This window comes from Pseudomonas sp. GW821-FHT07F05 (assembly GCF_059418765.1).
Window position 1 is genome coordinate 455,874 of record NZ_JBWKQL010000003.1, and the last position, 57,671, is coordinate 513,544.

The window sequence follows — 57,671 nt, forward strand, 5'->3', positions numbered from 1 at the left end:
CTGGCCGACATCCCGGACCATCTTCAGCGCGTCGTCGATGTTCATGTTCGCCGGAATCGCGATGCGGAAGATCGCGTAACCGAACTCCCGCGAGTAGTTCTGGATGCTCTTGATCTCGCTGAACGGGATGGTGTGGACGATGCCGTCGATGTCACGCAGGCGCACGGTGCGGATGGTCAGGCCTTCCACCGTGCCCAGGTGACCGCCGACGTCCACGTAATCGTCGATGGCCAGGGAATCTTCGATGATGATGAACAGCCCGGTGATCAAATCCGCCACCAGCGACTGCGCGCCGAAACCGATGGCCAGGCCGATCACACCGGCACCGGCCAACAGCGGCGTCACGTTCATGCCCATGTTCGCCAACGCGACGATCAGCGCAATGATGAAAATCGTCACGAACAGCACGTTGCGGATCAACGGCATCATGGTCTGCGCGCGGGTATTGGCCAGGCCTTTGCGCGAGCGTGTCAGGGCGTGGTGAATCGCCGTGTCCGCGAGAATCCAGATCAGCCAGGCGAACATCAGCGTCGCCGCCAGCCCGATCAGCCGAAGACTGATGTCGCGGCCGTCGCCCTCGGCGAAGCGGATCAGCGACAGGCCCCAGACCCGAAGGCCCAGTTCGATGAACACCAGCCAGATGAGCAGGTGCGCGACCGTGTAAAAGAAGTTCTTCAAGCGGTCCGAATACAGTGCATGGCGTTTGTGAGCATGGCCAGGCTTGAGCGAATGGCGTTTCACCAGGCCGTTGATGACCATGCACAACACCAGCAGCACGGTGCAGATCAGGGCCTGACGCAAGGCGGTGCTGGTGTCGCCCGCCGAAAAGAAGGTGGCGAACAGGGAAACGCCTACCAGCACCAGCGCCGGCAAGTACCAGAACGTGCCGAGGACCTCGATGCTGTCGCTCAGGGCGCGGCGTTTGAGGCGGCGCGACAGCGCCTGGTTGCGGATCAGATGCGCGATCGGGCGACGGAAGCGGATGATGAACAATCCGGTGGACAGCGCAGCCATGACATTGGCCAGGGTCGCGGCGGTGTGCGCCAGGTGCACCCCAAGGCTGGCGACCAGACGCGGGTCGCTCAACGCCTCGCCGAACGCGGCAAAACTGCCGATCCACCACAACGGGCGAAACGCCTGATGGCGCAGGATGTACAGCGCCTGGTGGCGGTGCGGCCCGTCCAGCAGGGAAAACGCGATGACGCACACCGCCGAGAACAGCGTGCCGACCACCAGCGCGTAGGCGAGCACCATTGCCAGATCCCTACCCAGCGAAGGTGGCAGCGAGTAACTCAGGTAGATCGTGATCACCAGCGCCACCAGCCACGGGCCCAGCTTGCGTAGGGCGAAGCGCAGCATGTCCGACAGGCGTGGGTGCTGCGGAAGCTCGGCAGAAAGGCCGAAGCGCAGGCGCACCTTGTGGCCCAGCCAGATCAACGCCGCCGCCAGCAAACCCCAGATCGCCAGCACCACGGCAAAGCCCCAGATGATCGGCCACCACTGGTTGGCCGGCAGCATCAGCGCTATCAGTTCGTCCTGCGCCAGCGCCGCTTCGTCCCCCCAGCGGCTGAGCGGGCTGTCCGCGCCGGTGAACTGTTTCTCCAGCTCGGCGAACGAACTGCCGATCAGGCCCAGCACGCCTTGCTCCACGGTCGGCTGCGCCTTCTTGGTGGCGTCCCGCAACTTCTTCAGGTCATCAAGCAACTTGCTGCGCTGCTGATCGTTTTCCAGCGACGTGATCACCTCGTCCAAGGACTGCCCCAACGGCTCCTGGGCCTGGGGCTGCGTCTTGTCACCGCCACTGAGCAGACTTGGCAGGCCAGCGGCGTGGGTCAACGCAAACGGGAACAGCGCCAGCAGACAAAGCAGGAACAGGCGGGGCAGAACGGAAAGGCGGGTGGGAGCGATCACCTGGAAACAAACCTCGGATAGACAGGCGCTTGGGGGGCGTGTGGGGAACCGTGCCGGGTCAAGCAGAGGCGGATGAGTTTACGAGGGGATGAGGGGTGTGGCGAGTGGATTTTGGCTTAGTTATTTATCAACATCGTCAAGCGGCCAGAGTTTTGATAGAAAACCCGAGGCCGCCTGGCGACTACAACAATTGACCAAGTTGCCAGCTCAGTCGAGCACCACTATTGCTCTGATGTATTTATTCTTCTCTGGATGTATCTGTAACAATGAACTCGAATACTTCTGAGTAGGCACGTTGATCACTGCTATCTTTTACTGAGTACTTAACCGTCACCTGGCTGCCTGCGGGGTGCTGAAATAAACCGTATAGCTGCGGACCGGTCAGCTCAATCGTCAACACCTTGGATATATCAGATGCGGCGACGGGGAGCGGTTTGGATGAAGGGAATGGCCCAGGCGGGGGAGTAGCTCCGTCGACCCGTGTTACTTCAGCGATATGAACAGTGATTTCATCGCCAGCCTTAATTGTATCGCCGTCTACAAAAACGCCAAAACTGAATCCTTCTGCAGTTGTGTACTGTTGTCCATTGAATTGGAGTTTTTTAACGATGGGCGGGGCCAAGCTTTTTATGCTCATTACACATTTCCTTTTGTGTGTTTAGATTGCAAACAAAGTATTGGCGGTGGATGACAGAGGGTCAAGTAATTGCGAGCCGAACATCTAGACGTTTTTGCGATTACCTCTAGTGCTGTTGGCTATTAGTTATGTGTGACCCTGTGCTGAGAGGGTATCGCTCATGCGACTCTTGGGAGAATCTTGACAACTTCCGTACAGCATCATCAGCATGCCAAATGTGATAGATGCAATGCCGCTGCTGTAATCGCGTTAGCTGAAACCGACACACAGCAAAAGCAATCTCATCACGACGAGGATGAGAAGGATAAGGTAGTCGTCCATGACAGCATGCTCTTTTGAGAAGCAGTGCTGTCAAGTTAGGTCGGATTGGGGAAATGACTGGCGCCCATGCCAACCGTGGACTAGCGCGCTCTTACCAAGCGTCGTTCAGGGCAACTCGGCACTTGCATAGAACGCCGACAGCACTTTCACCAGATGCGCCAGGTCCTGGCTGCCCGCCAGTTCGCGGATCGAGTGCATGGCGAAGGTCGGCAGGCCGATGTCGACGGTGCGCACGCCCAGATGACCCGCCGTGATCGGGCCGATCGTCGAGCCGCAGGCCATGTCACTGCGCACGACGAAGCTCTGCACCGGCACTTCTTCGGCCATGCACAGGTGGCGGAAGAAGCCGGCGGTTTCGCTGTTGGTGGCGTAGCGCTGGTTGCTGTTGACCTTGATTACCGGGCCGGCATTGAGTTTCGGGCCGTGGTTGGCGTCGTGCTTTTCAGCGTAGTTGGGGTGTATGCCGTGGGCATTGTCGGCGGAGATCAGCAGGGATTTCTGAATGGTGCGGACGTAGTCGTCACCTTCCGGCAGCAGACGTTGCAGCACTTGTTCCAGCATCGGGCCGTCGGCGCCGCACGCAGACGTCGAGCCGACTTCTTCGTGGTCGGTGCAGATCAGAAGGCAGGTTTCGTCGCCATCGGCATTGAGCAGCGCTTGCAGCCCGGCGAAGCAGGACAGCAGGTTGTCGAGCCGCGCGCCGGCGATGAAGTCACCGTTCAGGCCGATGACGGCGGCGCTTTGGGTGTCGTAGAAGCTGAGTTCGTAATCGAGGACGACGTCGGCGTTCAGGCCATGCTCGCGGGCCAGTTGATCGGTGAGCAGGGCGCGGAAGTCGGGGCGTTCATCACCGGCGACCTGGGCCAGGATCGGCGGCAGTTCAGTTTGCGGGTTGATCGCCCAGCCTTCGTTGGCGGTGCGATTGAGGTGGATCGCGAGGTTGGGGATGATGGCGATCGGCAGTTTGAAGTCGATCAACTGGCTTTCGACTTTGCCGTCGCGGCGGAAGGTGACGCGGCCGGCGAGGGAGAGGTCGCGGTCGAACCACGGCGCAAGCAGGGCGCCGCCGTAGACTTCGACGCCCAGTTGCCAGAAGCCCTGGCGTTGCAGTTCGGGTTGCGGTTTGACGCGCAGGCACGGGCTGTCGGTGTGGGCGCCCACGAGGCGGATGCCGCCGGTGAGAGGGGACAGGCGGCCGAGTTTGAAGGCGACAATGGAGGAGTCGTTGCGGGTGACGTAGTAGCGGCCGCCGGCTTCGGTGTACCAGGGCTCGCGTTCGTCGAGCCGCTGATAGCCGGCGCCTTCGAGGCGTTGGACCAGGCTGGCGGTGGCATGAAAGGGGGTGGGGGAGGCCTTCAGGAAATCGATTAGGCCCTGATTCAACTCTTCGCGCATAGGTTACTCCAGGCAGCAATGGGCGGGAGTTTACAGGCCAAAAGGTGTTTTGATCGAGATCAAGATCAAGATCAAGATCCTTAAGATCAAGAGCGTCTGCCTGGGGGCAGACTGTTTCGCCTTCGGCGAGTTACTTGGAAAAGCACCCCAAGTAACCAAGGGTGCTTGCTCCTGGTTGGGCCCCTCGTACCTCGGGGTTCCTTCACTCCGGTCTCGCTCCGTGGGCCCGCCGCCAAACGGACATCCATGTCCTGACGGCGCTCTCGCCGCATCCATGCGGCTCGGCCCACTGCGCGACACCTGCGTTCAGCCTGCACCCAAGTCGCGATTGATGTCGTCTGGGATTCTTGTGTTTGAAGATCAAGATTAAAAGCTTCCCGGCTGAAGCCGGTCCTACGGGGTACGCAGTGTGCTTTTTGTGGGACTGGCTTTAGTCGGGAATAGACGCGGAGCGTCCTCGGATGCATACCCACGCAGAGCGTGGGCACGATCGTAAAGATCAAAAGCTTCCCGGCTGAAGCCGGTCCTACGGGGGTACGTAGTGTGCTTTTTGTGGGACCGGCTTCAGCCGGGAAGAGGCCAGTATGTGCGCTGGCAGTTTTGCAGACCGGCCCCCTTCCCTGTGGGAGCGAGCTTGCTCGCGAATGCTGTTGCTGTTGCTGTTGCTGTGCTTTTGATCTTCCTACACAAAAAGTCCAGACACCGCAAAACGCGACTTTGGTGCAGGCTGAACGGAGGTTTCGCGGAGTGGGCCGAGCGGCATGGATGCCGCGAGAGCCGCCCCCCGCCATGGATGGCGGATGGCGGCGGGCCCACGGAGCGAGACCGGAGTGAAGGAACCCGACGAAGTCGGGCCCAACCGAGAGCAAGCACCCTTGGTTACTTGGGGGTGGTGCGACTTTCGACTTTTCCAAGTAACTCGCCGAAGGCGAAACGCTCTGCCGTTAGGCAGAGCCACAACAACGATCAAAACGGCGCCGGGCACTCGAACCGAACCCGCTCGCCCGTCCCCGGATGGGTAAACGCCAGCATGCTCGCATGCAGACACAACCGCGGATAGGCCGCCAGCGCCTCCGGATGCGCATACAAACCGTCACCCAGCAACGGATGCCCGATCGACAACATATGCACCCGCAACTGATGCGACCGCCCGGTAATCGGTGTCAGCTCGACCCGGCAATGGGTGTCATACCGCTCCAGCACCTTCCAGAACGTCAACGCATGCTTGCCCAATTCATGATCCACCACATGACGCGGCTTGGTCGGCGGGTCGTAACGCAACGGCAGATCGATACTACCGCTGTCCAGGTCAGGCTGACCCCACGCCAACGCCGTGTAAGCCTTCTCCGTCTCGCGGTCATGAAACTGCCGGGACAACTCACGGTGGGTGTCCGCGTCACGGGCCAGCAAAATGATCCCGGAGGTTTCCCAATCCAGCCGATGGACAATTCGCGCCTCGGGGTAGCCGTTTTCCTGCAGGCGGGTAATCAGACAGTCCTTGTTATCGTCAGCGCGACCAGGGACCGAAAGCAGCAGGGTGGGCTTGTTCACCACCAGGACAGCGTCGTCCTGGTGGAGGATATGAACGTTGGACAGCGGCATTGAACGCCTCATCACTCAAACAGGTGCACCGCGATCGCAGCAGCCATCGCGGCGCAAAAAAAACAGGTCTTCAGTAACGCCAACGGCGGCGCGCTTGCCTGACTCCTTAAAGGGATTCAGGCAACCGGGCCGCCGTGGCGACTGCCTTCTCGATCAACGATCCGGCAGGGTGATATTCAGTTCCAGAATCGAGCAGCTGCCGTCGTTTTCAAGGGCGACATGCACGTCATCGTTGCCGATATTGACGTACTTGCGGATCACCTCGACCAACTCCTTCTGCAAGGCGGGCAGGTAATCCGGGGTGCTGCGTTGGCCGCGTTCATGCGCCACGATGATCTGTAGACGCTCTTTCGCTACCGACGCGGTGCTGGGCTTTTTGTTGGCACGAAAGAAGTCAAAAATGCTCATCAGTTACCCCCGAACAGGCGTTCGAAAAATCCTTTTTTCTGTACGTCCAGGAAGCGGTGCTCACGGTCCTTGCCCAACAGACGGTCAACGGCATCGCTGTACGCCTGGCCAGCGTCGCTTTGATCATCAAGGATGACCGGCACGCCCTGGTTGGACGCCTTGAGTACGGCCTGGGATTCCGGAATCACGCCCAGCAGAGTCACCGCGAGGATTTCCTTGACGTCTTCGACGCCCAGCATCTCGCCCTTGCTCACGCGCTCAGGGTTGTAACGGGTCAGGAGCAGGTGCTCCTTGATCGGGTCTTCGCCACGCTCGGCGCGGCGGGATTTGCTGGCCAGCAGGCCCAGCATGCGGTCCGAGTCACGGACCGAAGACACTTCAGGGTTGGTCACGACGATCGCTTCGTCGGCGAAATACATCGCCAGGTGAGCGCCCGTTTCGATACCGGCAGGGGAGTCGCAGACGACGTACTCGAAGGTTTCCTTGAGTTCCATCAGGACTTTTTCAACGCCCTCTTTGGTCAGCGCATCCTTGTCACGGGTCTGGCTGGCAGCGAGGACGTAAAGACCTTCGATCTTCTTGTCCTTGATCAGCGCCTGCTGCAGGTTGGCTTCGCCGTTGACTACGTTGACGAAGTCATAAACGACGCGACGCTCGCAACCCATGATCAGGTCGAGGTTACGCAGGCCGACGTCGAAGTCGACGATAACTGTTTTGTGGCCGCGCAGTGCGAGACCGGTACCGATGGCGGCGCTGGTGGTGGTCTTGCCCACACCACCCTTGCCGGATGTAACCACGAGAATCTTGGCCAAGGTGTATCACCCCTAGAGGAAAAGGACGTTGAGTCCCTGAAGAGCCCCTCATGACGGCGCAACTAAAGCGGGCGAGGGCGGTGATCGGAACCCGTGAAGGAATTCCTGTTCGGGCGAACAAAAAAATATCCCGAACGTCCCGGTGCCTTCGCGTCGTTTTCGCGACGAATCAGAGTGGCTTAAAAATGGCGCAGTATCCGTTAAAGACGGGTGATGTTCAACACGTCGCCGGACAGACTGATCTGCACACCGGCACCCCACAGCGGATCCCTGCGCAGGTCTTCGGACACCTTGTACTGGCCGGCGATCGAGATCAGTTCGGCGACCATTTGCTGGCAGAAAATCCGTGCCTTGGTATCGCCCTTGATCCCCGCCAGCGCGCGGCCGCGCATCGGGCCGTACACGTGAATATTGCCGTCGGCGAGCAGTTCGGCGCCGGGGCTGACCGAGGAAATCACCACCAGATCCGAGCCCTGGGCATAGATCTGCTGACCGCCGCGCACGGGGGCGGTGATGATCTTGGTCGGTTTGATCAGCGGCTCGGGCGGCTTTTCGATGATTTCCGGCTTCTTTTTGACTTCGCCTTCCGTCGGATCAAGCGGTCGCTCGCGCGCGCCCGAAGGCGGCAGCACCGGCAGGTCGATGGAAATGGCGGCGGCGATGTCTTCGATGCGGTTGGCCCGAATGGCCAGTGTGCGCAGACCGTGCTGGCGGCAGATGCGCATCATCGCCGGCAGGTCGATCGCGCCTTCATCCGGCGGCAGTTTGTCGAGGGCCAGCACCAGCGGTGTATTGCTGAAGAAGTTCGGCGCCTGGGCGACTTTTGCCGCCAGTTGACGATCCAGCGCTTCGAGGTTGTTGCGGGCCAGTTCCAGCACAGTGATGGCCAGCATGCTGCCCTTCAGCTGGAACACGGGGTCCTTGTCTTGCAATTCGATTTGGCTCATGTCGGCATACAGCGGCTTGTCGCTAAAAGTGCCGAGACTTATAACGATAACGCCCGCCAGCCGCAAGGGAGGCGCAACCGACGGCGGCACGATCCGCGCGAACCGATGTAGAATGCCCGCCTTTGTCCTGACGGAAGCTGTAATGGATCGCCCGCGTTTTCGAGCTCATTTTCTTCATCCCCGCTTCTGGCTGCTGTGGCTGGGGCTGGGCTTGCTCTGGCTGATCGTGCAGTTGCCGTTTCGCGTGTTGCTGGTGATTGGCCGTGCGTTGGGCTGGGTCATGTATTACCAGGCAACCGATCGGCGGGTGATTGCCGCGCGCAACCTCGAGCTGTGTTTCCCCCAGTATTCAAAGGCCGAGCGCAAACGCCTGCTGAAAGAAAACTTCGCCTCCACCGGCATCGCGTTTTTTGAAATGGCCATGAGCTGGTGGTGGAGCAAGCCCCGTCTCGCGCGGTTGGCGCACATCGACGGCCTACATCATTTAAAGCAGGCGCAGCTGGACGGGCATGGCGTGATCCTCATGGCGCTGCACTTCACCACCCTGGAAATCGGCGCGGCCCTGCTGGGTCAGCAGCACACCATCGACGGCATGTACCGCGAGCACAAGAACGCGCTCTTTGATTACATTCAGCGACGCGGCCGCGAGCGCCACAACATGGATTCCATCGCCGTCGAGCGCGAAGACGTGCGCGGCATGATCAAGCAACTGCGCAAGGGCCGGGCGATCTGGTATGCGCCGGATCAGGACTACGGCGCCAAGCAGAGCATCTTCGTGCCGCTGTTCGGCATTCAGGCCGCCACCGTGCCGGCCACCAGCAAATTCGCCAAGCTCGGCCACGCGCTGGTCGTGCCGTTCACTCAGGAGCGTCTGGCCGATGGCAGTGGCTACAGGCTGGTGATCCATCCGCCGCTGAGCGATTTTCCGGGGGAGAGCGACGAGGCGGACTGCATTCGCATCAATCAATGGGTCGAGCGCGCCGTCACCGAATGCCCCGAGCAGTATCTGTGGGCGCACCGGCGTTTCAAGAGTCGGCCGCCGGGCGAGCCGAAGCTGTACAAGAAGCGTGGCTGAAACCAAGAGCTGAGACCCCATGACGACAAGCGCCACAGAACAACACGCGGTGCGCAACGCCTCAGCCTTGGCTCCCGGCGTCGAGCCAGTGACCGGGCTGATCCTGTCCGGCGGCGGCGCTCGTGCGGCGTATCAAGTGGGCGTGCTGGCGGGCATCGCCGACCTGCTGCCGGTCGGCGCCAAAAATCCTTTTCCGGTGATCGTCGGCACCTCCGCCGGGGCGATCAACGCGGTGAAGCTGGCCAGCGGCGCCGCGCAATTTCGTACGGCAATTCACGAACTCACTGAGTTTTGGCAGGGCTTTCGCAGCCATCAAGTGTTGCGCAGTGACTGGCCCGGCGTCGTTCGGCAGGCGGCGCGGTTCTTCGGTCGCAGCTTGCTGGGCATCGGTCGCCAACAGGTGCCGGTGGCGCTGCTCAACAGCTCGCCGCTAAAAGACCTGCTGACCGCGCGACTCAACCTCGACGGCATCCGGGAAGCCATCGAAGCAAAGCATCTGCGCGCGGTGGCGATCACCGCGTTCGGTTACGAGTCGGGGCAGGCGGTTACGTTTTATCAGGGCAAGGGCACGATCGAATCCTGGCTGCGGCATCGCCGGATCGGCTTGCCGACGCGCTTGACCATTGACCATCTGCTGGCCAGCTCCGCAATTCCGTTGCTGTTCGCGCCGGTGAAACTGGGGCAGGAATATTTTGGTGACGGTGCGGTGCGGCAGTCGGCCCCGATCAGTCCGGCGCTGCACCTGGGCGCCAACCGCGTGCTGGTGGTGGGCGTCAGCGGCAACCCCCGTGGCCCCGGCGCGAACCCGCCCGTGCCGCGAGCGGTCCGCGGCGTGCAGCCGAGCCTCGCGCAGATCGGCGGGCACATGCTCAACAGTACGTTCATTGACAGCCTGGAGAGTGACATTGAATTGCTGGAACGGCTGAATCTGGTCAGCCGCATGCTGCCCGGGCCCGACGTGCCCAGGCCGCAGTCGTCAGACTCGACGCCCATTCAGTCCCTGGCGCCGGTCGAAGTGCTGGTGATTTCGCCCAGCCAGCCCATCGATGAAATCGCCGCCCGTCATCGCCGCGAACTGCCCCCGGCGCTGCGCACGTTTCTGCGCGGCCCGGGTGCGACCAAGACCAGCGGGGCTGGGGTACTGAGCTATCTGTTGTTCGAATCGGGTTATTGCAGTGAGCTCATCGAACTGGGTCGCCGCGATGCGATGGCCCAGAAGGATGAGTTGATGCGGTTCCTGCGTTCGGAGTAGTTGCTCTGCTGAATGCCGGGTCCAGGGCAATCAAGCCGTGAGCTTGTCATCCCGAAAATCCCGCAGCGCCTGTTCGATTTCTTCCCGGCTGTTCATCACGAACGGCCCGTATTGCACGATCGGTTCGCCCAGGGGCTTGCCAGCGATCAGCAACAGGCGGGCGCCTGCTTGGGTGCTCAGCTGAATCTCACCGCTTTCCGACAATCGCGCGAGACGGCTCGTACCCAGTTTCTGTGGTTGCCCTGCCATCTCGACTTCACCTTCGTACACGTACAGCAGCACGCGATGGCCCTCGGCGACGCGCGGGCTGATGTGGCTGCCGGCGGGCATGTGGAAGTCGAAATACTGCGGCTCGGTGTCCGGACGCTGCACGGCGCCTGGCTGGGACGTCTGGCCGTCGTCGAACTGTCCGGCGAGCACCACAACGTCGACGCCGTTCTGCGTGGTGATGCGCGGAATGCGCTCGGGTTGAATGTCGTCGTAACCGGCGTCGCCCATCTTCGATTTGGCCGGCAGGTTGAGCCACAGCTGGAAGCCGCGCATGGCGCCTTCTTCCTGCTCGGGCATCTCGCTGTGGATGACCCCGCGCGCAGCGGTCATCCATTGCACACCGCCGCCTTGCAACAGGCCGACGTTGCCCATGTGGTCTTCATGGCGCATGCGACCTTCGAGCATGTAGGTCACGGTCTCGAATCCGCGATGGGGGTGGGGCGGAAAGCCGGCGATGTACTCGTCGGGATTCTCGGAGCCGAACTCGTCGAGCATCAGAAACGGGTCAAAGGCTTCAATGCCTGGCCCGCCGAACACACGGGTCAGCTTGACGCCAGCACCGTCCGACGTTGGTTGGCCGGCCTGGATCGACAGCACTTTACGAAATTGAGGCATGGGGCTCACTCCGGCAGAAGGGGAATGGCGCCTATGGTAGGCCTGTTGGAGCGATGGATGGGTGAGGTTTTTGCGGGGGAATGATCGGGTTTGGCGATGGGTCTGGGCGAAGTGTGGGAGCGAGCTTGCTCGCGAATAGGTTTATAGCCGCCAGATCTCCAGCGGCCGTAATAACGTCTTCGTGAGCAAGCTCACTCCCACAAGATCATTGCCAGCAGTGCCAGCAGTGCCAGCAGTGCCAGCAGTGCCAGCAGTGCCAGCAGTGCCAGCAGTATTCAGATCACGTTACTCGGACACCTGCAGCTTGCGGGCTTCGGTGTACACGTAACGCACTTTCTCGTACTCGAACGGCGAGTCCATCTGACCGTAGCGGAAGCTGGTCGTGTAGCGACGGTCGATGGCGCGCAGCAGGTACAGCTCAGGATGGTCTTCACTGACCTGAGCGACGTTGAGGAAGTTGATCTGCGACTCAGCGGTGAAGTCGAAGACCAGACCGCCGGTGTCACGCAGGTTCGACGGGCCGAGGATCGGCAGGACCAGGTATGGGCCGGCCGGTACGCCATAGAAACCCAGGGTCTGACCGAAGTCTTCGCTCTGTTTCTTCAGGCCCATCAGGGTCGCCGGGTCCCACAGCCCGGCAATGCCCAGGGTGGTGTTGACGATCAGGCGGCCGGTGGTTTCCATCGAACGCTTGCCCTTGAACTGCAGCAGGCTGTTCAGCAGGTTCGGCACATCACCCAGGTTGCTGAAGAAGTTGCTGACGCCCGTACGCACGAAGCTCGGTGTCACGTATTTGTAGCCGTTGACCACCGGCAGGAACACCCACTCATCGAAGCGATAGTTGAAGTGGTAAACCCGGCGGTTCCAGGATTCGAGCGGATCGTAGACATTCAGCGCGTTGAGGGACGAACGCTCGAACTCCTGAGCATCCAGACCCGGGTTGAATTTCAGCGACTTCAACGGCTCGGTGAACCCGTCCGGGTTGTCGATCCGTTGGACCGGGGCTGCCTGGGAAACGATCGGCGCGTCGGCCGCGTGGACGGCGCCAGCGCAGAGGAGGGCGGCGATAAGCAATAGACGTTTAGCCACGGAAAAACTCCAGCATGGCGTCGCTGTTGACGCGATAGTTCATGTTGCCGCAGTGACCGCCGTAAGGGTAAACGGTCAAGCGATCGCCAAAAGTCTTGCGCAGGAAACCGAGGTCGCCCGGGCCGAGGATCACGTCATCGGCGTTGTGCATCACGGCGATCTTCTTGCTGCTCGCCAGATAATCCTTCAGCGCGTATAGGCTGACCTGATCAACCAGTTGCAGCAGGCTGCCGCCGTCGGTACGTGCACGCCACATCGGGATGACCTGCTCGGTCACGTAGCAATCGAAATCACACTGCAGCGCGCGCTTGAGGAACGGCGTCAGGCTGGTGCCTTCACTGATCGGGGTCTTCGGCGGGGTAATCAGGCCGCGACGGTTGATCAGGTCGGAGGTGAAGGCGATGTCGGCAGCCGAGAAACGGAACGAGGTGCCGATCAGCATCGCCATCTGTTCATTGGACAGGTGCTGCTTGGACTGCTGGAAGTCATACAGCAGCGCATCGTTAAGGTCGATGTAGCCTTTTTCGCGGAAGTAGCGGGTCAGCTTCTGCAGCACCAGTTCATAGAACGTCGTGCTGTTGGTGATGCCTTTAACGTCGGTCTGCACCATCTTGTCGAGGTTGGTGATCGACGTGTACAGGTTCACCGGCGGGTTGATCAGCAGCACTTTCTTGAAGTTGAAGCTGCGGCGGGTTTCGTCGAGTTTGCTGACGAACGCCGCATCCAGTGCGCCGAGGCTGTAACCGGTCAGGTAATACTCGGTGACCTGCAGCTTGGACTGCTGGGCGCGAACGGCCTGCATGACGCGGTACAAGTCTTCGGCGTCTTCCTTGGTCACGCCCGGGGTGGCGAAACGTGAGGCGGCGCTCATGAAGTCGTAGCTGGTCGGCGACGAAAGCTGCACGACGTTGTAACCGGCGCCGTAGTACAGCTTCTTCAGGTATTCATTGAGGGTGCTGTTATAAGGCGCGCCGGTGCCGGCGATCAGGAAGATCAACGGCGCAGGGTGGTCTTGTTTGGCGAGGCGGTAACGCAGTTTTTTCACGGCCCAGAAGTTATCCGGCAGTGTGAACTCACGCTCCGGACGCATCGTGAGGCTGTAATCGTCCTGATCGATGTCGGCGTCTTCAGGCACCTTGGCACGCAAATCCGGTGGGGTCGTGGCGATGGTCGCTTCGAACGGATTGGTCAAGGGGAAGCCATAGCTGGACGGATCGATATCGACCGCCATCACGGACGCACTCAAAAACAGGCCGCCTGATAAGGCGGCGAGGCGCAGAAAACGAAGCATGACTGAATCCCTTGGGAATGATGTGCTGTTGAAATACGCAGGCTATGACACGGGTGTAGTGCCAAAGTGCCGTGACGGCAAGTGACTCTCGCATGACCCTCCGCGACGATACAGGTTATGGCACTTCTGGCCTGTCTGCTCGTGCTTTTTATCGGCCGTATGGTTTTGCCCGGGCGGCTGCGGCTATGCTGCGCGCCGTTGGTTCTTTTCTGGAGTGTGTCGTGTCCCGTCGTCTGCCGTTGGTGGTGCTGTTTTTCGTTCTGGCGCTGTGGCTCGCCTTCAGTTACGGCTTGCGTTACGGCCTGATGGAAGACGTGCAATGGGTAGGAGTCTGCGCGGACGAGGCGACGAAATGGCAGTGCCAGTTGCGCTCGAACCTGGGCCTGTGGATTCATTTCGGCGTGTTCGGGTGGGGCGCGTTGATCACATCGCTGATCGCGTTCTTTATTCCGCGTCAGGTTGGACGAGCGCTTGCAGTGGTCGGCTTGCTGCTGGGGATATTGGCGCTGGTGCTGTACACGGCCAGTCTGGCGGTGTTCGCGGTGGTGATTGCCGGATTGCGCCTGGTGCGTCATCAACGGGCCTGACTTCACAACGGGCCCGGCTTCAAACGCCAAACGCCGGACAGCATAAAGGGGAGCCGAGGCTCCCCTTTAAATCGTTGCACGTGCTCTTTCTTATTGTTGTAGGGCGGTCTGTTGTTGTTATTGGCAACCGGTCCCTCTACAGCGTCTTTCGGTGATCCCCATACGGGATACAAGAGCAAACGTATTTTTTTGAGCGCTGACCTGCTTTGATTCCTCTTCTGCGAGAGGTGATCCAACCCGTTCTGGCCGCTACCTGAGGGTAGTTTTATTATTCTCGGTCGGGCTGCGAGGCCTAAGCCTCGGTAAAGCGTTTCTACTCCAAAAAAATCTGTTGGCTGCGTCTCTGTGCCGTTGTTCTTGTTATGTCAGAGCCGATTCATCTTATTTTTATTGGGTTTTCACATTTTGTTCTTGTTATGCAGGAGATATAGCAGGGTGCGTGCCAACTTTTGTAAACCCTTGTGAATCAATGGTTTGCGAAATCAGATCGTTTGGCATACCTGCCGTGTAACGGAATTCTGTTTCCGTGTTACCCGCCTGCGGGCTTTTCAGTCCTTTGGCGGTAACACAATGTATCCGTCGCCCTGCACACTCGGTTACACAGCGTCGGCCATCGCCTGCGCATTGCTCGTTGCCTTCACCCGAGCGCTGATCTGCACGCTGCGCCACAGTGCCAGCGCCATCAACACACTCACCACCGCCCACGCCCACGCCTGGGGATTGCTCAAGCCCTCGCGAAACAGTTGCGGCACGATGCCCGCGCCGACGATGAGCATCAGCAGGCCGATCTCCCGACGTGGTGCCGCCACCGGGCGGATCAGGTAGACCAGAGCGGGCACCCACAGCGTCGCGGTCGCGAAACTGCGGTAGCGCGGATCAAACACCATCGCCAGCATCATCACCGCCGCCGCGAACCCGCTGGCGTACAACCACCATCCGCCACGAGCGTCCAGCCAGGCAAACGCACGCTCGCGCCACCCTGCGCGGGCCGACAACGCTAGCGCCCCATGGGCGAGCACCAGCAGATTCAGCGCCACCAGTGCCACTGCCCACAAGTATTCGCCGGCAAAGCGGCTGGTCACCCGGGCCAGTTCACCCCAGGTGCCGATGCAGCACCCGGCGAACGCCGCCAGCAACGGAAGCATCAGCGCGCTGCGTGCATGACTGACCCGACCCGCCCACGCCAGGGCCAGCAAGGCAATCGCGCCACTGACCGTCAGCCAGAATGGCCACAACGGAAGGTTCGACACCGGTCCGGCCAGCACGCCTTTGTCCTGGCGATCTGCATCGAACAGCCCCCAGTAACCGCCCACTGCGCCTTCGGACTGGCGCTTCCACGGCTGGTCGAACGCCTCGATCAGGTTGTAGTGCCAGCCGTGTTGCTCGGCCATCGCGACGAAACTGCGAATGAATTTGGCCTCGTTGACCCGGCTGGGCAGCGCGGTTTCACGCTGGCGGCCTTCGCTGGGCCAGCCGGTTTCGCCGATGAGAATGTCCTTGGGTGCGAATTGCTTGCCGAACGTTTCACGGATCTGCGCGACATGGGCCAGGGCCTCGTCGATGCCGGTGGGATCATCCTCCCAGTACGGCAACAGATGGATCGTCAGGAAATCCACGGCAGGCGCGACTTCCGGGTATTGCAGCCAGTATTCCCAGACATCTGCATAGGTGACCGGCTGCTTGACCTGTGCTTTCACCTGACGAATCAGCGTGGCCAGTTGAGCGCCGGTGACTTCCTTGCGCAACAGGCTCTCGTTACCGACGATCACCGCGGTCACCACATCCGGGTGGGTGTTCGCTGCCGTCACCAGCGCCTTGATTTCCTTGGCCGTGTCGACCGGATTGCCGTTGACCCAGGCGCCGAGCATCAGCTTGAGGCCGTACTTGCGGGCGATGTCGGGCAGCGCCTCCATGCCGGTCATTGAATAGGTGCGTACGCAGTCGAAGCGCGTCGCGAGGAGCGCCAGGTCAGCGTCCATCCGCGCGGGGCGCAGGGTGAAGGGCTGGTCGAACGGGGACTGGTCCTTGTCGAACGGCGTGTAGGACGCGCATTGCAGTTTGTGGGTCGGCGTGGCGGCGTCCGGCAGAATCACCGGCTTGCCCAGCCAGTACCAGTAGCCGCACAAGCCAAGCAGCGCAATCAAACAGGAGAACAGATAAAGGAGGACGACAGGCGAGCGGGACGGTGCGGACATGATGGGGCCGAAGTGAGGCGAAGGGCGGCATATTAGCAAGATGACGCGGCTACACACCTCATCCTGTCAGCGCTTTTGTAAACCATGCAATTTCCGGACGACCCGCTAGCCTCTTTACGACCTGTCTGTCGTTGATGGCGCGGTGATGTCGTTTACCGGGTGGCTGGGTGTCGCTGGCAGGAAAGGCACAAGGTGTGTGGGGGTCGATGATCAATCGTCCACGCAGCGATTGCGTCTGCGCAGGCACGTGGTGGAAGCGTGAAACGCGTGGCTTGCCCCGAACCAGGGCGCGAGTGCGACGTTATAAGAACGTTAACGATACCCGACCGCTGTCGGGTTCTGGACTACCGGGGAAGTGAAAATGACGATGCGAAAAATCCTGGGTGTCGGTGCCGCGCTGGCACTGGCCATCAGTTCCACGCTGGCCCATGCCGACGCCAAACCCGAGCTGAGCATCGGTTACGTCGATGGCTGGTCCGACAGTGTTGCAACCACCAACGTGGCTGCCGAGGTGATCAAGCAGAAACTGGGTTATCCGGTGAAGCTGCAGGCCGTTGCGGCCGGGATCATGTGGCAGGGCGTCGCGACCGGCAAACTGGACATGATGTTGTCTGCCTGGCTGCCCGTGACCCACGGCGAGTACTGGACCAAGAACAAGGACAAGGTCACCGACTACGGGCCTAACTTCAAGGACGCGAAAATCGGCCTGATCGTGCCTGAGTACGTGAAAGCCAACTCGGTGGCGGACCTCAAGACCGACGAATCCTTCAAGAAGAAAATCGTCGGCATCGACGCCGGTTCAGGCGTGATGATCAAGACTGATCAAGCGATCAAGGATTATGGCCTCGACGGTTACAAGCTGCAGGCCAGTTCCGGCGCCGGCATGATTGCCGAGCTGACCCGTGCCGAAAACAAGAAAGAATCGATCGCGGTGACCGGCTGGGTGCCGCACTGGATGTTCGCGAAGTGGAAACTGAAGTTCCTGGAAGACCCAAAGGGTGTTTACGGTGCGGCTGAAACCGTCGACAACATCGGCAGCCTGGATCTGGCGAAGAAGGCCCCGGACGTGGCGGATTTCCTGAAGAAATTCCAGTGGACCAGCAAGGATGAAATCGGCGAAGTCATGCTCGCCATCCAGGACGGCGCCAAGCCCGAAGCGGCGGCCAAGGACTGGGTCGCCAAGCACCCGGATCGCGTCAAGGAGTGGACCGGTAAGTAATCGGTCACAAAGATTTAACGTCTTACCGAACCGCCTGGCGAGCCATCGCCAGGCGGTTTTTTATGGCCGCAACCTTAAGTTGCGAACGGCCTCGGGCGAAAGAGGCAATTCTTCGAACATCAACTAATGTCGTTCTAATACTAAGGTCGTCTGGAGTGCATCGCAGAGCGGACTAAAGTGCAAACCGTGACATCCATCTGTGCTGCGAGGACAAAAACAATGAACGACAGCATTTACCTCTCGATTCAGAACAGCCCGCGCTTCAAGGAGCTGGTCTCGAAAAGGGAACGATTCGCCTGGATTCTCTCGGCAATCATGCTTGGGCTCTATGCCGCATTCATCCTTCTGATTGCGTATGGGCCTCAGATTCTCGGCGCTAAACTCAGCGCCACATCAACCATCACTTGGGGTATGCCAATCGGCGTCGGGCTGATTGTGTCCGCGTTCGTTCTGACCGCCATCTATGTTCGCCGCGCAAACGGTGAATTCGATGACCTGAACAACGCCATTCTGAAGGAGGCGCAGCAATGATCCGGCGCCTGCTTGCGGCCTTCGGCCTTGCCGCTTTCGCGCCGACACTCTGGGCAGCCGAAGCGCTGACCGGTGCGGTGCAGAAGCAACCGTTGAACGTGTCGGCGATCATCATGTTTGTGGTCTTCGTCGGGTTCACCCTCTACATCACTTACTGGGCGTCGAAAAAGAACAAGACAGCGTCGGACTATTACTCGGCAGGCGGCAAGATCACCGGTTTCCAGAACGGTCTGGCCATTGCCGGTGACTACATGTCGGCGGCGTCATTCCTGGGGATTTCCGCGCTGGTCTACACCTCCGGCTACGACGGTCTCATCTACTCCATCGGCTTCCTCGTCGGCTGGCCGATCATCCTGTTCCTGATCGCCGAACGCCTGCGCAACCTGGGCAAGTACACCTTCGCTGACGTGGCGTCCTACCGCCTGAAGCAGAAGGAAATCCGTACCTTGTCCGCCTGCGGTTCGCTGGTGGTTGTGGCGTTCTACCTGATCGCGCAGATGGTCGGCGCCGGCAAGCTGATCCAGCTGCTGTTCGGTCTGGACTACGCGGTGGCGGTGGTGCTCGTCGGCATCCTGATGTGCCTGTACGTGCTGTTCGGCGGCATGCTGGCGACCACGTGGGTTCAGATCATCAAGGCGGTGATGCTGCTCTCCGGTGCGTCGTTCATGGCGTTGATGGTGATGAAGCACGTCAACTTCGACTTCAACGTGCTGTTCTCCGAAGCCGTGAAGGTTCACCCGAAAGGCGAAGCGATCATGAGCCCGGGCGGTCTGGTTAAAGATCCGATCTCGGCGTTCTCGCTGGGTCTGGCGCTGATGTTCGGCACCGCGGGCCTGCCACACATTCTGATGCGCTTCTTCACTGTGAGTGATGCGAAGGAAGCCCGTAAGTCGGTGCTCTACGCGACCGGTTTCATCGGCTACTTCTACATCCTGACCTTCATCATCGGCTTTGGCGCGATCCTCTTGGTCAGCACCAATCCGGCGTTCAAGGACGCAGCGGGCGCCTTGCTCGGCGGTAATAACATGGCAGCGGTTCACCTGGCCGATGCGGTCGGTGGCAGTCTGTTCCTGGGCTTTATCTCGGCGGTGGCGTTCGCGACCATCCTGGCGGTGGTGGCGGGTCTGACATTGGCCGGTGCTTCTGCGGTGTCCCACGACTTGTATGCCAGTGTGATCAAGGCGGGCAAGGCCAACGAGAAAGACGAGATCCGTGTGTCGAAGTACACCACGGTGGCGTTGGCGGTCGTGGCGATTCTGTTGGGTATCGCGTTCGAGAGTCAGAACATCGCGTTCATGGTGGGCCTGGCGTTCTCGATTGCGGCGAGCTGTAATTTCCCGGTGTTGTTGCTTTCGATGTACTGGAAAAATCTGACGACGCGTGGCGCGATGATTGGTGGCTGGATGGGGCTGGTCAGTGCGGTGGTGTTGATGATTCTGGGCCCAACGATTTGGGTGCAGATTCTGCATCATGAGAAGGCGATTTTCCCGTACGAGTATCCGGCGTTGTTTTCGATTGCGATTGCGTTTGTCGGGATCTGGTTTTTCTCGATTACGGATAAGTCGAAGGCGGCGGAGGGTGAGCGTGCGTTGTTCTTCCCGCAGTTTGTGCGTTCGCAGACGGGCCTGGGGGCCAGTGGTGCGGTGTCGCATTGATTTGATGTAGTGTTGTTGTGAAAACGCCCCGATCTTCGGGGCGTTTTTGTTTTAAAAGCGCTTAAGATCAAGATCAAGGGCGTCGGCTTAATGGCTCGACTGTTTCGCCTTCGGCGAGTTACTTGATAAAGCCCCAAGTAACCAAGGGCTTGTGCTCCTGGTTGGGCCCTTCCTTCGTCAGGGTTCCTTCACTCCGGTCTCGCTCCGTGGGCCCGCGCCGAACGGACATCCATGTCCGCAACGGCGCTCTCGCCGCATCCATGCGGCTCGGCCCACTCCGCGAGACCTCCGTTCAGCCTGCACCCAAGTCGCGATTGGTGTCGTCTGAACTCTCTGCGTATGAAGATCAAGGTCACAAGCGCGTCCGGTGTAGGACCGGCTTTAGCCGGGAAGGGGCCAGTTCAGGCGCGGGTAAATCTGCGGCAGATGTCATTTTTGCGTTCGGTGGTTAAAAAGATTGAACCGCTTTCAAGCCGCTTCGCCTAATGATCAGCGTGTGGAGATTCCCACAGGCCTTGTGCTAATACCGGCACTCTTTGAGAGGTGGTTAACGTGGCTAAAGACGACAAGAAAACCAAAGGTGAAGCTTCGAAGGCCAGCAAGGATTTGAAGGACAAAAAGTCCTCTCCGGAAAAGAAATCAGCGGCAGCCTCGGCGCTTTCGAAGTCTTCCGACAAGAAAGGCGCGAAGAAAGACACCAAGAAAGCGGCTGAGCCAAAGAAAGCTGCAAAGAAAGCGGATAGCAAGCCAGAGAAGGCCAAGAAATCCGACAAGGCAGAAAAAGCCGACAAGCCTGCAAAAAAGAAAAAGTGATAACTGCACTCCGCTAGGGCTTTACGCCCTAGCTTCCTCAGAACGTCCTGTTCGATTGTTGTAAATCCTCTTTCCCTCTGTCCCCTAACATCCACTGGCAGTCGCCGACGGGTGAACGCACGTTTAAATTTTACGGTGTTCAAACCGGCCCCTTCCCGGCTAAAGCCGGTCCAACTAAAAAGCACCGCGTACACCCCTTGGGACCGGCTTCAGCCGGGAAGCTTTTGATCTGCTTTTGATCTTCAACGCAAAAAGCCCAAACACCGCCAATCGCGACTTTGGTGCAGGCTGAACGCAGGTCTCGTGGAGTGGGCCAGGCCGCATGGATGCAGCGAGAGCGCCGTCAGGACATGGATGTCCGTTCGGCGCAGGCCCACGGAGCGAGACCGGAGCGAAGATACTCCGACGAAGGAGGAGCCCAGCCGAGAGCAGGCACTTTTGGTTACTTTTAGTGCTTTTTAAAGGTAACTCGCCGAAGGCGAAACAGTTCTGCTCTAGCAGAACCGCTTCCATAAAAAAACCGCGCCTAAGCGCGGTTCTTTTTGATGCCAGCCTTAGCAGTTAAATCCTGCCCAGCAACACCAATATCAGCAGGATCACCAGGATCGTACCGATGATGCCCGACGGACCATAGCCCCAGCTCCGGGAGTGTGGAAATACCGGAAGTCCACCGACCAACAGCAGGATAAGGATGATGATCAGAATTGTGCCGATGCCCATGACGAGTTCCTTCTAGTGTTCTTGGAAGATGGCTGTGCAGTTCAAGAGGTTGCCACGACGGCTAATCGTTGTGCTGCTTGATTGATCCGACTGTCGGACCAATCAAAAGGTTCTCAGCTGCCGAAATAAAAAATAACATCTTCAGGAAAGGCCAGGAAAATCATAGCCCTGCGTCTTTAACAAAAGTATTTTCCGTATTCAAATGCTGAATGGAAAAGCGCAAAAAGTACCTCGCCTAGTGTGGAACCAAGCGGTAACTAACCGGTCACCAAGTTCGATGTAACGCGCTTCCCGTTAATCATCTCCCTGCCTAAATACATCCAAAAGAGTGCCCACCCATTCAAACCATCGGTTTGCCTCCCATATTCAGCGATCTGATGAAGGGTTTGTCGGACAATCTGTCTGTTTACACTCTAGTGACTTCTTAATAACCGACAAGGCGTCTGCTATGCACAATCGCATCATGATCACCGGCGCAGGGTCCGGGCTGGGACGCGAGATCGCGCTGCGCTGGGCGCGCGAGGGCTGGCAGCTAGCGCTGTCGGACGTCAGTGACAGCGGCCTTCAGGAAACCCTGCGCCTGGTGCGCGAAGTGGGAGGGGACGGTTTTGTTCAGCGCTGTGATGTTCGCGACTACAGCCAGCTCACCGCATTCGCTCAGGCCTGCGAACAGAAATTCGGCGGCATCGATGTGATCGTCAACAACGCCGGCGTCGCTTCAGGTGGGTTCTTCGGCGAACTGTCCCTCGAGGATTGGGACTGGCAGATCGCGATCAACCTGATGGGCGTCGTTAAAGGCTGCAAGGCGTTTTTGCCGCTGCTGGAACAGAGCAAGGGCAAGATCATCAACATCGCCTCGATGGCCGCGCTGATGCAGGGCCCGGCGATGAGCAACTACAACGTCGCCAAGGCGGGCGTCGTTGCGCTGTCGGAGAGCCTGCTGATCGAGCTGCGCCAGCAGGAAATCGGCGTGCATGTGGTGTGTCCGTCGTTCTTCCAGACCAACTTGCTGGATTCCTTTCGTGGCCCCACGCCGGCGATGAAAGCCCAGGTCGGCAAGCTGCTGGAAAGCTCGCCCATCAGCGCAAAGGACATCGCCGATTACATCTACCAGCAGGTCGCCAGCGGCGAATTCATGATCCTGCCCCATGAACAAGGGCGAATGGCGTGGCAGCTCAAGCAGAAAAATCCCCAGTTGCTGTACGACGAGATGGCCAACATGGCGGAGAAGATGCGCGCCAAGGCGAAGTCCGGAAGCTGAGTCAATCGTTCGCCACGGGTCTTTTCTGATAGGGTTGCCGGCACTTTCCGGCTGACCTGGACGAGGCTCATCGTGCTCAATTACCTGTGGTTCTTCCTCGCTGCGCTGTTCGAGATCGCCGGGTGTTATGCCTTCTGGATGTGGCTGCGCCAAGGCAAGAGCGCGTTGTGGGTGATTCCCGCGTTGATCAGCCTGACGCTGTTCGCCGTGCTGTTGACCCGGGTCGAAGCCACTTACGCCGGGCGCGCCTACGCGGCGTACGGCGGCATTTACATCATCGCTTCCATTGTTTGGCTGGGCGTTATCGAACGTATTCGCCCGTTGACGTCGGACTGGATCGGCGTCGGCCTCTGCGTCATCGGCGCCACCATCATTCTGTTCGGCCCGCGCTGGTCTGCCGCCTGATTTTCCGTGCTTGAGGACCAAACTGACGTCTGCCGGACCTTTCTCTGACGTGCAGTCGGTAAATGCCCGGACGCGTAGGAAACGTCTGTCAGCCATGGTCTTGAAAGGTTGAAGGGCGTTACTGATTTTGCTCTGGCGCATTGAAGCGCCGGGACCTGAGCGTCAACCTGCTTCCTCGGTTACAGCCAAGGAGCAGGACGTATGCTGGTATTGACGCGAGAAATCGGCGACACCTTCAACATTGGCGATGACATCACCCTGAGGGTGCTGGGCATCTCCGGCAATGAGGTGCGCCTGGGAATTGATGCACCGCAAAGCGTCAGAATTCATCGGGCAGAAGTTATTCGACGAATCGCTTCACGACTGCAGAACCTGGCCAACCGGGGGTCGGGCAGGTAAGTCCACCTTAATCGCCATCCAGACCCGGTTGTGGGCGCAGGGGCCTATTCCTCGAAATATTCCTTGGGCACTTCGTGCTTGAGCATCAGCTGACATTGCTGGCTGTCCATGTCGAAGAAGATCACCGCCTGACCCTTGCTCAACGCATGGCGTACTCGCAACACGCGGGTTTCAAGGGGGGTGTCATCGCCATTGTCAGTGCCATCGCGGGTCACGAAGTCCTCGATCAGGCGCGTCAGGGTGTCGGCTTCGAGTTGGTCGTAAGGGATCAGCATAGATTTCTCGGCAATCACAAAAAGTACACGGGGCGGCGATGCTATCGCGCCCCGAGCGGGCAGGCTACCGCTGCCCCACCAACGTATCCACCGATGGCACGCGCGTGTCGCTTTCCATCTGCGCGTCGTGCTCCAGCTGATGGCTGAAATTCTCCAGCGACGCGTTGGACGGATGCGCATCGCTGGCGAATACCGGCGGGCTCATGATGTAGGCGGTGAGCAGACGGCTCAGGGTGCTCAGGCTGTCGATGTGCGTGCGCTCATAGCCATGGGTCGCATCGCAGCCGAACGCCAGCAGGGCCGTGCGCGTGTCATAACCGGCGGTGATCGCCGAATGCGCGTCGCTGTAGTAATAGCGGAACAGGTCGCGGCGCACGGACAAGTCGTTTTGCACCCCCAGGTGCAGCAGGTGCCGCGACAGATGATAGTCATAGGGACCGCCGGAATCCTGCATCGCCACGCTGACCGCGTGTTCGCTTGAATGCTGGCCGGGCGCAACGGGCGCGATGTCGATACCGACGAACTCGCTGACGTCCCACGGCAGGCTGCCTGCAGCACCGCTGCCGGTTTCTTCGGTAATGGTGAACAGCGGGTGGCAATCGATCAGGGGCTCGACGCCGCTGTCGACGATGGCTTTGAGCGCGGCGAGCAGGGCGGCCACGCCAGCTTTGTCGTCCAGATGGCGAGCGCTGATGTGCCCGCTGTCGGTGAACTCGGGCAGCGGGTCGAACGCCACGAAATCGCCGATGTTGATGCCCACCGATTCGCAGTCCGCGCGGGTGGCGCTGTAGGCGTCCAGGCGCACTTCAACGTGGTCCCAGCTGATGGGCATGGTGTCGACGGCGGTATTGAACGCATGCCCCGACGCCATCAACGGCAGCACGCTGCCGCGAATCACGCCGGTGTCGGTGAACACGCTGACGCGGCTGCCTTCGGCAAAGCGACTGGACCAGCAACCCACTGGGGCCAGACTCAATCGGCCGTTGTCTTTGACCTCACGAACACTGGCACCGATGGTGTCCAGGTGCGCGGAAACGGCACGATCGGGGCTGTTCTGTTTGCCTTTCAACGTGGCGCGGATGGTGCCGCGACGGGTCAGTTCGAACGGAATGCCCAGTTCTTCAAGGCGCTCGGCGACGTAGCGCACGATGGTGTCGGTAAAGCCGGTGGGGCTCGGGATCGCGAGCATTTCCAGCAGGACTTTCTGCAGGTAATTCAGATCCGGTTCAAGGATGTTTGCAGTCGTCATAGGGACCTCAATGTGTGGCGCAGATTAAGCTGAGAGCGGACTGGCTCGCGGGACGGGTCCGGTGTCGACGAATTCGTCGTCCGCCAGACCTATCGCGGGCAGGCTCAGGGCTACAGCGGTTGCGCCTTAGCCATGGGCAGGCTGGCTGTGGGGAAACAACAGATCGACGAAACGCTCGGCCGTCGGTTGTGGCTCGTGATTGGCCAGGCCGCAGCGCTCGTTCGCTTCGATAAACACATACTCCGGCTGATCGGCGGCGGGCACCATCAGGTCCAGACCCACCACCGGGATGTCGAGGGCGCGGGCGGCATGCACGGCGGCGTCTTTCAGCACCGGGTGAAGAATCGCGGTGACGTCTTCCAGACAGCCGCCGGTGTGCAGGTTTGCGGTGCGGCGCACGGCCAGACGCTGATCGGCCGGTAACACGCTTTCAAAGCTGAAGCCCGCGTCCTCTACGGTGCGGTGAGTTTCGTCATCCACCGGAATCTTGCTCTCGCCGCCCGTGGCTGCAGAGCGACGGCGACTTTGCGCCTCGATCAGCTGACCCACGGTGTGACGGCCATCGCCGATGATCTCGGCAGGACGGCGGATGGCCGCAGCCACTACCTCAAAACCAATCACGACGATGCGCAAGTCGAGCCCTTCGTGGAAGCTTTCGAGCAGCACACGGCTGTCGAACTGGCGAGCACGCTCGACCGCCGCCTGGACATCTTCGATCGTACGAAGGTCCACGGCCACGCCCTGACCCTGTTCGCCATCGACCGGCTTGACCACGACGCGCTGGTGTTCCTCGAGAAACGCCAGGTTGTCGTCGCCGTTACCCGCCAGTTGCTGCACCGGCACTTCCAGCCCCGCCGCCTTCAGCGTCTTCTGGGTCATGCGCTTGTCCTGGCATAGCGTCATGCTGACGGCGGTGGTCAGGTCGCTCAACGACTCACGGCAGCGCACCCGGCGGCTGCCATGAATCAGCGTGAACAGTCCGGCCTCGGCATCATCTACTTGCACCTCGATGCCGCGACGATGGGCTTCTTCGACGATGATGCGCGCGTACGGGTTGAAGTCCGCCTGGGGGCCGGGGCCGAGAAACAGCTTCTCGTTGATGCCGTTTTTTCGCTTGATGGCGAAGGTTGGCAGATTGCGGAAGCCCAGCTTGGCGTACAGGCTTTTTGCTTGTTCGTTGTCGTGCAGCACCGACAGATCCAGGTACGCCAGACCCCGGCTCTGGAAGTGCTCGACCAGATGACGCACCAGCACTTCGCCGACGCCAGGCCGTGTGCATTGCGGATCAACCGCCAGGCACCACAGGCTGCTGCCATTTTCGGGATCGTTGAACGCCTTTTGGTGATTCAGGCCCATGACGCTACCGATCACGGCGTTGGTAGTCTCGTCTTCGGCAATCCAGTAGACCGGGCCGCCCTGGTGCCGAGGCGTCAGCAGGGCAGGGTCAATGGGCAACATGCCACGGGCGATGTACAAATTGTTGATCGAGTTCCAGTCGCCCTCGCTTTGTGCTCGGCGAATCCTGAAACCACGAAATACGCGCTGGGCCGGGCGGTAGTCGCTGAACCACAGGCGCAGCGTGTCTGACGGATCGAGAAACAACTGTTGCGGCGATTGCGCCAGCACCTGTTGCGGTGCGGCGACATACAGGGCGATGTCGCGCTCGCCCTGCTTTTCGTTGAGCAACTCTTGCGCGAGGGACGCCGGGTCGGGGTAAGTGTGGCCAATCAGCAGCCGTCCCCAGCCGCAATGCAGAGCCAGCGGTTCTGTCTCAGGCGTGCTGCCGTCTTCGGCAAGGCGAGCCTGCAAGCGCTCGTACGACGGCGCCTGGCCGCGCAACAAACGCTGGTTATGAATCGAAGCGTTGGCTTTCATCGGTCAGAGTCCTTGTTCGCTGAGCCACAGGTTCAGCGCTGCGAGCTGCCACAGCTTGGAGCCGCGCAGGGGCGTCAGTTGACCCTGTGGATCGGTGAGCAGTTTGTCGAGCATGACCGGGTTGAACAGGCCACGGTCCTGGCTCGGATCGAGCAGCAGATCACGGACCCAGTTCAGCGTGTCGCCCTCCAGATGCTTGAGGCCCGGCACCGGGAAATAACCTTTCTTGCGATCAATGACTTCGGACGGAATCACCAGTCGCGCCGCTTCCTTGAGCACCTGCTTGCCGCCGTCCGGCAACTTGAAGCGGCCCGGAACCCGTGCCGACAGCTCGACCAGTCGATAGTCGAGGAACGGGGTGCGTGCTTCGAGGCCCCAGGCCATGGTCATGTTGTCGACGCGTTTGACCGGGTCATCCACCAGCATGACCGTGCTGTCCAGTCGCAGGGCTTTGTCCACGGCGGCATCAGCGCCCGGCATCGCGAAATGCTCGCGCACGAAATCACCGGCCGCGTCATTCGCCGTCAGCCATTTCGGCGTAACGGTGTCGGCGTATTCGGCGTAACTGCGGTCGAAAAACGCACCGCGATAGGCGGCGTAGGGGTCGCTGGCGCCGTCCACTTGCGGGTACCAGTGATAACCGGCGAACAACTCGTCCGCGCCCTGACCGCTCTGAACCACCTTGCAGTGCTTGGCCACTTCGCGGGACAGCAGATAAAAGGCGATGCAGTCGTGGCTGACCATCGGCTCGCTCATCGCACGGAAGGCGGCGGGCAGTTGCTCGATGATTTCGCTTTCCTTGATGCGCAGTTGATGGTGGTTGGTGCCGTAGTGTTTGGCGATCAGGTCCGAATACTGGAACTCATCGCCGCGTTCGCCGCCGGCATCCTGAAAGCCGATGGAGAAAGTCGACAGATCTTTCACGCCCACTTCACGCAGCAGACCGACCAGCATGCTCGAGTCGACGCCGCCGGACAGCAGCACCCCAACGTCCACCGCAGCGCGTTGACGAATGGCAACGGCTTCACGCGTGCTGTCGAGCACACGGTCGCGCCAGTTTTCGAGGGTCAGATTTGCTTCGTCGGCACGCGGGCCATAAGGCAGGGTCCACCAGACTTTCTGCTCGACCTTGCCTTCGGCGCTCACGCGCATCCACGACGCCGGCGGCAGTTTTTCCACACCGGCCAGCAAAGTGCGCGGCGCAGGCACCACGGCGTGGAAATTCAGGTAATGATTGAGCGCGACCGGGTCGAGCATCGGGCTGATGTCGCCGCCTTTGAGCAACGCGGGCAGCGCGGACGCAAAACGCAGGCGCTTGTCGGTGCGCGACAGGTACAGCGGCTTGACGCCGAGACGGTCGCGGGCGATGAACAGGCTTCTGTTGTCGCGCTCCCAGATGGCGAACGCGAACATGCCGTTGAGCTTGGGCAGCATGTCAGCGCCCCAGGCGTGGTAGCCCTTGAGCAGCACTTCGGTGTCGCCGCCGGAGTGGAACTGGTAGCCAAGGCTTTCGAGCTCGGCACGCAGTTCCGGGAAGTTGTAGATCGCGCCGTTGAAGGCCAGGGACAGGCCCAGGTGGCTGTCGATCATCGGCTGCGCCGAGCCGTCCGACAGGTCCATGATTTTCAATCGACGGTGGCCGAGGGCAATCGGCCCCTGGCTGTGAAACCCCCACGCATCCGGGCCGCGAGCCGCGAGATGATGGGTGATACGTTCTACTGCGGCGAGATCCGCAGGTTGATTGTCAAAGCGTAGTTCGCCAGCTAATCCGCACATCTGTCCTAAACCCTTTATGTTTTCGGCGTGTTTGGCGTTACTGGGATTGCGCGGCGATAGATGCCGGGCTCATTCCGGGCATCAGGCGCATGATTGCGTACATATGGCGCGTGTCGTACATCCTGCGCTGTCTAATCCCGAGCCTGCGCAATGCACTCAGCCAGTAACGATTCGGCCCTGTCCCGGCGCGGATATACAGCCCTGACACGAGCCCGCTTCCTATCGGCGCGAACACGTCATCAGGGCGCGCTGCCGTCAGCGGCCTAGCTTTATCGAGTACCGGCAGGCGTGGATCGTTCAATAAAAAAACATTGCAAGGGAGGGGGGCGTGGCCGGGTTTTTAATCACCGACGACGTTTTTCGTGGGATGTCGACTCGCTCATAGGTGCAAGAGGCGCTGCCCACGTGATGCCTGGGAAGCGCATATCTCGCCCGAGTCAACGCGAGCGGTTGGCGATCCGTAAAGCCGCGGTTTTGATGTACCTCACCGAGTTGGCGAGGTTACCGGCATGACTTTCGAGGAGCATGAGGTCCTCTTGTCGACACACAACTTTTTGAGCCTTGAGGTAAATGGCATGGCCTTCGAGAAATTGCGACAGAGAGTCAAAGTAGGCAGCAGAATCTTCGAGATCAAGCTGCATATCTTTCAAGCTTAGTGTAGACATCGAGGCTCCAGACGCTATTGAAGCAGGCGTCCTGGCCTGACGGGGTTGGGGTATTTAGTTCACTGTCCGATGCTTTGTTTATCGGCAGCCGTCAGGAAACTTTAGATGATTATTAGGGTCGGTCTCGGCGGCGTGTCAGTAGCCCGTCATCTCCAGATACCCCACACCCCCGTGGCTACCGCTCAGGGTGACCGGCCCCTCCCAATAAGGAATCTGCAGGTTCATCCACGCCTGGGGGTTAAGCGCTTCGACCGCGATATCCACGGCCCTCGACGGGATTTTCACCGACCAGCGTGTGGGCATGTCGCGGCCTTCAACGTCAGTGGTGTCTTCCGGCGCCAGTTCTATGTCCTTCGCCGCCAGTTGTTCCGTGCTGCCATCGGCGTTGATCCATGTCCCAGTCAAGTACGGCTCGTCGTCCTTTTGCCGCATGCGATAGAGCATGACTTCGGTGCCATCACCCAAATGCAGCGAAAACCAGTCCCAGCCCGTCTGATTATCCGTGAGCGGCTGGCTGCTCCACTCCCGGTCCAGCCACGCGGGCCCGGACACCTGATAGGTTTTGCCGTCGATTTCGAGGCTGCCGTCCGCTTGAAAAAACGGCTGGCTGTAGTAGTACGACGCCTGACCCTGCTCGGACTTCTGGCTGAAGCCCTGTTTGCCTTGCAGCACCAACGGCTTCGTGGCTTTAAGGTGCAGGCGATAGTTGAACTGCGGACTGCTGGCCTGCAATTGCATGTCCGCCAGCGGGTCATCGGTGGCAGATTGGCTGGTGAAGGACCAGTCATCTATCCAGGCTGCGAACGGTGCCAGCGTCACCCCGGCCTGCTGCACGCCGCCTCGGGCGTAGCGTTCCGCTGCGAAATGATCGTCCTGGGACGTCACGGCGGCGTGGCCCATCCACAGATTGCGGTTATTCCAGCCAGACCCATCGCCTTGCAGCCCTTTCGCTCGGGGGAGGGCATTGCGAAACAGGGTCCATTGCACGCCAAACGACTGGCCGTCGGCATCCTTGAGGTTGGCGGTGATGTACCACCACTCGATGCGGAAATCATCGTGGGGGCCATGATCGTCGGGAAACACGAAGCGCTTGTCCGGCGTTACCTGTGCGTAACTTGAGGCGTCGTCGGCAAGGCCTGCGAAGCCTTTTTCTTCCTCGGGTTTGTCGTCGCAGCCGCTCAGCAGGGTGACGAGCAACAGGCCAACGAGCAGTAGCAGGGCTTTAACCTTCATTGGCGAAAGTCCTCAGCAAATCGGCGGGGCGGGTGCGGTACAAACGGTAGAGCGGCCATGCCGAGGCCAGCAGTGTGGCGAGCATCGCCAGCAGCGTGAGGCGCAACAGCTGCATCGGGAACACCTGCAGCGGCAGGCGCCAACCGAAGGCTTGCACGTTGATCACTGCGTCCAGACACCACGCCAGCAACAGCCCCAGCGGAATTGCCAGCACCAGCGTCAGCACCGCCAGGAGCCAGGTCTGCGCCAGATTGAGCAGCATCAATTGCCGCCGCGTCACGCCCAGCGCCCACAGCGGCGCCAGTTGTGCGAGGCGGCTCTGGCTCTGGGTGAGGAGACTGATGAACAGCGCGACGCCGGCCACCATCAAGGTCAGGCTGTTCAACGCGGCCGTGGCGGCGAAGGTGCGTTCGAAGACCTGCTGCGACCAGGCCTTGAGCTGAATCTGATCGACGATGCGGTTGTCGTCGATGGTGAATTTGTTGTGCAGCACCCTCAGCAGTTGCGGGATGGCGTGGGGATCGATGCGCAGATTGAAACGGTTGGGCGTCAGCTGCGGCCAGTGCTTGAGCAGGTGGTCGGCATTCACCAGCATGTGGCCCTTGGGATTGCCGTAATCGGCATAAATGCCAACGACCCGCAGCGGCCACGGCCCGTCCGGCGCCGGCAGTTTCACTTCATCGCCAACGCTGACATCCAGACGGCGGGCCAGTTGTTCGCTGAGCATCAGCGTGTCTTCCTGCGCCAGTTGCTTCCAGGCATCGCCGCTCGCCGATTCCAATAGTGGCCAGTGCTGGCGATAGTGCGGATGGTCGATGACGCCATACAGCTCGGCCGGCCAGCCATGCAGCTGCAGCGACACCTGCCAGTTGGGCAGCACCGCCGAGGTCAGCGGCTGCTGACTCAACCACTGCTGCAACGGCGCGGCTTGGGCGGGATTCTGCGGATTGATGTAAAGCTCGGCGCTAAGGCGTTGCTCCAGCCAGTGGGTGAACGTCTGGCGGAACCCCGACGTCATGCTACCCGCGCCGATGTTTGCTGCCATCGCCAGAAGTAAGGCCATGAGCGCCAGGCTCAGGGCCGGCAATTGTTGTCGGCAGTCAGCGAGAAACCACTGACCCAGCACCGAACGGCTCCTGCCCAACAGTGCGTTGAGCAGCAGGTTGAGCAGCACCGGAAGGCCCAGCGCCGCACTCAATAACAGGCTGGCCATCAACACGAAGCCCAGCGCCAGGCTGTCGCCAAACAGCGCGGCCGATACTGCAATCAACGCCGAAATCCCGGCAACCCAGCCCTGGCGTCGCAGCCATTTGGCGTGGGTTTCGTGCCATGCCTGGGCATTGGCCAGCGCCAGCAAGGGCAGACGCGCCGCGCGCAGCAGGCTGCTGGCGCCCGCGAGAAACGCGCCGAGCAGACTGACGCCCAATCCGCTCAGCCACCACCAGACGCTCAGGTTCAGGTGGCCCGCGACTTCAGCGCCGTACAGCCCGCGCAGACTCGCCGCAACATCGGGCAACAGCGCGCTCGCCAGCCAGTAGCCACTGATGACGCCGGCGATGCCGCCGAGCAAGGCCAGCACCCCGAGCTCGACCACCAGACTCACCATCAACCCACGTGCGCTGACCCCGCAGGCACGCAGATTGCGCAGCAGCCCGCGACGCTGTTCCAGTGCGAGACCAATGGCCGCGTGCACGATGAACAGCCCGACTACGAACGAGAGAAAACCCAGCGCGTCGAGGTTCAGGTGGAAGCTCTCGGTGAGCCTGCCCAGGTCGTTGTCTTCGCCGCTTTTGCGCAGCACCAGTTCGCCGTTCAGCTCGGCCGGCAGGGGGGGAGCGTTTTCGGCAAAATCCTTGGGCAGCACCAGCCGCGAGATCTGATTGGGCTGGTTGAGCAGTTGCTGGGCGAAACCGATGTCCATGAGCAGTACACCCGGCGCCATGTCGGTTTTCCCACGCAGTGGCGGCAGCACCTTGCCGGAGTCGATGACCGGCTGCTGGCCTTCATGAAGACCGAGGGCCGCGAGGGTCTGCGGGGAAATCCAGGTGGTGCCGGGAGGGGTGAAGAAGTCGACGATCTGCGCGGTGTCCAGCGATTGCCCGGCCAGCGCGGTGTTCACCGGCAGTGAGACTGGCTCGATGCCGAGCACGGTCAAGCGCTGCTCCGGCGCTTCCTTCAGGGTGACGCGTCCGCGGAGTGCGGGGGAGACCGGCCATCCCGCCCGGCGCAAGGTCACGAACAGGTCCTGGGAAAAGTTGGCGCCGTTGGGCGAGACCAGGATCTTCTGCGGCTCGCCACCGATCATCTGACTGGCTTTGGCGTAGCTTTCACGGGCCTGACTGTTCAGGGCCTGCACGCCGGTCAGCAGGCTGGTCGCCAGCCACAGGCCGGTCAGCACGCTGAAAAACTGCACGGGATGGCGCCGCCAGTGGCTGAGCAGCGCTTTCAACGTCCAGTAGAAGACAGACATCTCAGCGTTCGCCTTCGCTGACCAGCCGACCCAGATGCAGCACGGCCTGACGCTGCAATCGTGCCGCCACCCTCGGGCTGTGGGTCACCATCAACAGGCTGGTCGTGCTGTCGCCGAGGAGGTCCAGCAACAGTTGCAGCACTTCATCGCTGGTGGCTTCGTCGAGGTTGCCAGTGGGTTCGTCAGCGAGCAGCAGGGCCGGGCGAGACGCGAGAGCCCGGCCAATCGCAACGCGCTGCTGCTGGCCGCCGGAAAGCTGTTCGGGGTAGCGCTTGAGCAGCGCGCCCAAACCCAGCCGCTCGGTGAGTTCGGTCTGCCATTCGGGCTGGTAGCGCCCGGCCAGACGCGCCTGGAACGCCAGGTTGTCTTCGACCTTCAGGCTGCCGATCAGGTTGAACTGCTGGAACACCAGGCCGATTTCCGTACGCCGCCAGTTGGCCAACTGCGCTTCGTTCATCTGGTCGAGACGCTGCCCGGCGACCTCGATGCTGCCCTTGTCGACGTGGTCCAGACCGGCCACCAGATGCAGAAGCGTGCTCTTGCCGCTGCCGGACTCGCCCATCAACGCCAGACTGCCGCCCTGATCCAGTTGCAGGTCCGCGCCACGCAAAACGGCCAATGGGCCCTGGGCCGTGGCATAGCTTTTGAACACACCCTGGACTTGCAGCATCGACACGCACCTGAATGGAGGGATGGGCTGGAGGATAACGGTTTGGCCGGAGCCGATGTAGCTGGCGAAGCAGTGGATCTTCGGCAGGAGCAAGAAGTTGCGTCGGATAGCGGCGACGGGCGCCTGGACAGCCGATACCGCAGGCCTCTCTATTTCCCGCGAATCAGCCCGCGCAGCGCGAATCGGTTGGGATGACAGGCTTCGGCCACGCTTCGCGGCAGCGGCAGAGGTTCGTCATCCAGCCAGGCGGCAATCAGTTCGCCGGACAGCGGCGCAGTGATCAGACCGCGAGAGCCGTGACCGCTGTTGACGTACAGCCCGGCGAGCCATGGGCACTCGGTATCCGGCGTCTGGCGCGCATCCTTGCGCAGCACGGCGTACGTTTCAAGAAACGCCGCCCGATCTGCCAGCGGCCCGACGATGGGCAGGTAATCCGGGCTGGTGCAGCGAAACGCGGCGCGACCTTGCAGATCCTCCGCTGGCAGCGCGGTGGCGTTCAGCCGCTGGGTCAGGTCCTCGGAGATCTCCCTTAGCAGTTCGAGATTGCCGAGATGTTCGGCCGTATTCGGCGTCAGGTCATCGCTGTTGAAGGCGAAGCTTGCCCCCAGCGTGTGTTCGCCGCCGCGCGCAGGCGCCACGTAACCCTCGGCGCACACGACAGTCGTCAACGCGCGGCTTTCGGGGGTTGCAGCCAGTCGGGTAATCTGCCCGCGAATACGCTTGAGGGGCAGGTCAGCGCTGGCCGGGAAGCGTTTGACTTCGGCTGCGCCCGCCAACACGACGACGGGAGCAGAAGCCAGCAGACGCTCGCCATCCCACGCCTGCCACAGCGCCCCGTCCCGCCGCAGCTCGATCACGTCATTGTGGGTCAGCAGTTTGATGTTGCTTGCGCTGGCCTGATCGCGACACAACGCCGGCGGATGCACCCAGCCACCTTGGGGGTAAAACAAACCGCCGCTCTTCAATACCACACCCGCCCGTGACTCGGCGTCAGCCCGGTCCAGCACATGCAGCAGATCCTCGGGGAACGCCGCCGCCAGTTGCGCCTGCCGCGCTTGCTCTTTCTCGTCGAAGGCAAGCTGCAGCACGCCGCAATCGTCCCAGTCGATGCCCCGTTGCAGGCGTTCCAGCAAACGGCGGGTGTGACCAAATCCGCTCAAGATCAGCTGCGACAACGGGGTGCCGTGGGCCGACAGCTTCAGATAGAGCACGCCTTGCGGATTGCCCGATGCTTCTTGCGCCAAATCCCCGTGACGTTCCAGCAGACTGACGTGCCAACCGCGCGCTGCAAGACTTGACGCAGTGGCGCAGCCGGCCAGGCCTGCGCCGATTACCAACGCCGTGCGCGGGCCGTCCGGTGACGTCGGCCGGGCAAACCAGGGTTTGGCGCGCGGAGGCGTTGGCACATCTTCGGGCCAACCGATGAAGCGGCCTTTGAGCACTTCCCACTTATGCCCGATCCCCGGCACGCGCTTCATCTTGAAACCGGCTGCGTTCAATGCCCGGCGCACCCAGCCCGTGCTGGTAAAGGTGCCGATGGTCGAGCCCGGTGCCGCCAGCCGCGCCAGCTCTGCGAAGAGTTCGGGCGTCCACATTTCCGGGTTTTTCGCGGGGGCGAAACCGTCGAGAAACCAGGCGTCGATCTGTCCGTCCAGCTGCGGCAGCATGTCCAGCGCATCGCCAACCAGCAAGGTCAGGGTCACGCGGCCGCCCTCGAAGACCCAGCGCTGGAAGCCCTGATGCACCGCCACGTATTGATCCAGCAACTGATCCGCTTGCTCCTTGAGCTCGGGCCACAAATTCAGCGCGCGTTCCAGATCGGCACGGGTCAACGGGTATTTTTCGACGCTGACGAAATGCAGGCGGGCGTCTGCCACTGCGCTGGCATTGAACAGCTGCCAGGCGCACAGGAAATTCAACCCAGTACCAAACCCGGTTTCGCCGATCACCAGCCGACCACCCGCCGGTAACGCAGCAAAGCGCTCGGGCAGCTCGTTCTGGGTCAGGAACACATGGCGGGTTTCATCCAGGCCCGATCCGGTCGAGAAATAAACGTCGGCGAACACCCGTGAATGCGGATTGCCGTGTTCGTCCCAGTCGATCTGGGCGTGGGCAATCTGGTCATCGGCGATCTGGGTGTGGTCAGTGCTGGTCATGTTCGGCTCGGGGCGGGCGAGGTGGCGATGGTACTCCAGCGTCCGGGGAGGCGTGCACTACATATGTATGCCACTTTGAGGGTGCGTTCCTGTTTATCTATGCGCCTTTGATCACACGCAGAAACAAGGACGTCACATGAACACCGCCAGTCAGGCTCTTACGACTTCATTCATCCAGGACACGCTGCCGCAATGGTTCATCCAGGCGACCCCGGCAATGCGCGATGCCCTGCGTCAGGACATGACCCTCGCGCAGGCCGCTCGGGAAAACCTCAAGCAGGTGTTCCAGCGCATTCAGGACCTGCCGTCATTTGCGCGGCCGTTGCTGACCCAGGCCCTGGACGCCGAATTCGGTCCGGGTCTCGATGTCGACCGCGACCGCTTCTTCCACGCCAGATTCCAGCGCGACTGGCTGACCGGTCGTGCTTCGCCTCAGGGTTCCAGCACACGTTCGCTGCTGGCCGCCGCCCTGCAAAATTTCGAAGCGGTCGAAGCGACGGACGCTGATCGTGAAAGCACCTCGGCAATCATTGGCGGCACGCCGGACACATCGGCGCGGCCGGAAGCCGTTCATCCATCAAGGGTTAGTCCCGGTCGCTTCATCGAACTGTGCCGCCGGCTTGACCTGGGCGGCCAGTATCAACGGCACTTGCATCATGTGTTGCACCCCGTCGCGAGGCCGGACGTCCCCGGGAGTCTGGACAGCAATGACATCAAGTCGCGCATTATCGAGCACGCCCGTCTGACCTTGCGGGTCGACTCCCACATCGCACGCCTCAAGGGCTCTATTGATGAGGCGCAGTACCAGAGGCTGCTGCAGCTCGACGCCTACGGCCCCGCGCATCAGGTGTCCACCCTGCAACTGCTGGGCTACAAATTGCGCGGCCCGCTGTTATTCAAATCCACCGAGCAGACGCGTTGCGTGGTGTACCTGCCTGGGGAAGCCAGTGGCGCAATCCAGTCCTACCCCTCGTTGGAACATTTCACACAGGCGCTGCGGACCAAACTGCGCTCCGAGGCGTATCAACGCTACTTCGATCGCTTCATTCCCGAGCGCAGCAAAGGCGCTTTCTTCAAACGCTTGCACGAGCGCCTGGCGCCCCATGTCCTGCACAGCGTCGCCCGTGGCAAAGGTTTTCACCGACAGCTGATCAGCGTTTCGGAAGTGGATCAGAATGCGTTCCTCGACCTGGAAGCCATCGATATGGGCGGCGCGCTGGGCGATGTTTTCTATCTTCATCAACTGCTGCGACTGAAGGATGACGCTCGCGTGGTCGCGGTCCCCACTGACGACGAGGACCAGAAAACCCGCGACCAGCGCCTCGCAGACTGGCTGAACTACGGCCTGGATGCACTGAATATCGCCGCGCTGTTCGTTCCCGGTCTGGGCGAAGTGATGATGGTTGTCGCGGGGGCGGAATTGCTCGACGAGACATTCGAAGGCATTGAAGCGTGGCGCCATGGCGACATGGATGAAGCGCTAAACCATTTGGGCAATGTCGCGGAAAACCTGGCATTCATGGGGGCGCTGGGTGTCGCGGGTGCCGTGACCAGCGCAATGGCGGCAGAAGCCGGTGGGTCGCAGCCACCGTCGTTCATCAAACGTAGCGTTCCCGCCCGAAACGCTGCAGGTGGGCTACGCCTGACCGACGTGAGCGTGGCTTTGCGTCGTTTGCATCCGGAACTCGCGGACATCGACGACAACACCGTCGGCCGAATAATGGCAGTGAGCGGGGTAGATGAAGAGCATCTGGCCGCACTGCACATCGCCAATCAATCGGCACCCGCAGCGCAGCTCGATACCGCCAAGCGTTTTCGCCTGAGTCAGCAGGCGGCAGACTCAGCCGACGCCTTCAACGCGGCGTACCTCGCCAGCGAGCAGTCGAGCGATCCGCTGATCGTACTGCTCAGACGGGATTTCCCGTCCCTCACGTTGGCGGCAGGACAGGAGCTGATCGCTGAAACCGCCAGCGAACAGAAACTGGCCATGCTGGACACCCAACGCATTCCGCTCGAAGTGGCCGGAAAGGTCCGTGGGCATCTGCGTCAGACCCGCATGAACCGAGCGCTGGAGGGTTTCTTTCTGACGCCCAGCACGGCCAACGCCGATCTCCAGCGCCTGACGTTGCGCAGCCTTGAAACATTCCCGGGATGGCCCGCTGACCTTCGCATCGAACTGAGGGAGGGCAGCACCACCGGGTCTTTGCTGGACAGCATTGGCGCCAAGAGTGCCTCGCAATGCCGTGTGTTGATCAAGGGCGACAAAGGCTTTCAGGTAGCGGGTACCGAGGAGTCGGAGAAAAGGGTCAGCCTGTTTGCCGCGCTCTTGCGTGCGCTGCCAGAGAGCAGTCGTCAGACGATGGGGTTCAACGACCCGGAAACGGGCGCACGGGCCTTCAAGCGTCGCATTTTTAATTGGGTCCGATCGCAGCCGGAGTGGGCGGCGGAGCAGTTGGGGCAATGGACGTTACCGACCGGGTTCAGGCCGCCGCAGCGTTTGCTTGACGGGCGCATCGGCTACCCACTCAGCGGGCGCGGTGTGCCTGTGGCTGACAGCGCGGTTCATCAGCAATTGCTTCAGGCAATGGCGCAGCTCTATCCGGAGAGTCTCGAGATGACGGAGCAGGTGCGTGGCATGGCCCGGCGGGGGCGATCACTGGAGCAACTGCTGCACGCGACGCGCGCTCGTGCTGTGGCCTATGACCAGTTGCACGTGAGCCTCATCGCCTGGGCGGAAGCCGACGATATCAGCGTGCTGCTCAATGACGGTGAACGTCTGGCGCGGCGTCGGGTGGCCAACGCGCTGGGTCGGGCCTGGCGCTACAGCCATGCTGATGCGCCACGGGGTACGCGCTGGCTGACGCTTGAGTTCCTGACAATGCCGGAATTGCCGCCCTTGCAAAGTTTCTATGGGGACATCACACAGATCGAGCTCAATAACGTGCAGTTTGATACCAACGCTGCCAATGCGTTTCTGGCGAACTTTCCGAACATGACCCACTTGAACGTGCGCGGAAGCTTCACCGAGCTCCCGAGTGTGTTACCGCAGTTTGAGTCCCTGCAGCACCTTTCGCTGGAGAACATGCAATGGCCCCTGGGCCAGCCTGCCATGGACACACTGATGGACATCCCCGCGCTGAATTCCCTGAGTCTGGCCGGCAGCCAGTTGGGTGAATTCACCGACACCAGCCGCCTGAGCCTGTCGACCTTGTGGATTAACAACACGGGCCTTACTCAGTGGCCTGAATGGACCGATTCGCTGGGCCTTGGCGAGCTGGACATCAGTGACAACCAGATCACCGACATCCCTTCCGACGTGATCGAAAACTCAAGGGATGATGGCCAGCACACGGTGATTTACGCTTACAACAACCCGTTCAACCGCCAGGACCTCGAGGATTACTGGCGCAACGACACCGGCTACGGTCATCGCTATCAGCTCGATTACGACTTTCCCGAAGACATCCGCGAGGTCCACGTCGAAGGCGCGCCGATGGACACAGACTCCGAGCCATCTGATGACGAGTCCGCGTCCCATGGTCACCGCGCTGGTCCGAGCGCGGGTGCTGCCAGACCCTCGGCGCAGGTGTGGTTGCGCACGGGGGAAGATGTGTTGAATCAGCGGTTGCTGGCAGCGTGGACGCAGGTCGAACAGGCCGCCGATGCACCCCATCTGCTGGTGTTGTTGCAGCGTTTGAGGGAAACCCCGGACTTCCGCCAGTTCCATGCCGAGCTTGCCAGTGAAGTGCTTACTGTTCTGGAAACAGCCGCGCAGGATGCCGGGTTGCGCGGGCAGATCGAGGTCATGGCCAACGACCGCTTGTTCGGCGCCAACCAGACCTGTCAGGACGGGGCGCGCCTGATCTTCAGCGACATCCAGGTCGCGGTTTACAGCCATGGTGCGCTGCGGGGCGTTGCAGAAAGCCAACGCACGGACGCCTTGCTGGGTGTCCTGCGTCAGCTTTTCCGCCTCAACGAAGTGCAGGCGATTGCGGATGCGGAGATTGCCCGGCGCGAAAGCCTGGGGATGGCGCTGGATCATGCCGAGGTGCGACTGGCCTACCGCGTCGGGCTCGCGGAGGAACTCGGGCTGCCCGGTCAGCCTTACCGCATGGTCTGGGCGCGTCTGGCGGCGGTCGACCGTGGGGCATTGCTGGACGCTCGTCGCCAGGTGCTGGAAGCGGAGCGCGGCCCGGCTTTTCTGCAGTTCGCCATCAGTGATCAGCAATGGAACGCGCGGTTGCGCTCCGAGCATGCGCCCGCGCTGGCTTTGGCCACTGAATCCGTGCGCGCACGCATGGCCGCCCTTGAAGAGCATCCGCCAACCGATCCAGACGAGTACCACCGACAGGGCCTGGCCCTCATCGCCGAACGCGATGCGGCCGAGGCGCTGATGCTCACGCAGTTGACCGATCTGTACCGCGCGGGCTGGTAATTTGCTGAACAAGGTGGCACTCCCACGGTGCCGCCTCGTTAAACCCGCAACCGAATGTTTCCCGCTGCTGTGATCCATCGCAGCGGTTGGCGGTCATAACCTGCATCGGCGCTGCCCGCCGCCTGCTAGTCTTGACCGATCCTGAAGGGAGCCTTGAATGTTCGAATCCGCTGAAATGGGCCACACCATCGACGACGAAACCTACGACGCTGAAGTCCCGGCGCTGCGCGAAGCGCTGCTGGAAGCTCAGTACGAACTGCATGAGCAAGGCAAGCGCCAGATTATCGTGCTGATCAATGGCATCGAGGGCGCAGGCAAGGGCGAGACCGTCAAGCTGCTCAACGACTGGATGGACCCGCGCTACATCGAAGTGCGCACTTTCGATCAGCAAACCGATGAAGAGCTGGCCCATCCGCCGGTCTGGCGTTACTGGCGCCAGTTGCCGCCGAAAGGCCGCATCGGCGTATTTTTCGGAAACTGGTACAGCCAGATGATCCAGGGCCGGGTGCACAAGCGCTTCAAGGACCCCGTGCTGGATCAGGCCATCAACGGTGCCGAGCGACTGGAAAAGATGCTGGTCGACGAAGGCGCGGTGATCTTCAAATTCTGGTTTCACCTGTCCAAGCGGCAGATGAAGCTGCGCCTCAAAACCCTCAAGGATGATCCCCTGCACAGCTGGAGGATCAGCCCGCTGGACTGGCAGCAATCGAAGACCTACGACCGTTTTGTGCGTTTTGGCGAGCGCGTGCTGCGCCGAACCAGTCGCGACTACGCGCCCTGGCACGTCATCGAAGGCGTCGACCCGAATTACCGCAGTCTCACCGTTGGCCGCTTGCTGCTCGAGGGTTTGCAAAACGCTCTGAAGACACCTGAAGGGGCGACCCATCTTGTCGGACTCGGCCCTTTGCCCAACAACAGCAACGAGCTGAGCCTGCTCGACAACCTCGACATGACCCTGGCGCTGGAAAAAGACGACTACGACGAGCAGCTGATCACCGAGCAGGCGCGGCTTTCGGGGCTCATGCGCGACAAACGCATGCGCCGTCACTCATTGGTGGCGGTGTTCGAGGGCAACGATGCAGCGGGCAAGGGCGGTGCGATCAAACGGGTCGCCGGAGCCCTCGATCCAAGGCAGTACCACATCGTGCCAATCGCCGCGCCCAGTCAGGACGAACTGGCTCAACCCTACCTGTGGCGCTTCTGGCGTCAGATTCCGGCGCGGGGGAAATTCACCGTGTTCGATCGGTCATGGTACGGGCGCGTGCTGGTCGAGCGAGTCGAAGGCTTCTGCTCCGAGGCGGACTGGTTGAGGGCTTACAGCGAGATCAACGACTTCGAAGAGCAGCTCACGGATTTCGGCGTGGTGGTGGTGAAGTTCTGGCTGGCGATCGACGACAAAACCCAGCTAGAGCGTTTTCAGGCGCGGGAGAAGGTGCCGTTCAAGCGCCACAAGATCACCGAGGATGACTGGCGCAACCGCAGCAAGTGGCCGCTTTATCGCGAAGCGGTGGGCGACATGGTTGATCGCACCAGCACTGAGATCGCCCCGTGGACGCTGGTCGAGGCCAACGACAAACGCTGGGCACGGGTAAAGGTACTGCGCACGATCAACGAAGCGATCGAGGCGGCATTCAAGAAGAGTGACAAGAAACACAAGTAGCAGGGAGGGGGACGTACGAGCCGGAGTCGGCTCGTACGCTTCTCAATCGGTAACGGTGGGGCTTTATTGTCGAGCTTAGTGGTGGCGCGGCTTGAGGATCGCCGGCTTTTCATCCGGGGCCTGCAGCAGCAGATACAGCGCGGTCAGCGCTTCCGGGATCTGCACGATCATGTCGTCCATCAGGTTGGCGTCGGCGGCGATGTCGGCGAACTCAGGCTGTTCATCGAACAGACCGGAACCGACCATGATCGGCAGCAGCATCTCGCTGACTTCCTCTTCGTCGTTCTCGAACCAGGCGGATTCGCGCAGGAACACGCCTTCCATGAAACCGATGCACCAGCCACGCAGCTCGGAGTCGTCGGGGTCATCGCCCAAGTCGAGATCGCACGGCAATTCGAACTCTTCGTCCGACGCCAGCTGACGAGCGATGTGCGCCTTGAGCTGGATCAGCGTGGCTTCGATTTCCTCGTGCTGCGCTTTGTCAGCGTAGTGCGGGGGCTCGGCGAACAGTGCGTCGATCCACTCGCGATCCGGCACGGTTTCGGCGCAAATGGACAGCGCGGTCAGATAGCCGTGGGCGGCTACGTAGTCCAGCGCTTCGTCATGCAGCTCATCGGCATCGAGGAAGGCTTGCAGGCGGTGTAATTGCTCAGCGAAGGACATTGACAGACTACCTTGGGAATAAACGATGCTGAATTCTAGGCCCTGAGGGCGCCCGGCGCCAGCGGCGAGGCCACTGGAATCGGTATTCCGGTTAATTTCGACCGCCGGTGTCACCGCTGTCCAATCTGTCGGAGCGCTCCGGTATACTGCCGCGCTTTGCGATTTCCACAGCGATTCTCGACCGCTGTTGCGGCACCATCCGGGGTATTTATGCTCGACCAGGCTCAACGCGTACTTAAAGACATCTTCGGCTACGACAGCTTCCGTGGTCGCCAGGGTGCCATTATCGAGCGCGTGGCCAGTGGCGGTGATGCATTGGTGCTGATGCCCACCGGGGGCGGCAAATCCCTGTGTTTCCAGGTGCCGGGCCTGTTGCGCGACGGCCTCGCGGTGGTGGTTTCGCCGCTCATCGCGTTGATGGACGATCAGGTAGCGACGCTGGAAGAACTCGGTGTTTCAGCCGCCGCGCTGAATTCCACGCTCAGCGCCGAACAACAGCGCGACCTCGCCAACCGCATTCGCCTGGGCGAAATCAAGATGCTGTACCTGGCGCCGGAGCGTCTGGTCCAGCCGCGCATGCTGTCGTTTCTGCAGAACCTCAAAATCGCCCTGTTCGCCATCGACGAAGCCCACTGCGTGTCGCAGTGGGGGCATGATTTCCGTCCGGAATACCTGCAGCTGGGGCAACTGGCCGAGCTGTTCCCGGACGTGCCGCGGATTGCCCTGACCGCCACGGCCGACAAGCGCACCCGCGAGGAAATCGTCGAGCGTCTTCACCTGCAGAACGCCGAGCGCTTCCTGTCGAGTTTCGACCGCCCGAATATTTTTTACCGCATCGTGCCCAAAGAACAGCCGCGCAAGCAGTTGCTGGCGTTCCTGTCCGAGCGGCGCAGCGACGCCGGCATCGTTTATTGCCTGTCGCGCAAAAAGGTCGAAGAGACCGCGGCGTTCCTTAGCGACAACGGCTATCCGGCGCTGCCCTACCACGCCGGCTTGCCCATCGAGACCCGCTCCGGCAATCAACGGCGCTTCCTCAATGAGGAAGGGCTGATCATGGTTGCCACGATTGCATTCGGCATGGGCATCGACAAACCCAACGTGCGGTTCGTGGCGCACATGGATCTGCCCAAATCGCTGGAAGCCTATTACCAGGAGACGGGTCGGGCAGGGCGCGACGGTCTGCCGGCCGATGCATGGATGGCGTACGGTCTGCAAGACGTTCTGATGCTCAAGCAGATGCTGCAGAACTCCGAAGGCGACGAGCGCCACAAGCGCGTCGAGCAGCACAAGCTCGACGCGATGCTGGCGCTGTGTGAAGAAACCCGCTGCCGGCGTCAGTCGCTGCTCGCCTACTTCGACGAAATCATGCCCAACCCCTGTGGGCATTGTGACAACTGCGTCGATGGTGTGCAGACCTGGGACGCCACCGAACCTGCGCGGCAGGCGCTGTCAGCGATCTATCGGACCGGCCAGCGCTACGGTGTGGGCCATCTGGTCGATGTCTTGCTGGGCAAGGAAAACGACAAGGTGCAGAGCTTCGGTCATCAGAAGCTGGCGGTGTTCGGTGTCGGCAAAAGCCGCAGCGAAGGCGAGTGGCGTTCATTATTCCGACAGCTGGTGGCGCGCGGTCTGGCGGACATCGATCTGGAAGGCTACGGCGGCCTGCGCCTGAGCGACACATGCCGACCGCTGTTGCGTGGCGAAGTCACCTTGCAGTTGCGCCGTGACCTGAAACCGCAGACCACCGCGAAAGCTTCCGGCAGCCCGGCGAGCCAACTGGTGCGCGGCGAAGAGCGCGAACAGTGGGAAGCGCTGCGTACGTTGCGGCGCAAACTGGCGGAAGAACATGGCGTGCCGCCGTATGTCATCTTCCCGGATTCGACCTTGCTGGAAATGCTTCGCAGCCAGCCGGGGACCATGGCCGAAATGGGCCGGGTCAGCGGGGTGGGCGCGCGCAAGCTGGAGCGTTACGGCGAGGCATTCCTCGAAGTGCTCGGCGGTGCTGCACCCGCGCCGCGTGTGGTCGCCGATGTGCGGCATGAGCTCATCAGCCTCGCCCGCGCCGGCATGACCCCGATGCAAATCGCCGGGCAACTGCAGTGCTCGGAGAAGAACGTCTATACGATGCTCGCCGAAGCGATCGGTAAACAGCAGCTTTCGCTGGATCAGGCGCTGGACCTGCCCGAAGACCTGATGACCGAGATTCAGGACGCGTTCCTCGACGGCGAAGGCGAACTGCCCCCCGTTGCCGCCATTGCCGAGCTGTTCACCGGCCGTGTTCCCGAAGGGGTGCTGTATTGCGTGCGCGCGGCGTTGCAGTCGGAATTCGAGGTTTAAGCCGTCTCCCACCGCGGCCGGTTGCAAACGTTCAAGCAGTTCAAGGCAATCCAAAGGCATACCTGCCGCATCCCGGCCTGTGCGACGAATCACCGCGTCCAGGCGCTTGCCTCATGCCGGGCTCCATGGTTAGCTGCCTATTAATTAGGAATCGCCTTTAACCATCGAGTTACCTATGCCGTTGACCGAAGAACACCGCTTTGGCATGCAGCTAGCCCATATGTCCCGGGGCTGGCGTGCCGAGCTGGATCGCCGGCTGGCTGACCTGGGATTGTCCCAGGCGCGCTGGCTGGTTTTACTGCATCTGGCCCGTTTCAAAACGCCGCCGACCCAGCGTGAACTGGCCCAGAGCGTGGGCGTTGAAGGGCCGACCCTGGCACGGTTGCTGGACAGTCTGGAAAATCAGGGGCTGGTTCTGCGGCAGGCAGTGCTCGAAGATCGTCGGGCGAAGAAGATCGTTCTCTGCGACACAGCGCGGCCGTTGATCGAGAAAATTGAAACCATCGCCACTGCGTTGCGCCACGAGTTGTTTGCCGGCATCGACGAAGAAGAACTGCTCATGTGCATGCGCGTTCATTCGAAAATCCTCGCCAATCTCGAAAAATCCTGAAAACCGCGCGAACGCCCGCGACAAATACATTGATGCGGGCGAAACATCCTGTTCTATTTGCACCCATACTGATGATGCCCGGATGACGTGTCCGGGCGTACCGAATGTGCAGGGAAGCCTGCCTCGTCTTCAAAAGGGTTCGCATGCGGAAGAGTTTTCAGGCCGGTAGTCGTCGCGAAGGAGATGCGCCCCTTCGCGTTCAGTCAGGTCTTCGTTCGGGTTTGCTCGCCATCGGTCTTGCTTCGGCCGCGTTGCTGCACAGCTCCGTGGCGGCTGCGCTGGGGCTGGGCGAGATCAGTCTGCATTCCGCCCTCGGGCAACCCTTCAATGCCGATATCGAATTGATCGAAGCGGGTGGGCTGAGTCCCGAGGAAATCGTCGTTGGGCTCGCGCCGCCCGAGGCCTTTACCAAGGCTGGCGTTGAACGCGTGTTCTTTCTCAACGACCTGCGTTTCATCCCGGTGATCCGTGGCAACCGCAGTGTGATTCACATCGAATCGCACAAGGCAGTCACTGAGCCTTACTTGAATTTCCTCGTCAGGCTGGTACGGCCTAACGGCGACCAGCTGCATGAATACACCGTGTTGCTCGACCCGCCGACATCGCCCACAGGACTCGCCGCGACGCGCAGCCGTACTCAATCGCCGGCGGTCAGCGCGAAGAATGATGAGTCGCGTCTGCCGGTCGCGCCGCCCCAGGCTCGACAAGGCAAGCATTACACGGTTGTGTCCGGCGACACCCTGGCGGGTATTGCCCGTCAGGTACAGGCGCCGGGCAGCAAGACCTCTTCTGCCGAGTTGATAAAAGGTGTGGTGGCGCTCAATCCGCAAGCGTTTCCCAATGGCGAGCGCAGCCAGTTGAAGGTCGGTCAGAGCCTTTTGCTGCCGGACAATGCCGTTGAACCGAAGACCGCCAGCGCGCCTGCCGCCGCAGGCAGCAACCCCTCGGCAGCAGCTTCCGCCGCGACGGCTACCCCGGCGAACCAGAACGCGGTCGATCAGTTGTCGGCGACGGCACTGGAAAACCAGCAATTGAACAAGACGCTGGACGACCTCAAACAGCAAGTCCAGACGTCCACCGTCGAAGAGGCCGACAAGGACAAGCAGATCATCGAGCTGCAGACCCAGCTCGCGGAACTCAAGGCGCAGTCGGCCAAACCTGCGTCCGCTGCTCCGACGACAGGGGCGGTGACGACTGTGACTCCCGCTGCAGCGCCAGCTCCGACGCCAGCTCCGATAGCCACTCCCGCACCAGCGCCGACGCCGGTGCCGGTCGCCGCCGTGGACGATGACTTCCCCTGGACGTCGATTCTGGCGGCGCTTCTGGTGGTGTTGCTGCTCCTTGCGCTGGCCTGGTCGGTGCGCCGCAACCGGATCAAAAATCAGCTGGCTCTTGAGCCCGTGCCTGTCGAGCCAGTGGTCAGGCCTGCCGCGACGGTCACGCCGGTCTTCGAAGTGCCGGCTGTTACTGCGGCGCGTCCAGCCTCGGCAGCGCCTGCCGGCCAGCGCCTGGCCGGTGCCGCCACCGACGCGCTGGATGGTGCGAGCATTTACATCGCCTACGGTCGTTTCGCCGAAGCGCTGGCCATTCTGCGCGATGCGCTGGACAAGCAGCCCGAGCGTACCGATGTCCGCCTGCGCATCCTCGAACTGCTCGGCGAGCAGGGCGACGTGGATGCGTATGACGAGGAAGAACGAGTCCTGCTGAGCCAGGGCGTCGATGGGCAGAAGCTCCAGGACATCCGCAGCCGCTATCCGAAACTGAAGCCTGAGCCCGTTGCTCCCGAACCGCCGTCCGCGCCAGTCGCCTCGCCTCCCATGACCTCGGCGGCAGCCCCTGCGGCGGCGCTGGGTGCAGCCGCGGTGCTGGCCAGTCAAACTGCCTCGGCCAGTCAAGCATCAGACGACCACCCAGAGCTCAGCCTGACAGAGCCCGCCCAGCTGGACGAAAATACGACCGCATCGCTGAACCCGGTTGACCCTGCCGACGATTTCCAGCTCAACCTCGACGATCTCTCCATGGACGCCGACTGGGATCTGGTTGATCCGTTCGACAGCAAGCCCGCCCCCCGCAAGCCCGCGCTGGCGCCCGAGGCCGAACCTGAACTGGACACGGCGTTCTCTTCCGACCTGACGCAACTGCCTGAGGTTTTCGAGATGCCGGAAGAGCAGTTCCTCAGCGATTTTGCCGAAGAGGAAACGCCGCCGGAAATGGACGTCCAGTTCGAACCGGGTCCGGCAGCCGTCGTGCAGAGCAACAGCGATTTGCTGGACGACGCTTTTCTCGACAGCTTCATGATCGAGGAGGGCGGCTTTGACTTGCTGAGCCTGGACGAAGAGCCGCTCAGCAAGATCAATGAGGCGCAGGTTCTGATTGATGAAGGCAACATCGACGGAGCCCGCCGGCTGTTGCAGGAAGTGATCGACGGCTCTGACGACGGCGCTCAGCAAACGGCCCGTGATCTGCTGGCAGGGTTGGGCTGATCGATGTCCGCCAAGCCCGAAATCACCATCACTTACTGTACGCAATGCCAATGGCTGTTGCGTGCAGCCTGGCTGGCTCAGGAGTTGTTGAGCACCTTCACCAACGATCTCGGCAAGGTGTCGCTGATTCCGGGCACCGGCGGTGTGTTCCGCATCACCTGCGATGACGTGCAGATCTGGGAGCGCAAGGCCGACGGCGGGTTTCCCGAGGCCAAGGTACTCAAGCAGCGGATGCGCGACCAGATTGATCCGGCCCGGGACCTGGGGCACAACGATCGTCACGCCGGCCTCGACACCTGAATGCGCATTGGCTGTCGCAAAGTGTTAATCGGTAGGCCGTGTCATCAAAGCTAAACACGGTCGTCATGTTCATATCACCGACCACGTCCACGCTTGGGAAAACCCAAGTGGAGGTGGTCCATGAGCATTGCCGAGAACGTGAAACCCAGCCGTAAGCAACGTGTCCGGACCTTGTGGATCTCCGATGTGCACCTGGGAACCCGTGACTGCCAGGCCGAGCACCTCTCCGGATTTCTCAAGCAATACCATGCCGACAAGGTGTACCTGGTCGGCGACATCATCGACGGCTGGAAGATGCGCGGCGGCATGTACTGGCCGCAGGCCCACACCAACGTCATCCGCCGCCTGCTGACCATGAGCAAGCGCGGCACCGAAGTCATCTATGTCACCGGCAACCACGACGAATTCCTGCGCCGCTATTCAAAACTCATTCTGGGCAATATCCAGCTGGTCGATGAAGCCGTGCACCTGACCGCCGATGGTCGTCGGCTGCTGGTGATCCACGGTGACCAGTTCGACGTCATTACCCGCTACCATCGCTGGCTCGCCTTCCTTGGCGATTCGGCCTACGAATTCACCCTGACCCTCAATCGCTGGCTCAACCACTGGCGCGCCAAATACGGTTACGGCTATTGGTCGCTGTCGGCGTACTTGAAGCACAAGGTCAAGACGGCCGTGAGCTTCATCAGCGACTTCGAGGAAGCCATCGCCCATGAGTGCGTCAAGCGCGGGCTGGACGGGGTGGTGTGCGGACATATTCACCACGCCGAAATCCGTCAGGTGGGCGGCGTGGAATACCTCAACTGCGGCGACTGGGTGGAGTCCTGCACGGCCTTGATCGAACATTGGGATGGCACGATCGAGCTGTTCCGGCTGGCCGATGCACACGTCAAAGCCAAAAGCCCGCAAGCGCCGGAACCAGTGGGCGAAACGGTCTGAGCGCCAGCCGCTTTGTAGCTCAATCGGGGCGGCAGCAAGGCGTCATAAGTGATGCCGAGGGAGTGCCGATCAAAACGGCACTTTGCCCCTGAGCATGTCCTTGTACATCACGAAATCGCCGAGCAGGCTGTAGAACGGATGCTTGAACGTAGCCGGGCGGTTTTTCTCGAAAAAGAAATGGCCGACCCAGGCGAAGGTGTAGCCCGCCAGCGGCAAGACCCACAACAACGTCCAGCTAGCGTTGAGCACGGCGAATGCCAGGATCAGGATAACCAGACTTGTGCCGATGAAATGCAAACGGCGGCAGGTGCTGTCGCGGTGTTCCTGCAGGTAGTACGGATAGAAGTCTGCGAATCGGTCGAAACGCTTCATTGTTTCCACAAAACTGTGCTCCGAGGCAGGGTATTGGCTGAGCTTAGTTCAGCCCCCGCCGCTCGCCGCGAAATTTCTAAGGGCTTCGCGAATGACATGGCCCGGCCCGCAGTGTTCTAGTGCCGCCAGAACGCCGGGATGCACAGCACCAGCACCGTGATGATTTCCAGCCGACCGAGCAGCATCCCCAATGAGAGAATCCACTTGGCGGCATCCGGCAGCGTCGAGAAATTGCCCGCCGGGCCGATGGTTTCACCCAGCCCTGGCCCTACGCCTGAGACGGTGCTGGCGGCGCCGGTCAGCGCGGTCATCCAGTCCAGCCCCAACAGCGACAGCATCAGCGCGATCAGGCAGATGGTGAAGGTGAAGAAAAACGAGAAGGTCAGGATCGAGCGCACGATCTCGTCGTCCAGCCGGTGACCGTTGTACTTCTGCTTGATCACCGCGCGTGGGTGAATCAACTGGTGCAGATTGGCGCGCAGCAGGATGTAAGCGACCTGAAAGCGGAAGACCTTCACGCCGCCGGCCGTTGACCCTGAACACCCGCCGATGAACCCCAGATAGAAAAACAGCATCAGGGCAAAGTTGCCCCACAGGCTGTAATCCCCCAGCGCGAAGCCGGTGGTCGTCACCACCGAGGTCACGTTCAGCGCCACGTGACGCAACGCGTCATACCACGGCAGATCGGTCGTCGCCCAATACCAGGCGCCCATCACCAGCCACGTCACCAGCAGCAGGACGAGGAAGCCCTGCACCTGCTGATCCTTGAGCAGCGCCCCGCGATTGCCCCGCAGCGTCGCGACATACAGGGTGAACGGCAGGGCGCCGAGGATCATCACCACGATCGCTACCCAATGCACGGCCGGTTGTGGCCATTTCGCCAGGGACTGATCCGAGGTGGAGAAACCGCCGGTCGAAATCGCCGACATCGCGTGGTTGATCGCGTCGAACAGGCTCATGCCCGCCCACCAGAATGCCAGCGTGCCCAGCACGGTGATGCCGAGGTAAACCAGGACGATGAACTTGGCGACCATGTGGGAACGCGGCATGACTTTTTCGGAACGGTCCGACGACTCGGTCTGAAACAGGCGCATGCCGCCGATGCGCAGCAGCGGAAGAATCGCCACCGCCATGCCGATGAAGCCGATGCCGCCGAGCCAATGCAGCAGCGAACGCCAGATCAGGATGCCGGGGGACATGGTGTCCAGCCCGCTGAGCACCGTGGAGCCGGTCGCGGTGATGCCGGACATGCTTTCGAAGAAGGAGTCGGTGTAGCTGATGTGTTGCGTGAGCAGAAACGGAAGCGCCGCGAAGACGCAGACGATGACCCAACTGCTGACCGTGAGCAGGTACATATCCCGCGGGCGCAGGTGAACGTGTTCCGGCCGGCCCTGACCCACCAGCGCCAGACCGGACACGAAAGTGATCAGGCTCGACCACAGAAACGACGGCATGTCGGCGGTGCGGTGGAAGATCATCAGGGTGATCATCGGCACGACCATGGCGATGGCCAGGGTAATCAGGAAGATGCCGATAATGAAACCGATGATGCGGAGGGTCGGCAACGCCATGCAGTCGCTCTGATCAGGTAGTGAGAGGGCGGCCATTCTACTCGCGGGCCCGTTTGTGTAAACCGAGGCATTTCCGAGAGTGTTGTAAGTAAATGCCCTGGTTAATCGTTATTGAAGTTCAAGACTGCACCGAGGGCACTACAATGGCCCGTCATTTTTCCTGGAGACGACTTAATGGAAGCGCTCGACGTATTGCTTAATCGCGTGTCCGTGCCCCGCTTGATCGAACCCGCTCCAAACGCCGAGCAACGCGAGATCCTCTTTGGCGCCGCCCTGCGCGCGCCGGACCACGGCGTGTTGCGACCCTATCGCTTTCTGACCGTAGAGGGCGACGCACGTCACCGCATGGGGGATTTGCTGGCCCAGGCATTGATCGACAAAGGCGGCGAGGTCGACGCCAAAGCGCTGGACAAGGCTAGAAACGGACCGTTGCGCGCGCCCCTGGTGGTTGTGGTCATCGCCAGGCTGACCGATCACTTCAAGGTGCCGAAAAAGGAACAGCTGATCACCGCAGGGTGTGCCGCCCACGGCATCTTGCTGGCTGCCTACGCGATGGGGATTGGCGCGGTCTGGCGCTCGGGGGACTTGTCCTACACACGCCACGTCGCCGAAGGGCTGGGGCTGACAGCAGACGAAGAAGTCGTCGGCTTTCTTTACCTGGGCACCCCGCAAAACCCGCCCCGCGAACCGGCAAAGCCGGACGTGGCCGAGTTTGTCAGCGCGTGGGAGGGGTGATGTAACCGTATAGCCGGCCCCGATCTGTAGGACCGGCTTTAGCCGGGAAGGCATCAGGCGTTACGCCGCAAAACTGAGGGTGTGCATACCGGCCTCTTCCCGGCTGAAGCCAGTCCTACCGGGTCCCGCACCCATTCAGCGGGAGTGGCTGCGACCGGTGAATCAGCCGTGCACAGCGGTCAACTGGCGGGGCACCACGATGCTGGCCACGAATCCGCCCTGCGGATGATTGCCCAGCACCAGCGTCCCGCCGTGCTTCTCGGCGGCGCGTTTGGCAATCGCCAGACCCAGCCCGTAACCCGGCGCGGTCTGGTTCGGCGCGCGATAGAACGGCTCGCCCAGCTGCGCCAGATGCTCCGGATTGGCACCGGGCCCGTGATCCCGCACGCTGAGACGCAACTCATCCCCCTCAGTGCTCGCACTCAACTCGATCGGTTGCCCCTCCGGGTTGAAACGCAGCGCGTTGCGCAGCAGATTGTCCAGTGCCCGTTCCAGTACGCTCGGCCAGCCCTGCAACTGCACACCAGGCTCCACCGACACCGAAACCGTCTGCTCGCCGCCGCCCATCTCCGTCTCAGCCTGCAAATGATGCAAAAGCCCTGACACATCCACCGCCGTGGCGCTGCCCATGTCGGCGTCCAGCCGCGCCAGTGCCAGAATCTCACTGATCAACTCTTCCAGGCGGTCGCACTCACGGGTCAGGCGCGGCCACAGCTTGTCGCGCTCCACCGGCTCGGCGCGTTCGGCCAGGGCCAGGGCGATCCGCAGCCGGGCCAAAGGAGAGCGCAACTCGTGGGAAACGTCGCGCAGCAACTGGCGCTGGCTGCTGATCTGACTTTGCAGGCGGGCGCCCATGCGGTTGAAGTCATTGGCCAGCACACCGAATTCATCGCGACGGTTGGCCAGTTGCGCCAGGCTGTTCTGCTGATACGTGGTTTGGCCGAGATCATGCACCGCGCCGCGCAAACGGCTTAACGGGCGGGTGATCGACAACGTCACCATCAGGCTGAACAACGTCAGCACCACCAGGGCGATACCCAGCGCACTCAGTGGCCAGACCAGACTGTCGCGGTGCCACGCGTCCAGCTCCGGATGGGGGATGCGGTAAATCAGCAGGTAGGTTTCCCCGGTTTTTTCACTGGTGTATTCGGTGGTCAGGCGCCGCCACGGCAGTGGCCGTGTGTCGTCATTCTGCCGCTCTTCAAAGGCCGCGGCGCGGGGCGGGAAGGTGCCGGGGATCACCGCTTCGCCGCTGTCGTTCAGCACCTGAACGTCGATGTGGTATTTGCGCTTGAGGTCTTGCAGATAGTCCTGGGCAGATTTCTCGCCTTGGCCTTCGTACAGCTCGACCCACTTCTGCGGCAAGTTGTGCAGACCAGGATGGCGACTGAGGATCCAGGCGTCCTGATTGAGCACATGCCCCATCAGAATCGACAGGCCCGCCACCAACGCGATCGCCAGCCAGAAGCTGGCCAGGATTCTCCAGAACAATGAACGCACGTGCTGCCCTCGACCCGGTTCGTCAAATAGAAAACCCGACACGCCGGGGAGCGTGTCGGGTTGGGGGAAGTGTAATGCCGCGCCAGCAGCCGGTTACTGGGTTTTTTGCGCTTTCTGCGCTTTCCAGGCTTCGAACTCGGCGCGATCCGCACGACGCTGGGCCTCATCCTTCTGGATCTGGTCGAAGGTCTTCTGTTGTTCCGGCGTCAGCAGGGCGCGGATGTCGGATTGGGTTTTGGCCCGGGCAGCTTCCTGTTCATCCTTCATCGCTTTCTGGTCGGCAGCCGACAGCTTGGCCAGGTACTTCTGGGTGATCTCGTTGCGGCCGTGCCATTGGGCGCCCATCAACCTGTCGACTTGCTGACGTTGATCCGGGGTCAGGTTCAGCTGTTCCAGAGGACCTTTGCGGTGATGCATGCCAGGGCCATCAAAGCCTGGACCACCAGGGCCACCCATCGGGCCGCCTTCCGGAGGCATGGCCATTGCAACGGTAGGGAGGGCTGCGGCGAACATCAAAGCCATCAAAGTCTTGCGCATGGTGAATCTCCTTGTCTCGATTTCGGCTCTGTGCCGGTTGAGGCCAGTTTAGGGAGATCAAGGTCAAGGGAGGTCAGGCGTGGGTAAAGCTTGGGTAAAGGGGGCGCGCTGGCGTGTTGACGTAATGGGCCGGTTACCGAGTGCGCGCCCAGCTGTAAGCTTCAAGCGGCAAGCTACAAGAAGTGCGCGTCGCTGGTGTTGCTTTTACTTGCAGCTTGCAGCTTTAGGCTTACGCTCCCAACTCCCTCGTCAGAGGCTGTAATAATACCCACGGCTGCGCAGGGCCACTATGCGCGGGCGGCCGTCGGCGTGGGGGCCGATCTTCTTGCGCAGGTTGCTGACGTGCATATCAAGGCTGCGGTCGTAGAGCGTCAGCTTGCGACCCAGGGCCAGTTGCGCCAGCTCCTGCTTCTCGAGCGGCTCACCGGGCTGGCCGAGCAAGGCCTCAAGCAGACGCGCTTCGGACACGGTCAGGGTGAATTCCTGCTCATCAATCGTGACCACCCCCCGCGCCGGGCTGAAGCACAGGTCGCCCAGCTCGATCTGCGACGAGACCGCCGTCGGATGGCTGCGGCGCAATACCGCGCGCAGACGCGCTGTCAGTTCACGGGGATCGCAGGGCTTGGCCAGGTAATCGTCGGCACCCAGTTCCAGACCGAGGATGCGGTCCAGCGGTTCGCCGCGAGCGGACAGCATCAGCACGGGGAGGTCGGGGTGATCGGTGCGCAATTGTTTGAGCAGTTCCAGACCGCTGCCGTCGGGCAGCATCACGTCCAGCACCACCGCAGCGGGTGCGGATTCGGCGAGCGCCTTGCGCGCGCTCTGGCCATCGTGGCAGGCGCGCACGGCGAACCCTTCCTGACTCAACCAACTGCTCAGGAGCTCACACAGCTCCTGGTCATCATCAATAAGTAGCAGCTCGCTCATGACTCACTCAATTTAGCCGTTGCCGACGACGTCTACGCCGGCCGCTGGCAAAGATACCGCACTGGAGGGCCACCCTTGTTGCGCGGCCCCTCGCGACAAACCGTTGTTGTTCGATCAATACCCGCAAAGGCATGACCGCCCGTGCCTCTTTGAGCCGCAGTCAAAGCTCTTGGTTCTAGCAACTTATCGGCAGGCCAGTGCGAAGGGTGAGCAATGTAAAGCGGGTTGAAGGCGGTCCGGCTCATGTACGGAGCCGGGCGCTGGTCAGGCGTATCAGGGCAGGACTTGCTTGAACGGTTTGACGACCACGCCGGCGTAGACACCCGCTGCGAAGTAGGGATCGGCCTCAGCCCAGGCCTGGGCGTCCTTGAGGGACTCAAATTCCGCGACGATCAGGCTGCCGGTGAAACCTGCAGTGCCCGGGTCGATGCTGTCCACTGCAGGCATCGGGCCGGCGAGAACGATGCGGCCTTCGGCTTTCATTGCGTTCAGGCGATCAAGGTGCGCAGGGCGCGCGGCCAGGCGTTTTTCCAGCGAGTTGGCGACGTCGGTTGCCACGATTGCGTAGAGCATGTCAGTCCTCTCTTTTCTTGTTTGCAGGCTGGGTAGACGGGTCGGCGTCATGGATGTGGCGAGCCAGGTAGATGCCTTGGCCCACCAGGAACAGCAGGGTCATGCCCAGGCTGCCGAACACCTTGAAGTCGACCCAGAATTCTTGATAGGTAAAGGCCACATAGAGATTGGCCGCGCCGCAGAACAGGAAGAACAGGATCCAGGCGATGTTCAGCTTGGTCCAGACCGCCTGCGGCAGGGTCAGCGCGTGGCCCATGATGCGTTGAATCAACAGACGATCGCCGATGAAGTGACTGCCGGCGAAGATCAGCGCGAAGACCCAGTTGACCACCGGGGCTTTCCACTTCAGGAAGGTTTCGCTGTGGAAAGCCAGGGTCAGGCTACCGAAGACCAGACAGGCAATCAGCGTCAGCCACTGACTCTTTTCCAGTTTGCCCTGCCGGAAATAAAGGACGCCGTAGACCACCAGGGAACTGGCGATCAGCATCGCGGTGGCGCTGTAAATCCCGCCTACCATGAAGCTGTGGCCAAGGACATCGACGGCTTGCGGGCTGATTTTGTAAACGATGAAGAACAGGATGAGCGGGATGAAGTCGATGAATTGTTTCACAGTAAGAGCCAGAAGCTGGATGTGACGGCATAATAACAAACATCAATGACTGCGAAAGCGCCCCTATGAACGTCGATCTGCACTGCCACAGTACCGCTTCCGATGGCGCCCTTGCGCCCGCGGTACTCGTCGCGCGTGCCCATGAGCACGGTGTGAAAGTCCTCGCGCTGACCGATCACGACACCCTCGAAGGCCTGGCTGAAGCCCGTACGGCGGCGGTTGCGCTGGGTATGCAGCTGATCGATGGCATCGAACTGTCCTGCACCTGGGGCGGTGCCACCATTCATGTGCTGGGCTATGCATTCGATGTGGATGCCCCGCAATTGCGTGAAGCCATCGAGCAATTGCACACCGGACGCTGGTTGCGGGCCGAAGAAATAAGCCGCAAGTTGGCGATGAAAGGTATGCCCGGCGCGCTCGAAGGTGCGCGCGCGGTCCAGCAGGCACTGGGCGACAGCGGCAATGCGCCGGCCCGACCGCATTTTGCCGACTTTCTGGTCAATCAGGGTTTCGTCAAAGACCGCGCCGAAGCGTTCCGCAAATGGCTCGGCGCGGGCAAACTGGGCGACGTCAAGCAACACTGGCCGACCCTTGAAGAAACGGTGGCGACCCTGCGCGCCGCCGGAGCCTGGATCAGCCTTGCGCACCCTTCGCATTACGATTTCACCCGCAGCAAGCGTCGCAAGCTGGTCGCTGACTTCATCCAGGCCGGCGGCCACGCAATAGAAGTGGTCAACGGCCTGCAGCCTGCCGATCAGGTCGGCAGTCTGGCGATTCTGGCCCGTGAGTTCGGTCTGCTGGTCAGTGCCGGCAGTGATTTTCATGCCCCAGGCGCATGGTCTGAAATCGGCGTTTATCGCCCATTGCCCGAAGACCTGCCCCCTCTTTGGTGTCGGTTCAAACATGACCAGCCTACTGCCGTCTGAACAGGAAATTACCGTGAGTCAATTTTTCCAGGTCCACCCGGAGAATCCGCAAGCGCGCCTGATCAAGCAGGCCGTGGAAATCATCCGGGCGGGCGGTCTGGTGGTGTATCCCACCGATTCTTCCTACGCGTTGGGTTGCCAGATGGGCGACAAGACCGCCGTCGAGCGCATCCGTCGCTTACGTCAACTCGATGACAAACACAACTTCACGCTGATGTGCAGCGACCTGTCCCAGCTCGGGTTGTTCGCCAAGGTCGACACCGCGGCGTTTCGCGTGCTCAAGGCGCACACGCCGGGGCCGTACACCTTCATCCTCGGCGCCACCCGTGACGTGCCGCGTCTGGTCCTGCACCCCAAGCGGCGGACCATTGGTTTGCGCGTGCCGGGTCATCCCATTGCTCAGGCGCTGTTGCAGGAACTGGGCGAGCCTTTGATGAGCGTCAGCTTGATCCTGCCCGGCGAGACCATTCCGATGAGTGACCCTTATGAGATGCGTGGGATCCTCGAGCATCAGGTGGACCTGATCATCGACGCAGGCGAGGGCGGCATTTCGGCCTCGACCGTGGTCAACCTGACCGATGGCGAGCCGCAGGTGGTGCGCGTGGGTTGCGGCGATCCGACGCCGTTCGGGGTCGAAGTCGAGTGACCCAGGCGCAAACGCTGGATGTTCAGACCGACGCTCACATCGACCCGCAGGCCAACGCCCAGCAAGAG

Annotated in this window: 49 protein-coding genes (1 of these 49 only partly in view); 20 read left to right on the forward strand and 29 right to left on the reverse strand. The window is 61.1% G+C overall.

The features are described from left to right. The 7 genes from AC07RO_RS09860 to minC form a co-directional block, all read right to left on the reverse strand. Positions 1 to 1,911, reverse strand: partial view of a mechanosensitive ion channel domain-containing protein gene (locus AC07RO_RS09860; RefSeq protein ID WP_495085922.1) — the 5' portion only. It extends 279 nt beyond the left edge of the window; only the first 1,911 of its 2,190 coding nucleotides appear in the window; the start codon lies at positions 1,909 to 1,911; its stop codon lies off the left edge, out of view. 238 nt (positions 1,912 to 2,149) lie between these two features. Next, positions 2,150 to 2,548, reverse strand: a complete 399-nt coding sequence (locus AC07RO_RS09865; RefSeq protein WP_495085923.1) for a hypothetical protein — start codon at positions 2,546 to 2,548, stop codon at positions 2,150 to 2,152. A gap of 426 nt (positions 2,549 to 2,974) precedes the next feature. After that, positions 2,975 to 4,264, reverse strand: coding sequence for a M18 family aminopeptidase (locus tag AC07RO_RS09870; RefSeq protein WP_495085924.1), 1,290 nt, complete (start codon positions 4,262 to 4,264; stop codon positions 2,975 to 2,977). Positions 4,265 to 5,230: 966 nt separating this feature from the next. Continuing rightward, on the reverse strand, positions 5,231 to 5,866 hold the full coding sequence (locus AC07RO_RS09875) for a pseudouridine synthase (RefSeq protein ID WP_122623099.1): 636 nt from the start codon (positions 5,864 to 5,866) through the stop codon (positions 5,231 to 5,233). A 153-nt stretch (positions 5,867 to 6,019) separates the two neighbouring features. After that, positions 6,020 to 6,274 (reverse strand): cell division topological specificity factor MinE, encoded by a 255-nt coding sequence (gene minE, locus AC07RO_RS09880; RefSeq protein ID WP_037013831.1) that lies wholly within the window; start codon positions 6,272 to 6,274, stop codon positions 6,020 to 6,022. After that, positions 6,274 to 7,086 (reverse strand): septum site-determining protein MinD, encoded by an 813-nt coding sequence (gene minD, locus AC07RO_RS09885; RefSeq protein ID WP_037013830.1) that lies wholly within the window; start codon positions 7,084 to 7,086, stop codon positions 6,274 to 6,276. Before minD ends, minE begins: the two co-directional genes overlap by 1 nt. A gap of 200 nt (positions 7,087 to 7,286) precedes the next feature. Then, a complete protein-coding gene (gene minC / locus AC07RO_RS09890; RefSeq protein ID WP_074890214.1) occupies positions 7,287 to 8,033 on the reverse strand; it encodes a septum site-determining protein MinC in 747 nt (248 codons plus the stop codon). A 142-nt stretch (positions 8,034 to 8,175) separates the two neighbouring features. On the opposite strand from minC, the gene AC07RO_RS09895 reads away from it, so the two are divergent. Together AC07RO_RS09895 and AC07RO_RS09900 are read left to right on the forward strand one after the other, a co-directional pair. After that, positions 8,176 to 9,108, forward strand: a complete 933-nt coding sequence (locus AC07RO_RS09895; protein WP_495085925.1) for a lipid A biosynthesis lauroyl acyltransferase — start codon at positions 8,176 to 8,178, stop codon at positions 9,106 to 9,108. A 19-nt stretch (positions 9,109 to 9,127) separates the two neighbouring features. Beyond that, positions 9,128 to 10,360: a patatin-like phospholipase family protein gene (locus AC07RO_RS09900; RefSeq protein ID WP_495085926.1), complete on the forward strand. Its 1,233-nt coding sequence runs from the start codon at positions 9,128 to 9,130 to the stop codon at positions 10,358 to 10,360. A 30-nt stretch (positions 10,361 to 10,390) separates the two neighbouring features. On the opposite strand, the gene AC07RO_RS09905 is transcribed toward AC07RO_RS09900, so the two are convergent. The 3 genes from AC07RO_RS09905 to AC07RO_RS09915 all read right to left on the reverse strand — a co-directional run bounded on the left by AC07RO_RS09905 (position 10,391) and on the right by AC07RO_RS09915 (position 13,625). Beyond that, positions 10,391 to 11,245: a pirin family protein gene (locus tag AC07RO_RS09905; protein ID WP_495085927.1), complete on the reverse strand. Its 855-nt coding sequence runs from the start codon at positions 11,243 to 11,245 to the stop codon at positions 10,391 to 10,393. Between the two features lie 285 nt (positions 11,246 to 11,530). Continuing rightward, entirely contained in the window at positions 11,531 to 12,334 is an 804-nt protein-coding gene (locus AC07RO_RS09910; RefSeq protein WP_192170954.1) for an MlaA family lipoprotein, read from the reverse strand. Continuing rightward, complete coding sequence (locus AC07RO_RS09915; RefSeq protein ID WP_065986875.1) at positions 12,327 to 13,625, reverse strand: serine/threonine protein kinase; 1,299 nt, start codon at positions 13,623 to 13,625, stop codon at positions 12,327 to 12,329. The genes AC07RO_RS09910 and AC07RO_RS09915 overlap by 8 nt, the downstream gene beginning before the upstream one ends. 221 nt (positions 13,626 to 13,846) lie before the next feature. On the opposite strand from AC07RO_RS09915, the gene AC07RO_RS09920 reads away from it, so the two are divergent. After that, the gene (locus AC07RO_RS09920; RefSeq protein WP_495085928.1) at positions 13,847 to 14,212 is read left to right on the forward strand and encodes a hypothetical protein; all 366 of its coding nucleotides are present in this window, start codon (positions 13,847 to 13,849) and stop codon (positions 14,210 to 14,212) included. 596 nt (positions 14,213 to 14,808) lie between these two features. Here AC07RO_RS09920 and AC07RO_RS09925 read toward each other — a convergent pair. Beyond that, the gene (locus tag AC07RO_RS09925; RefSeq protein ID WP_495085929.1) at positions 14,809 to 16,407 is read right to left on the reverse strand and encodes a glycoside hydrolase family 17 protein; all 1,599 of its coding nucleotides are present in this window, start codon (positions 16,405 to 16,407) and stop codon (positions 14,809 to 14,811) included. Positions 16,408 to 16,768: 361 nt separating this feature from the next. Here AC07RO_RS09925 and AC07RO_RS09930 point away from each other — a divergent pair, with 361 nt between their 5' ends. From AC07RO_RS09930 to AC07RO_RS09945, 4 genes are all read left to right on the forward strand, one after another. Beyond that, entirely contained in the window at positions 16,769 to 17,626 is an 858-nt protein-coding gene (locus AC07RO_RS09930) for a glycine betaine ABC transporter substrate-binding protein (RefSeq protein WP_192170957.1), read from the forward strand. A 219-nt stretch (positions 17,627 to 17,845) separates the two neighbouring features. After that, positions 17,846 to 18,157, forward strand: coding sequence for a DUF485 domain-containing protein (locus tag AC07RO_RS09935; RefSeq protein WP_108122019.1), 312 nt, complete (start codon positions 17,846 to 17,848; stop codon positions 18,155 to 18,157). Next, entirely contained in the window at positions 18,154 to 19,812 is a 1,659-nt protein-coding gene (locus AC07RO_RS09940) for a cation acetate symporter (RefSeq protein WP_346631126.1), read from the forward strand. The genes AC07RO_RS09935 and AC07RO_RS09940 overlap by 4 nt, the downstream gene beginning before the upstream one ends. Positions 19,813 to 20,355: 543 nt before the next feature. Further along, positions 20,356 to 20,625 (forward strand): hypothetical protein, encoded by a 270-nt coding sequence (locus AC07RO_RS09945; RefSeq protein ID WP_346631125.1) that lies wholly within the window; start codon positions 20,356 to 20,358, stop codon positions 20,623 to 20,625. Between the two features lie 561 nt (positions 20,626 to 21,186). On the opposite strand, the gene AC07RO_RS09950 is transcribed toward AC07RO_RS09945, so the two are convergent. Further along, on the reverse strand, positions 21,187 to 21,345 hold the full coding sequence (locus tag AC07RO_RS09950) for a DUF3309 family protein (RefSeq protein WP_020290439.1): 159 nt from the start codon (positions 21,343 to 21,345) through the stop codon (positions 21,187 to 21,189). A gap of 448 nt (positions 21,346 to 21,793) precedes the next feature. Between AC07RO_RS09950 and AC07RO_RS09955 the strand changes: the two genes are divergently transcribed. From AC07RO_RS09955 to csrA, 3 genes are all read left to right on the forward strand, one after another. Further along, the gene (locus AC07RO_RS09955; protein ID WP_495085930.1) at positions 21,794 to 22,606 is read left to right on the forward strand and encodes an SDR family oxidoreductase; all 813 of its coding nucleotides are present in this window, start codon (positions 21,794 to 21,796) and stop codon (positions 22,604 to 22,606) included. A gap of 72 nt (positions 22,607 to 22,678) precedes the next feature. Continuing rightward, positions 22,679 to 23,011, forward strand: a complete 333-nt coding sequence (locus AC07RO_RS09960; RefSeq protein ID WP_495085931.1) for a YnfA family protein — start codon at positions 22,679 to 22,681, stop codon at positions 23,009 to 23,011. Between the two features lie 201 nt (positions 23,012 to 23,212). Continuing rightward, entirely contained in the window at positions 23,213 to 23,410 is a 198-nt protein-coding gene (gene csrA / locus AC07RO_RS09965; RefSeq protein WP_346625453.1) for a carbon storage regulator CsrA, read from the forward strand. A gap of 44 nt (positions 23,411 to 23,454) precedes the next feature. On the opposite strand, the gene AC07RO_RS09970 is transcribed toward csrA, so the two are convergent. The 9 genes from AC07RO_RS09970 to mnmC form a co-directional block, all read right to left on the reverse strand. Beyond that, positions 23,455 to 23,685, reverse strand: a complete 231-nt coding sequence (locus AC07RO_RS09970) for a YheU family protein (protein WP_065986890.1) — start codon at positions 23,683 to 23,685, stop codon at positions 23,455 to 23,457. Positions 23,686 to 23,749: 64 nt separating this feature from the next. Next, on the reverse strand, positions 23,750 to 24,934 hold the full coding sequence (locus AC07RO_RS09975) for an osmoprotectant NAGGN system M42 family peptidase (protein WP_346625452.1): 1,185 nt from the start codon (positions 24,932 to 24,934) through the stop codon (positions 23,750 to 23,752). Between the two features lie 126 nt (positions 24,935 to 25,060). Beyond that, positions 25,061 to 26,809 carry an N-acetylglutaminylglutamine synthetase gene (gene ngg, locus AC07RO_RS09980; protein ID WP_495085932.1) on the reverse strand — a complete coding sequence of 583 codons (1,749 nt, stop codon included), beginning with the start codon at positions 26,807 to 26,809 and terminating at the stop codon, positions 25,061 to 25,063. 3 nt (positions 26,810 to 26,812) lie between these two features. After that, the gene (locus AC07RO_RS09985) at positions 26,813 to 28,585 is read right to left on the reverse strand and encodes an N-acetylglutaminylglutamine amidotransferase (RefSeq protein WP_495085933.1); all 1,773 of its coding nucleotides are present in this window, start codon (positions 28,583 to 28,585) and stop codon (positions 26,813 to 26,815) included. 437 nt (positions 28,586 to 29,022) lie between these two features. Then, the gene (locus AC07RO_RS09990) at positions 29,023 to 29,250 is read right to left on the reverse strand and encodes a hypothetical protein (RefSeq protein ID WP_172611188.1); all 228 of its coding nucleotides are present in this window, start codon (positions 29,248 to 29,250) and stop codon (positions 29,023 to 29,025) included. Between the two features lie 135 nt (positions 29,251 to 29,385). Then, positions 29,386 to 30,468 (reverse strand): lipocalin-like domain-containing protein, encoded by a 1,083-nt coding sequence (locus tag AC07RO_RS09995; protein ID WP_495086036.1) that lies wholly within the window; start codon positions 30,466 to 30,468, stop codon positions 29,386 to 29,388. A 4-nt stretch (positions 30,469 to 30,472) separates the two neighbouring features. Then, on the reverse strand, positions 30,473 to 32,953 hold the full coding sequence (locus AC07RO_RS10000; protein WP_423572698.1) for an ABC transporter permease: 2,481 nt from the start codon (positions 32,951 to 32,953) through the stop codon (positions 30,473 to 30,475). 1 nt (position 32,954) lies between these two features. Then, positions 32,955 to 33,623, reverse strand: a complete 669-nt coding sequence (locus tag AC07RO_RS10005) for an ABC transporter ATP-binding protein (RefSeq protein ID WP_346625448.1) — start codon at positions 33,621 to 33,623, stop codon at positions 32,955 to 32,957. A 149-nt stretch (positions 33,624 to 33,772) separates the two neighbouring features. Continuing rightward, positions 33,773 to 35,779, reverse strand: a complete 2,007-nt coding sequence (gene mnmC, locus AC07RO_RS10010; protein WP_495010069.1) for a bifunctional tRNA (5-methylaminomethyl-2-thiouridine)(34)-methyltransferase MnmC2/FAD-dependent 5-carboxymethylaminomethyl-2-thiouridine(34) oxidoreductase MnmC1 — start codon at positions 35,777 to 35,779, stop codon at positions 33,773 to 33,775. Positions 35,780 to 35,915: 136 nt separating this feature from the next. Here mnmC and AC07RO_RS10015 point away from each other — a divergent pair, with 136 nt between their 5' ends. Next, complete coding sequence (locus AC07RO_RS10015; RefSeq protein ID WP_495085934.1) at positions 35,916 to 40,214, forward strand: dermonecrotic toxin domain-containing protein; 4,299 nt, start codon at positions 35,916 to 35,918, stop codon at positions 40,212 to 40,214. Positions 40,215 to 40,371: 157 nt separating this feature from the next. Then, complete coding sequence (gene pap, locus AC07RO_RS10020) at positions 40,372 to 41,874, forward strand: polyphosphate:AMP phosphotransferase (RefSeq protein ID WP_495085935.1); 1,503 nt, start codon at positions 40,372 to 40,374, stop codon at positions 41,872 to 41,874. A gap of 75 nt (positions 41,875 to 41,949) precedes the next feature. On the opposite strand, the gene AC07RO_RS10025 is transcribed toward pap, so the two are convergent. Next, complete coding sequence (locus tag AC07RO_RS10025) at positions 41,950 to 42,537, reverse strand: UPF0149 family protein (RefSeq protein WP_192170973.1); 588 nt, start codon at positions 42,535 to 42,537, stop codon at positions 41,950 to 41,952. A gap of 210 nt (positions 42,538 to 42,747) precedes the next feature. Here AC07RO_RS10025 and recQ point away from each other — a divergent pair, with 210 nt between their 5' ends. From recQ to AC07RO_RS10050, 5 genes are all read left to right on the forward strand, one after another. Then, positions 42,748 to 44,874, forward strand: coding sequence for a DNA helicase RecQ (gene recQ / locus AC07RO_RS10030; protein ID WP_192170974.1), 2,127 nt, complete (start codon positions 42,748 to 42,750; stop codon positions 44,872 to 44,874). A gap of 175 nt (positions 44,875 to 45,049) precedes the next feature. Next, the gene (locus AC07RO_RS10035; RefSeq protein WP_065986915.1) at positions 45,050 to 45,484 is read left to right on the forward strand and encodes a MarR family transcriptional regulator; all 435 of its coding nucleotides are present in this window, start codon (positions 45,050 to 45,052) and stop codon (positions 45,482 to 45,484) included. Positions 45,485 to 45,627: 143 nt separating this feature from the next. Beyond that, the gene (locus AC07RO_RS10040; protein WP_495085936.1) at positions 45,628 to 47,967 is read left to right on the forward strand and encodes a FimV/HubP family polar landmark protein; all 2,340 of its coding nucleotides are present in this window, start codon (positions 45,628 to 45,630) and stop codon (positions 47,965 to 47,967) included. 3 nt (positions 47,968 to 47,970) lie between these two features. Beyond that, positions 47,971 to 48,267 carry an Rdx family protein gene (locus AC07RO_RS10045; protein WP_495085937.1) on the forward strand — a complete coding sequence of 99 codons (297 nt, stop codon included), beginning with the start codon at positions 47,971 to 47,973 and terminating at the stop codon, positions 48,265 to 48,267. Between the two features lie 120 nt (positions 48,268 to 48,387). Continuing rightward, entirely contained in the window at positions 48,388 to 49,206 is an 819-nt protein-coding gene (locus tag AC07RO_RS10050; RefSeq protein ID WP_192170976.1) for a UDP-2,3-diacylglucosamine diphosphatase, read from the forward strand. A gap of 69 nt (positions 49,207 to 49,275) precedes the next feature. Here AC07RO_RS10050 and AC07RO_RS10055 read toward each other — a convergent pair whose 3' ends face one another. Together AC07RO_RS10055 and AC07RO_RS10060 are read right to left on the reverse strand one after the other, a co-directional pair. Beyond that, positions 49,276 to 49,587, reverse strand: a complete 312-nt coding sequence (locus AC07RO_RS10055) for an Mpo1-like protein (RefSeq protein ID WP_423572691.1) — start codon at positions 49,585 to 49,587, stop codon at positions 49,276 to 49,278. Between the two features lie 107 nt (positions 49,588 to 49,694). After that, positions 49,695 to 51,149 carry a TrkH family potassium uptake protein gene (locus AC07RO_RS10060; RefSeq protein WP_346631157.1) on the reverse strand — a complete coding sequence of 485 codons (1,455 nt, stop codon included), beginning with the start codon at positions 51,147 to 51,149 and terminating at the stop codon, positions 49,695 to 49,697. Between the two features lie 174 nt (positions 51,150 to 51,323). Between AC07RO_RS10060 and AC07RO_RS10065 the strand changes: the two genes are divergently transcribed. Then, positions 51,324 to 51,884, forward strand: coding sequence for an NAD(P)H nitroreductase (locus AC07RO_RS10065; RefSeq protein WP_423572689.1), 561 nt, complete (start codon positions 51,324 to 51,326; stop codon positions 51,882 to 51,884). Positions 51,885 to 52,046: 162 nt separating this feature from the next. Here AC07RO_RS10065 and AC07RO_RS10070 read toward each other — a convergent pair whose 3' ends face one another. The 5 genes from AC07RO_RS10070 to AC07RO_RS10090 all read right to left on the reverse strand — a co-directional run bounded on the left by AC07RO_RS10070 (position 52,047) and on the right by AC07RO_RS10090 (position 56,031). Further along, a complete protein-coding gene (locus tag AC07RO_RS10070; RefSeq protein ID WP_423572687.1) occupies positions 52,047 to 53,384 on the reverse strand; it encodes a sensor histidine kinase in 1,338 nt (445 codons plus the stop codon). 93 nt (positions 53,385 to 53,477) lie between these two features. Then, complete coding sequence (locus AC07RO_RS10075) at positions 53,478 to 53,921, reverse strand: Spy/CpxP family protein refolding chaperone (protein WP_192170980.1); 444 nt, start codon at positions 53,919 to 53,921, stop codon at positions 53,478 to 53,480. A gap of 249 nt (positions 53,922 to 54,170) precedes the next feature. Continuing rightward, entirely contained in the window at positions 54,171 to 54,848 is a 678-nt protein-coding gene (locus tag AC07RO_RS10080) for a response regulator transcription factor (RefSeq protein WP_074890298.1), read from the reverse strand. A gap of 273 nt (positions 54,849 to 55,121) precedes the next feature. Next, positions 55,122 to 55,421: a YciI family protein gene (locus AC07RO_RS10085; protein ID WP_423572686.1), complete on the reverse strand. Its 300-nt coding sequence runs from the start codon at positions 55,419 to 55,421 to the stop codon at positions 55,122 to 55,124. 1 nt (position 55,422) lies between these two features. Beyond that, positions 55,423 to 56,031: a septation protein A gene (locus AC07RO_RS10090; protein ID WP_346625440.1), complete on the reverse strand. Its 609-nt coding sequence runs from the start codon at positions 56,029 to 56,031 to the stop codon at positions 55,423 to 55,425. A gap of 65 nt (positions 56,032 to 56,096) precedes the next feature. On the opposite strand from AC07RO_RS10090, the gene AC07RO_RS10095 reads away from it, so the two are divergent. Further along, positions 56,097 to 56,957 carry a PHP domain-containing protein gene (locus AC07RO_RS10095; protein ID WP_282371073.1) on the forward strand — a complete coding sequence of 287 codons (861 nt, stop codon included), beginning with the start codon at positions 56,097 to 56,099 and terminating at the stop codon, positions 56,955 to 56,957. Positions 56,958 to 56,970: 13 nt separating this feature from the next. Beyond that, positions 56,971 to 57,603 (forward strand): L-threonylcarbamoyladenylate synthase, encoded by a 633-nt coding sequence (locus tag AC07RO_RS10100; protein WP_192170984.1) that lies wholly within the window; start codon positions 56,971 to 56,973, stop codon positions 57,601 to 57,603. Positions 57,604 to 57,671 lie beyond the last annotated feature (68 nt).

Excerpts from the sequence above, each read along its gene's own strand:
- AC07RO_RS09865 (WP_495085923.1), bottom strand. The coding sequence starts at position 2,548 with ATGAGCATAAAAAGCTTGGCCCCGCCCATCGTTAAAAAACTCCAATTC.
- AC07RO_RS09870 (WP_495085924.1), bottom strand. The coding sequence starts at position 4,264 with ATGCGCGAAGAGTTGAATCAGGGCCTAATCGATTTCCTGAAGGCCTCC.
- AC07RO_RS09875 (WP_122623099.1), bottom strand. The coding sequence starts at position 5,866 with ATGCCGCTGTCCAACGTTCATATCCTCCACCAGGACGACGCTGTCCTG.
- minE (WP_037013831.1), bottom strand. The coding sequence starts at position 6,274 with ATGAGCATTTTTGACTTCTTTCGTGCCAACAAAAAGCCCAGCACCGCG.
- minC (WP_074890214.1), bottom strand. The coding sequence starts at position 8,033 with ATGAGCCAAATCGAATTGCAAGACAAGGACCCCGTGTTCCAGCTGAAG.
- AC07RO_RS09895 (WP_495085925.1), top strand. The coding sequence starts at position 8,176 with ATGGATCGCCCGCGTTTTCGAGCTCATTTTCTTCATCCCCGCTTCTGG.
- AC07RO_RS09900 (WP_495085926.1), top strand. The coding sequence starts at position 9,128 with ATGACGACAAGCGCCACAGAACAACACGCGGTGCGCAACGCCTCAGCC.
- AC07RO_RS09905 (WP_495085927.1), bottom strand. The coding sequence starts at position 11,245 with ATGCCTCAATTTCGTAAAGTGCTGTCGATCCAGGCCGGCCAACCAACG.
- AC07RO_RS09915 (WP_065986875.1), bottom strand. The coding sequence starts at position 13,625 with ATGCTTCGTTTTCTGCGCCTCGCCGCCTTATCAGGCGGCCTGTTTTTG.
- AC07RO_RS09925 (WP_495085929.1), bottom strand. The coding sequence starts at position 16,407 with ATGTCCGCACCGTCCCGCTCGCCTGTCGTCCTCCTTTATCTGTTCTCC.
- AC07RO_RS09930 (WP_192170957.1), top strand. The coding sequence starts at position 16,769 with ATGACGATGCGAAAAATCCTGGGTGTCGGTGCCGCGCTGGCACTGGCC.
- AC07RO_RS09935 (WP_108122019.1), top strand. The coding sequence starts at position 17,846 with ATGAACGACAGCATTTACCTCTCGATTCAGAACAGCCCGCGCTTCAAG.
- AC07RO_RS09940 (WP_346631126.1), top strand. The coding sequence starts at position 18,154 with ATGATCCGGCGCCTGCTTGCGGCCTTCGGCCTTGCCGCTTTCGCGCCG.
- AC07RO_RS09950 (WP_020290439.1), bottom strand. The coding sequence starts at position 21,345 with ATGGGCATCGGCACAATTCTGATCATCATCCTTATCCTGCTGTTGGTC.
- AC07RO_RS09955 (WP_495085930.1), top strand. The coding sequence starts at position 21,794 with ATGCACAATCGCATCATGATCACCGGCGCAGGGTCCGGGCTGGGACGC.
- csrA (WP_346625453.1), top strand. The coding sequence starts at position 23,213 with ATGCTGGTATTGACGCGAGAAATCGGCGACACCTTCAACATTGGCGAT.
- AC07RO_RS09970 (WP_065986890.1), bottom strand. The coding sequence starts at position 23,685 with ATGCTGATCCCTTACGACCAACTCGAAGCCGACACCCTGACGCGCCTG.
- AC07RO_RS09975 (WP_346625452.1), bottom strand. The coding sequence starts at position 24,934 with ATGACGACTGCAAACATCCTTGAACCGGATCTGAATTACCTGCAGAAA.
- ngg (WP_495085932.1), bottom strand. The coding sequence starts at position 26,809 with ATGAAAGCCAACGCTTCGATTCATAACCAGCGTTTGTTGCGCGGCCAG.
- AC07RO_RS09985 (WP_495085933.1), bottom strand. The coding sequence starts at position 28,585 with ATGTGCGGATTAGCTGGCGAACTACGCTTTGACAATCAACCTGCGGAT.
- AC07RO_RS09990 (WP_172611188.1), bottom strand. The coding sequence starts at position 29,250 with ATGTCTACACTAAGCTTGAAAGATATGCAGCTTGATCTCGAAGATTCT.
- AC07RO_RS10000 (WP_423572698.1), bottom strand. The coding sequence starts at position 32,953 with ATGTCTGTCTTCTACTGGACGTTGAAAGCGCTGCTCAGCCACTGGCGG.
- AC07RO_RS10005 (WP_346625448.1), bottom strand. The coding sequence starts at position 33,623 with ATGCTGCAAGTCCAGGGTGTGTTCAAAAGCTATGCCACGGCCCAGGGC.
- mnmC (WP_495010069.1), bottom strand. The coding sequence starts at position 35,779 with ATGACCAGCACTGACCACACCCAGATCGCCGATGACCAGATTGCCCAC.
- AC07RO_RS10015 (WP_495085934.1), top strand. The coding sequence starts at position 35,916 with ATGAACACCGCCAGTCAGGCTCTTACGACTTCATTCATCCAGGACACG.
- pap (WP_495085935.1), top strand. The coding sequence starts at position 40,372 with ATGTTCGAATCCGCTGAAATGGGCCACACCATCGACGACGAAACCTAC.
- AC07RO_RS10025 (WP_192170973.1), bottom strand. The coding sequence starts at position 42,537 with ATGTCCTTCGCTGAGCAATTACACCGCCTGCAAGCCTTCCTCGATGCC.
- recQ (WP_192170974.1), top strand. The coding sequence starts at position 42,748 with ATGCTCGACCAGGCTCAACGCGTACTTAAAGACATCTTCGGCTACGAC.
- AC07RO_RS10035 (WP_065986915.1), top strand. The coding sequence starts at position 45,050 with ATGCCGTTGACCGAAGAACACCGCTTTGGCATGCAGCTAGCCCATATG.
- AC07RO_RS10040 (WP_495085936.1), top strand. The coding sequence starts at position 45,628 with ATGCGGAAGAGTTTTCAGGCCGGTAGTCGTCGCGAAGGAGATGCGCCC.
- AC07RO_RS10045 (WP_495085937.1), top strand. The coding sequence starts at position 47,971 with ATGTCCGCCAAGCCCGAAATCACCATCACTTACTGTACGCAATGCCAA.
- AC07RO_RS10050 (WP_192170976.1), top strand. The coding sequence starts at position 48,388 with ATGAGCATTGCCGAGAACGTGAAACCCAGCCGTAAGCAACGTGTCCGG.
- AC07RO_RS10060 (WP_346631157.1), bottom strand. The coding sequence starts at position 51,149 with ATGGCGTTGCCGACCCTCCGCATCATCGGTTTCATTATCGGCATCTTC.
- AC07RO_RS10065 (WP_423572689.1), top strand. The coding sequence starts at position 51,324 with ATGGAAGCGCTCGACGTATTGCTTAATCGCGTGTCCGTGCCCCGCTTG.
- AC07RO_RS10075 (WP_192170980.1), bottom strand. The coding sequence starts at position 53,921 with ATGCGCAAGACTTTGATGGCTTTGATGTTCGCCGCAGCCCTCCCTACC.
- AC07RO_RS10080 (WP_074890298.1), bottom strand. The coding sequence starts at position 54,848 with ATGAGCGAGCTGCTACTTATTGATGATGACCAGGAGCTGTGTGAGCTC.
- AC07RO_RS10085 (WP_423572686.1), bottom strand. The coding sequence starts at position 55,421 with ATGCTCTACGCAATCGTGGCAACCGACGTCGCCAACTCGCTGGAAAAA.
- AC07RO_RS10095 (WP_282371073.1), top strand. The coding sequence starts at position 56,097 with ATGAACGTCGATCTGCACTGCCACAGTACCGCTTCCGATGGCGCCCTT.